This window comes from Bacillus infantis (genome assembly GCF_050107595.1).
Lineage (GTDB): Bacteria > Bacillota > Bacilli > Bacillales > Cytobacillaceae > Bacillus_AB > Bacillus_AB infantis_C.
In genome coordinates, this window is the sequence record NZ_JBNILH010000005.1 from 56,220 (window position 1) to 112,587 (window position 56,368).

Below are 56,368 nucleotides of genomic sequence, written 5' to 3' on the forward strand. Positions count from 1 at the left end.
TTTACGAAATACGGTGACGGCGGAGCAGATGTTCTTCCTCTCACAGGACTCACGAAACGCCAGGGGAGGGCGCTCCTAAAGGAAATGGGTGCAGAAGAACGCCTCTACCTCAAGACCCCCACTGCCGACCTTCTTGATAATAAGCCGGGACAGGCTGACGAGACTGAGCTTGGGATCAGCTATGATGAGCTGGATGATTACCTGGAAGGAAAAGAGGTTTCACCTGAAACAGCCGAAAAGATAGAAAAAAGATACCTGATCACCGAACATAAAAGGCAGCTGCCTGCTTCCATGTTCGACAGCTGGTGGAAAAAGTAAAAAACCGACCAATGGCAAAATTGCCTCAGCCATTAAATACGAATGAAAAGCCGTCCATTCAGGTGGGCGGCTTCTTTTTACTCTGGCAGCCTGGATTTAAGTTCTTCGGCAAATGCCTGCGGATCATCAGCATCCAGAACAATGCGGTCAGCCTGCTGGACAATGCCAAAGGGCTTCAGTACTTTCCCCGGCTCTTTAAGTCTGATTTCAATGTGAGGCTTTTCCTGCATAAAATCGATGGCCCGTGCATCATAGAGAGTTTGCTGTTCTATTTTTGTAAACTTTTCGGGACCTTCGTAGAAAGAAATGCTTTCAATATTGCAGAGCTCCACTTCCATGCTTTTGGAAAGCCCTGTTTGCAGCAAGAGGACTTCTTGTGTCAGGAGATAAGGAGTCAGCCGCATCGCATGCAGCTCTGCAATGAAATATAAAACCGCATACACATTCAGAAGAAGAAGAATATAAGAAATTGCCGCATTCCATTGATGAAGAAAGAAGTGCAGTCCAACCGATTCAAGTACTGTTGCATGAATCAGCATAATGTAAACGGCCGATGAGCTTTTCTTCCTATGATAGGTAAATATAGCGCCAGTGTCTGTCACGGGCTTACTTTTCCAGGAGAATAAGGAATACTGGAAAAGGGCAATTTCAGAAGCTAAAAGCCTGAGAGCAGCTGAATCAGAAAAGTACCTAGCTGCAGTTTTGTCCAGATTGTATTTCAAATAAGAATTATGGCGGTTGCGATTTTTAAGCTCTTTATAAAATGGCAATATTTTATCTTTATTTCCCAGAATTGCTGCAGAGAAGATAAAGATTTCTCCCAGTACAAGCATCAACCGCAGCATATTGGCTGACTGGAGGTGTCCTTCCGGGATGATCACATGTGAAAGCCCATAAGCACTTAGAAGGACGGGGCTTAAGTATAGAATAGAACGTTTTTTCCTTAAAAGGAAAAAATAAACCAAAGCTGGCAGGACAATAAACAAATCCACCACAGTGCCCCAATAAACACCTTTTGGGACTGGAGCCAAAAAAGATGTCCGATAAAGCAGGCAGTTTGCTGCGATAACCATGCCTGCAAGTACTGCAAAAATACTTTTATCATACCGTTTAAGAGCCATTAGCATAGACATCACCTCATTTCCATTATATAGAAAATCACTGTGGGTAAAAAGGTCCTAAAGAGTGCTTCTGTGAAATTTCTATGACTAATTAACTTTCTTTCCATGATTCTTCTGGCGATGCAAATCTAGCATAAATGGGCAAGAATTACCGCTGGCTCTGAGGCTATCTATCTGGTTAAATAGCATTATGAAAACATTACTGAAATATTCTATCATTTTATTGCTTTCTGTCACCTTTGTCTTTGGAACACGCTTAACTGCGGACGCTTCAACCGTACATACTGTACAAAGAGGGGATACGATGTGGAAAATAGCCCAGCAGTACCAGGCGGGCATCACAGAAATCATCAATCTGAATTCCCATATCACAAACCCTAATTTCATTTATCCGGGCCAGAGGCTCACCATTCCTGCAGCAGCTGCCGAACAATCTGCCGAAGAACAGGTAGTCCAGCTGGTAAACAAAGAAAGGGCGAAATACGGCCTTAAGCCTCTAAAATCCAACTGGGAGCTCTCTAGGACTGCAAGGTACAAATCTCAGGATATGATCAACAGAAACTACTTTGATCACAACTCTCCAACCTATGGTACGCCATTTGATATGATGAAGAGCTTTGGAATTTCCTACAGGACAGCAGGAGAAAATATCGCTGCCGGCCAAACCACACCACAGGCAGTAGTGACCGCATGGATGAACAGTGAAGGACACCGCAAAAACATCCTCAGCAGCAGCTTCACCGAAATCGGCGTTGGATACGCCAAAGGAGGCAGCTACGGGCATTACTGGACACAGATGTTTATTGGGAGATAGGAAGGCATAGGCGGCTGTTATAGGCGAACGAATGTATGGCCAAACCTCTCATTCCGGGACCATACGGGCAATATCCATTCTAGCGGAAATCAGTTAGGCTAATGGATATACTGAACAGCAAATCGTATCTCATTTAAATAGAAAAAAGGGTTCCAGCCCGATGCGCTGGAACCCTTTTTTATTCAAATGAGCGGGAAACATGACAGAGGTTTAATCATTGAGTTGAAAATTTCTTTTTAAAAACTTATTGGCTATGGAGAGGGGCTCAGCCGGCTGTTTTTAGAGCCCTCTGAATAGTGGAATGCATACCAGAGGGTCTTACTCAGCTGTACTAGAACCCTCTGATCTGAGAAACTCTAGCCAGAGGGTCTTAGTCGGCTGAACTAGTGCCCTCTGATCTGAGATATGCACGCCAGAGGGTCTTAGTCAACTGAACTAGTGCCCTCTGATTTGAGAAACTCTAGCCAGAGTCTTTTAGTAACCTCATCATTCAATCCACAACGATATACCCGATCATCGGCCCGTTGCTGTCTCTATCAGGATGGGTGAGGCAGACCAGGCGGTAAATGCCTTCTTTGTCGATTTTGACCGGCACTGATGTTTCCCCGCCTTTTTTGACAATTCCTTTTATATCAGTCCCCTCGATGATGAATGGATGCTCCATTCCGTTGATGCCAGAGATTTTTAAAACAACTTCCTCACCTTCCTTGACGAAAATTGTACCAGGATCCCAGCGATATGCTTCAATTTCCTTGCCATCTGGCAGTGTCGCCTTGAATTCGCCTGTAACCATGTGTATTTCTCTTGGTGCCTTCGCTGCCTTATCCTGGCTGAATACACTTAAGCTGTCTTTGCCGAGCAGAAACCAGCCTGTTGCCGACACGACAGCGGCCAGCAGAACGAGTGCAAATATAACGGTACTTCTCTTTAAAACTAAAAATGGCATATACAGATCCTCCTTTGAATCGATCTATTTTAAAGATATGCCAGGGGTAAGGGAGAACTTGTCTTATTCCAATAAAAATTTTTAAATTTTGTTCCAGCTGGGTAAAAGGCATAAAATAGGAAAGTTTCACCACACTATTCAGGACAACAATTTTGGCGAGGTGTAGTATGTACCGTTTATTTACACATAACGATTTGGATGGGATTGGCTGCGGGATTTTAGCAAAACTTGCATATGGCGATAAGGCAGAGGTCCGCTATAATTCGGTCTCCGGATTGGATATACAGATCAGCCGTCATCTGGACCGTCTGAAAAACAAAGAAAAGAAACAGGATACATTGCTGATCACAGATTTATCTGTTAATGAAGAAAATGAACAGCGGTTAACCCAGCTGCAAAAGGAAGGCGGGACCGTACAGCTGATCGACCATCATAAGTCGGCACTGCATCTGAACAGCAGCAGCTGGGCGAGTGTTACCGTGGAGTACGATGATGGAAGGCTGGCTTCTGCCACGTCCCTATTCTTCGACTATCTGATAAAAGAAAATCATATTACCCCAACAGAAGCGCTTAAAGAATTTGTAGAGCTCGTCAGGCAATATGATACTTGGGAATGGGACCAGAACGGGAACATGAAGGCAAAACAGCTGAATGATCTTTTTTTCCTCCTTTCCATTGAAGAATTTGAAGAAAAAATGCTGGACCGGCTTAAAGACAGCACGTCATTCGAGTTTGATGAATTTGAGAAAAAACTTCTCGAAATGGAAGAAGACAAGATTGAACGTTATATGAGAAGAAAGAAACGGGAAATCGTCCAAGCTTTTATAGGGGAGCATTGTACGGGTATTGTCCATGCGGAATCATACCATTCCGAGCTTGGCAATGAGCTTGGGAAGGAATTCCCCCACCTGGACTATATCGCCCTGCTCAGCATAGGCGGAAAAAGAATAAGCTACAGGACTATCCATGATCATATCGATGTATCCGAAATAGCCGGTAGGTTCGGTGGCGGGGGACATGCCAAGGCATCAGGGAGCAGCATGACTGAAGAGGCGTTTTCACTCTTTGTGAAAGACGTCTTTTCCGATGATCCCATTAAGGGTGACGCCTTTAAAAATGAACATAATCACAAAGAATCCGAGACAGGCTCTCTTTATGAGAACAGAAAGGGAGATCATTTTCTCGTCTTTAAGGACAATCATGCATGGAGGATTGATGTGAATGGCCGCACGGCAGGGGAAAAATATGATAGCTTTACTGATGCAGAACATGAGCTGAAAAGGAGTCATTCTGCCTGGCTGGCCAGAGACGAAATTTACATCGAATATTTAAAATATTTCTTCCTTAAAGCAAAACTGAATTCCAGCAAGGGAAACCGCCATAGATAATTTGGCGGTTTTTTCCTGTAAAAAACTTGCATGACAGAATATAATGGTAGTATCAGTCATGAGGAGGGGAAGAATGGCAGGTTTCATTGTATTTGTCATCGTTTTTATATTCATTATAGGAATGGCGGTTTCTATCATCAGCGGCAATAAAGGAAAGAGGCGTCCGAGACTGTATGCGGATGAATTGCCTGAAGGGCTTGGCATCGAAAATGATGCAGCCAAACCGCTTGCACAGCATTTAGATAAAGCCCTGTCTGAAGGATATCAGTCCAATATAAAAAACAGAATGCTGAAGGAGCATCCTTCCTGGTCGGAAAAGCATTTCGACTGGGTATTCTTTGAGCTTAAAAGGTTCTTTGTACTAAGCAGCATTTTAAAATCGGTGCCCATGTTCAGCGGGAAAGTGGATGCAGTCTGGCATGAGATGCTTATGTTCACAAGAGATTATGAAGATTTCTCAAAAAAGTTCTACAACAGCTTTTTGCACCACACACCTAATATGGAGATTGTTCCAATCCCAGGGGAAAGAGCCTTTTTCGACTGGGTCTACCTACAGGTCTTTTCCCCGGCAAGAAACAGCCGCTTGATTTGGGGAGAATTTTTAAGAACTCCTATTGAGCAGAGCATCTTGGATGATTTCAGAACCCAATCTGAAGGGGAGCTTCTCGCAAAGTATTTCAGGGATGGAGAAGCTGCAAGAGAAGTTCAGCTTTATCTGATCCGGCAGCTCAAGACGGACATCAGGGAAGCAGAAATGACGTTCAGCAAAAATGTAAAAAAGCCGTTCACGCGGATTTCTTCTTCACATGATATGAGCCTGCTTCTTCCAGCGGCCGTCTTTTTCTCGATGTATGAGCATGATGATTACTCGTCACATATTGAAGAAGTGCTTCCTGTGGAAATGATGAAGAGCGGGTATGCAGGAGCGACATCTTGTTCCGGGTTTGCGTGCAGCACTGATCATGATTCAGATTCAGGCAGCTGTTCAGGGGGTTCGAACTGTTCAGGCGGATCCAGCTGCTCAAGCTGCGGAGGAGGAGGCGGCTGCGGGGGAAGCTAGGTCTTTGCTTCCCAGGATAAAAAAGTGTTCTGCGCCTAATTTGCAGTTTTTCCTAAAAAGAAACTGAATGAAGCCATCTTGTTAGATGGCTTTTCATTTTGACCAAATGCATACCCAAATTGCGGATTAACTAAACGTGTTATTTTTCATTTTTGTAACAATTCATAAACAAGCCCATTTGCTGCAAAATATTTTGGTACAATCAAAATTAGGAAATTTAGCACTATCAAAATCAGCAAATGGAGATTGACAGATGAAAAAATTTATTTCCGCTTTAGTAATTCTCATGTTTTCTGTAAACGGCGGTCAGAGCGCTATGGCAAAAGATGAAAAGGAACCTGCCATAGTGAGTGAGGCTGCGGTTTTAATTGATTCGCAATCCAAGGCTATTTTATACAGTAAAAATGGATCTGACCGGATGTATCCAGCCAGCCTGACAAAGATCGCCACTGCAATTTATGCGATAAAAAAAGGCGGACTCGATGATATTGTGACTGTCAGCAGGAATGCTGTTGAAATAGAAGGGACTAAGGTTTATTTGGAAGAAGGCGAGAAGATAACGCTGAGGCACCTGATCGAGGGGATGCTGGTAAACTCAGGGAATGATGCTGCAGCTGCAATTGCCGAGCATCTTGACGGAAACATGGAAGAGTATGAAAAAAACGTTAACACATTCCTGGAAAAAGAAGTGCATGTCCATAACACCCATTTCACAAACCCGCACGGCTTGTTTGATGAAAGACATTATACAACAGCTGAAGACATGGCGCTTATCACCAGCTATGCCTTGAAAGATAGCACTTTCAGAGCGATTTATGGGACAAAAGAGCTTGCATGGGATGGAGAAAGCTGGGACACAACGATATTTACCCACCACCGGATGCTAAAAGGGGAAGTGCCATACACCGGGATAACCGGCGGAAAGACCGGGTTTGTAACCGAAAGCAAGCAGACGCTGGCGACATCTGCAGAAAACGGAAAAATCCAGCTGACTGCCATCGTCATGAAAGCGGATTTCAAAAGGGATATTTATAATGATACAAAGAACCTGCTTGATTACGGCTTCAGCCATTTCAAATCTTCGATGATCAGCAAAGAAACTTCCTTTCAAAAAGGGGACCAGCTCTATTTTACCGGAAAAGACCGCTTCGTCACTATTCCGCTGAATCATTTTGAAAAAATCGTCACAGAAGAAGGTCTTCTGAAAATAGTCGATGATAGCGGAAAATTGATCCAAATATTCCCCCTTGAGCCAGAGACTGTAAAAGCTGCAGGTCCAAGTGAAGCAGTCCAAGCAGCAGAAATTAAAGAAACCCCTTTAAAATCAGGGCTCTTTTATATGGTATTTGTACTGATACTCGCTTCTCTATACATTTTGTCGAGGAAAATATACTGGAGAATAAAACAAAGGCATTGAATCAGCTGATTCAATGCCTTTTTTATAAAAGAAAAGACTAAAGGTAACCTTTAGTCTTCTGCGCCATTTTACTGAAGCCTTGATTCAACCTGCTGGCAAACTTCATCTGCTGATAATCCGTTAGCCTCGATGACTGAAGATTGAGTAAAAGTATCCTGCATTCCCATTACATTGGAGTCCAGTCCCGTCACTACACAGCAGGAGCAATTTTGGGCATCCTCCTGTGTTTTCATGTCCACTACATCATAGCCTTTCGCACGAAGTGCCTCCTGGATATTGGTAAGAGATTGTTCTACCGCAATACGTTTCGCCATAACTACACCTCCTCTGAATGTTATGATGCCTGAAAAAGCGGCGTCTTATTCCCATGAATGAGATGGGGCTTGGGAGCTAAAAGTAATAATCGGAGGTGTTTAAATGGCCAAGCATAAAAAGGATCCTTCCAAAACCGGCTTAAGCTCGCCTGATGTAGAGGGACAGGGCACGACCAATAGTGAAACAGGGAGGTTCAAAGCTGATTCATCAAGAAAAAAGACAAAAAAACAAGATGTCTGACACCTGAAGAACAAGAGCGCTAACAGCCTGATCCTAAAGGAACGCAGCTGGATGGACGTGAACCGGGGGATAAGAAAAACCAGGAAAGCCGGGCTTTCCTGGTTCATTTTTATTTATACATTTCTGCAACCTGTTTTTGCAGGTCAGCGTTTTCAAGGTATTCATCATAAGTCATTTGTTTATCTACGACGCCATTCGGAGTGATTTCAATTATCCGGTTTGCAATTGTCTGAATGAACTGATGGTCATGAGAAGAGAAGATCATGGACCCTTTATAGCTTGTCAATCCATTATTCAAAGCAGTGATGGACTCAAGATCCAAGTGGTTTGTAGGCTCATCAAGAAGGAGCACGTTCGCACCGCTGAGCATCATTTTGGAAAGCATGCAGCGGACTTTTTCTCCACCGGAAAGCACGCTGGCTTTTTTCAGCACTTCTTCGCCTGAGAAAAGCATTCTGCCAAGGAATCCGCGCAGGAAACTTTCACTCTCATCTTGAGGAGAGAATTGGCGCAGCCAGTCAACAAGGTTTAGCTCGCTGTTTTCAAAATACTGCGAGTTGTCTTTCGGGAAATAAGCTTGGGAAGTTGTGATGCCCCATTTGAACGAACCGCTGTCAGGTTCCATTTCCCCGGTAAGGATTTTGAACAATGCCGTTTTTGCAATTTCATCTGTACCGACAAGGGCAATCTTATCGTCTTTATTCATGATGAAGCTGACATTGTCGAGAACCTTGACACCGTCGATTGTCTTACTGATAGCATCTACCCTAAGAAGATCATTGCCGATTTCACGTTCTGGTGTGAATCCAACATATGGGTAGCGGCGTGAAGATGGTTTGATATCATCGAGTGTTATTTTGTCAAGAAGCTTCTTACGTGAAGTTGCCTGTTTGGATTTTGATGCGTTAGCGCTGAAACGGGCAATAAAGCTTTGCAGCTCTTTAATTTTTTCTTCTTTTTTCTTATTTGCATCAGAAGCCATCCTGGAAGCCAGCTGGCTTGATTCATACCAGAAATCATAGTTCCCGACATATACCTGAATTTTTCCGAAGTCCAGATCGGCAATATGCGTACAAACTTTATTGAGGAAATGCCTGTCATGGGAAACAACGATGACTGTGTTTTCGAAGTTGATCAGGAACTCCTCAAGCCAGCGGATCGCCTTGATATCCAAATGGTTCGTAGGCTCATCGAGCAGCAGGACATCAGGTTTGCCGAATAGAGCCTGTGCAAGCAGGACTTTTACCTTATCCGATCCTGTAAGATCTTCCATCTTCTTATTATGAAGCTCCTCGCCAATGCCAAGGCCTTTAAGCAGGATGGCTGCTTCAGACTCAGCTTCCCAGCCGTTCAGTTCAGCAAATTCACCTTCAAGCTCAGCTGCCTTCATTCCATCTTCATCAGTGAAATCAGCTTTCATATAGATAGCGTCTTTCTCCTGCATAACCTGGTATAAACGGGCATGGCCCATGATGACCGTAGTCAGGACTTCATGCTCCTCATACTCATAATGGTTTTGCTTTAATACCGCGAGGCGTTCGCCTGGGCCGAGCGATACATTACCTGTCTGTGACTCAATTTCACCAGAAAGGATTTTCAGGAATGTCGACTTACCGGCACCATTGGCGCCGATAAGGCCATAGCAGTTCCCGGGATTGAATTTAATATTAACATCTTCGAACAGCTTCCTATCGCCATAACGAAGACCTACGTTGCTGACAGTTATCATATAGGTTTGATTCCTCCAAAAAAACAATATCGTAAGAATTATAACACTTTCAGCGTCCAAGAGCGAATCTTTCCGACAGATGCCAATGGAATGACAAAGGTAAAAAAAATGAAAGGCAAGAGGAAAAAGTTTCAGCTGAGAAGAAATGGGAAATAGATAGAGTAAATCAGCTGACTCAGAATGCTTGACATTTTTATAAATAAAATTATCAAAAATTATTCACATTTAATTTGCCGATTGTCATAGTTTTTTCATATTTTTCATGTAAAATAAAATCATACAGGCAAAACAAAGGAGTTTTTTGACATGGCTAAAAAGCAGCTCGTCGATTTAGTTAACCGCTTGAAAAAATCCGGCATAAAGATAAGCTTCACTAAGCCAAAATCTGACTACCTGCTGCACATTAACCAGGCCGGAAAGATATCTTCCTCCACGAACTGAGACTAAAGTGGTACAGGAGACAGGCACATATACAGCTGTCTCCTGCTGTGCAGCCTGAAGACCTTGAAAAACATACGAACGAATATACATACAAAAGGCTGATCTGCCTCCCCGGCAGTCAGCCTTTTTCATGCTAGAATAATATCCCGGCCGGCAGTTAGATTCACAGCTCCTTCAAGATCTTCTCATATACTTCTTTTCTATCAAAACTTTCACCCATCGGGAACTTTTTAATATATTTATTGTCTTTATCCAGGAGATAAACGTAGGTGCTGTGCACATAAAAGCCGTCCCCCGGATCACGGTACTGAAACTGGAAGGCATTGGCCAGCTTCTGTATTTCCTTCTGGTCTTCTTTCATGCTGTCTTTATCTCCAGTCAGGAACACCCAGTTTCCGTCTTTTTTAATATCAAAAGTGTCCATATACTTACTCAGTACTTCAGGTGTGTCGCGATAAGGGTCGATGGTTACTGTCATGAATTTCACTTTATTTCCAAAAACATGATCTTTCTCCAGATCGCTTCTGAGCATATTCATTTTTTGTGTTGTTGTGGGACAGATATCAGGACAATGGGTATAGATAAATTCAACTAATGTTAAGGTCTGTCCACGCTCGCTGAAATCAAAGGTTTCACCATTTTCATTAATTAATGATAGATCTTCCGGAATTTCTGCTGAATGATCCCTGATGACAAAAAAAGCAATCCCTGCAGCAATCCCTCCAATAATAAGGATAGAGCCGATCCAATAAAGTCTCTTCATTTCGTTCCCTCCCACTTAAGAATACGGAATGGAAGGGGAAAATGACATGGATATTATGTGAAATTTTAGAAGCAAGTGCAGAAAAATCTTCTTCCGGCTCCGTTTCTTAAGGAACGCGCTATCTGGATGATTTAAAAATTTTGGCAGCGGGTCTCTAAAAGAAAAAAGGAGCCCGCAGGCCCCTCTTATGAGGATTGAATCAGTTCATTCCAATCCAGACGCTCTTCACTTCTGTGTAATTATTCAAAGCGTAGGATCCCATTTCACGGCCCATGCCAGACTGCTTATAGCCGCCGAATGGGGAGGCTGCGTCAAAGGCATTATAGCAGTTGACCCATACGGTTCCTGCCCTGAGCTGGCTGGCGATATAATGGGCTTTGGAGACGTCCTTCGTCCAGACGCCCGCCGCCAGGCCGTATTCGCTGTTATTTGCCCTGGCAATCAGTTCATCAAGATCTTCATACGGCATAGCCGAGATGACAGGACCAAAGATCTCTTCTTTGGCAATCGTCATCTCATCACGGACATCGGCAAAGATAGTAGGGGAAACGAAGTAGCCTTCTTCATATGGCTTATTTCCGCCCACTAGCAGTTCTGCTCCTTCGCTGATGCCTTTTTCAATATATCCCAGGACCCTGTTCTGCTGTTCTGTTGAAACGAGGGGGCCGATCTGCGTATCAGCATGAAGGCCTGCACCCTGCTTAATCTTCTTGGCATGATCGACCATATCGGACACTACATTATCAAACTGCTTTTTCTGGATGAATACACGCGATCCTGCACAGCATACCTGGCCCTGGTTGAACATGACTCCGTTTAATGCGCCGGGAATGGCCTTTGTCATATCGGCATCAGGAAGGATGATATTCGGGGACTTCCCGCCAAGTTCCAGCGTGACACGCTTCAGCGTCTTGGAAGCCCTTTGCATGATCATTTTTCCGACCTCTGTAGAACCGGTGAAAGCAATCTTATCGACCTGAGGATGATCTACCAGCGGCTGGCCTGCTGTCTCACCAAATCCAGGAACAATATTCACGACTCCTTCAGGGAAGCCCGCTTCCTGGATTAATTCCGCCAGATACAGGGCGGAGAGAGGAGTCTGCTCTGCCGGCTTGAGGACAACCGTACATCCTGTAGCGAGTGCAGCCCCAAGCTTCCACATTGCCATGAGGAGAGGGAAGTTCCAAGGAATGATCTGGCCGACCACTCCTACAGCCTCATGGCGTGTATAGTTAAAGAAAGGCCCGTTTACCGGGATCGTCTGTCCGACGATTTTTGTCGTCCAGCCTGCATAATAGCGCATATGCTCAACAGCAAGCGGGATATCAGCTGCAGAGGTTTCCCTGATAGGCTTTCCATTGTCAAGGGTTTCAAGCTGGGCCAGCTCTTCCTTGTTTTCTTCCATCAAATCTGCGAGTTTATACATAAGCCTGCTTCTCTTGGCGCTGCCCATCTTGGACCATTTTCCTTCATCAAATGCCTTCCTTGCAGCGAGCACGGCTTTATCAATATCTTCAGGACCTGCTTCATACAAGGTCGCCAGCACTTCACCGGTGGCAGGGTTATAGCTTTCAAATGTTTTCTGAGAGGCGCTTTCCACGAATTCTCCATTAATGAAAAGCTTTTTCTTTCCGGCCAGGAACTTTTCTACTTTTTCCTTCAAATTAATTGTTAATTGGGTCATTGCGATTCCTCCCTGAAATTAATTTATGTAGCCAAAAGCCTATTTTGATAGCGCTTCCATAAACTATGTTAGCATTTACGGAATCTATTATTCAAATAAAAAGAGAACAAATTTTCAGATAATTTTCGACAATATTCTATATAAACAGCTTTTCTCAGGGAATTTCTTCCTTTCATAACCTTGTAAAGAGAACGAAGGGAGATCTTCCTATAATTCAACGGATCAGCAAAAATAAGATAGGGCAGTCAAACAGTCGGCCTTAAGGTTTGCCGTGGTTAGATATACGGTTTTCTGCGCCAGACAGCCGGTTTTAATATATTGTCCAGATTGAAGGGGAGAAAAGGGAATTCAGCTCGTAGAGACTTAAGCTATATATTTTAGATGAGGAGCTTTGTGCTGGGACTGTTCATGATATCCGATTCAAATGAGGACCGAGATGGGGAAGAAGCATGCAGAAGGATTAAGTGTAATTAGAGATGAATCGTTTACGTAAAAAGGAAAGAAGCGGGGTGCTTCTTTCCCTTTTAACATACTTATCCAGGTTTCTTACAATAGCATCCCTGCGATTGCTGCGCTCAGCAATGAAGCCAGCGCACCTGCGACGACTGCTTTGAATCCAAGTTTAGCGATATCGCTTCTCCGGTCAGGAGCCAGGTTTCCAAGACCGCCAAGAAGGATGGCCATCGATGAAATATTTGCAAATCCGCATAAAGCGAAGCTGATGATGGCTGAAGTTTTTTCAGACAGATTCCCGATTTCAGGAGCAAAGGAAGAATAGGCCACAAATTCATTCAGAACAAGCTTTTGGCCAATGTATCCGCCAGCCTGGACTGCTTCTGACCAAGGCACACCGACTGCAAATGCTATTGGTGAGAATAGATATCCGAGAATCATTTCAAGAGACAAATTATCAACGCCAAACCTTCCGCCGACAAAGCCGATCAATCCGTTGATCATAGCAACAAGCGCTATGAAAGCCAATAGCATGGCCCCGATATTCAATGCAAGCTGAAGGCCGACACTGGCGCCTTTTGCGGCTGCATCAACTACATTGACAGACTCTGTATCTTTCTCAATAGTAATCTCTTTATCTGTCTGTGATTGTTCTGTTTCCGGAATCATAATCTTTGCCAATACCAAGCCAGCAGGAGCAGCCATAAAGCTCGCAGCCAGGAGATATTCCAGCGGCACGCCCAGCAGGGAATAGCCGATCAGTACTGAACCTGCAACTGAGGCAAGTCCGCCCGTCATGACGGCAAATAATTCTGACCGGGTCATCTTGCTGATAAATGGACGGACAATGAGAGGAGCTTCTGTCTGTCCTACAAAAATATTGGCTGCTGCAGAAATGGACTCTGCCTTGCTTGTCCCAAGCAGCTTTGAAAGGCCGCCGCCGATAATCTTGATAACCCACTGCATGATGCCAACATAATAAAGTACAGAAATTAAAGAAGAGAAGAATATGACAGTCGGCAGAACCTGGAAAGCAAACACCATCCCGATATTCGTTCCATCGGCAAACAGTCCGCCAAACAGGAAGTTGATTCCTTCGTTCGCATAGCCTACGATATTGTTCACCTTTTCAGTGAGCATCTCGAGCGCTTTTTTCCCCGCATTCCATTTTAGGACCGCGAAAGCAAAGATAAGCTGTATGGCAAGTCCTCCAGCAATCGTCCTAAGATTGATCGCTTTTCTGTTTGAAGAGAAGAGAAGAGCGATTCCAAGAACGACTGCAATCCCAAATAGTCCCCAAAGTAAATTCATCAGTTCCACCCCTTAAAAACTAATAGTAATCTTTAGCTTAGAAAAACTTCATAAACGTCTTCCAAATGTTGTATGAGAACAGACGTCAGACATCCAACTAATTAACCTGTTTCATTTTAACATGAATCCGTTTACAGTCCAGTATTTTGTTTTATAAAATTGTTTAGAAAATTAATACATGGATATCATCTTCCATATCTTCATTGAAGAAGATTAGATATGGTTAGTCTACCCAGGTTCAGGGAAACAGAAGAAAAAACAAAGGGTGGGGTTGAATGGATCCTTATTTTTTCGCTATTTATGCTTTCATTTACACCATGCTGCTGGTTTGGGGAATGTCTCTATTGATTAAAAAGGGAAGAGCCTCATATGGAGATGTACTGCTAGTGATTATAGCTGGCCTGATTTATGATAATAGCACTCTCGCGGCAGGACAGATGGCCGGGAAATCAGAAATGCTTTTGTCTCTCAATAGAATGAGATTTATCTTCCATGCTGCCGCAACACCTCTGCTAGTTCTCTTTGCCTGGTATGCTGCAAAAGAATCAGGTGCAAGAGTCCTTGATAAAAAGAAAAGCCTGGCGATTGCCTGGCTATTAACCATTCTTTTAATGTTCATCGAATTCTATGCCGTCAGTAATCTTCAGCTTGAGGCAGTAACTGAATATGGGGTACTGAAGTATGCACCCTTGCATTCTGACGGTCCGCCAATTATGGTGATTGGCGTATCGGTCTTTCTCTTAATTTCCGCGTGTATTGTCTGGAAAAAAACAGGCTGGTTCTGGATGTTTGCCGGAATTGCTATTATGACTGCAGGAAGCGCCATACCCTTTGACCCAGGCAGTGCAGCTGTTACAAATCTTTTTGAGCTCACCTTGATTGCCAGCCTGCTTTTGACCAAAAGACATTTGGATAGGGATCGTGAATGAAAAATGCGCAGCCGAAATTGCTCCGCGCTTTTTTGCCGTCGGGAATATCCTCTCCAGCTTTTGGTTAATATCCGCATTTGCCCCCTGACGTTTGTCCATTATCTGACAGGCCCACCTGCATATGATGTTAGCGGACAACATATCGGAGGTGATTGAAATGTCAAGAAGCTATTATAACCAGTGCAGAGGCGGTGTGGGCCGAATGGTGCGGATCCGGACTGTGCATGGAAGAGAGCATGTGGGAGTTATTGAACGTGTTACACCTTCAAAAGTTTTTATCAGACCTGCAGGCGGAGGCAGGAATTATGGCGGCTACGGATATGGAGAGTTTGATGGATTTGCGTATCCTTACGGCTGGGGCTGGGGCGGCTTTGGCATCGGCATTGCGTTCGGTGCAATTGCCGCTTTAGCTTTTGTCCCATTTCTATGGTAAAAGCTCAATTAAGCACAAAGATACTATTAGCCCATTCAAAACAGCCATCCCTCTCATACAATACCCTAGGTCGCGGATAAAGGGGGTGCAATAAATGAGCGGTGGAGCTGGATACGGATACGGCGGAGGGTTTGCCCTTATCGTCGTGCTTTTCATCCTTTTGATTATCGTTGGCGCTGCATATGTAGGAGGGGGCTACTGATCCTTTCTGCATCAAGCGAAAAAAGGAATTTGTCTCTGGACAGATTCCTTTTTTCATTTTCCCCTGGAACAAGTCTTGCTGCCAGGGAAGATCTTTGAATGAAAATCCTGAAAAGGATAACAATATAATGACAGAAACAAGGAGGGATTTCTCATGCCAAAAGAAGCACAAGATGATATGTCACAATACAAAATGCCAAATGCATTAAAGAAACAGCGCGATTCATCCTACCAGGTCGGCTATACCGCTACAACAGGCAATCAGACTGGCGGAGAAGCTGAAGTGGGCAAGAGGGCAGACTATAAGAATTAACTGGAACCAAGCTGCGCTATGCAGCTTGATTCCATCTCTTTATCTAACCCTTGCTACAATGCCATTGTGCACTTTAATATAGCCGTGCTGAAGGATTTCCAGTCCGTTTTCATACATATAAAGTCCCATCTGCTCGACTGTCATGAGCTCCCTGTACGTATGGTTCATGACATCGGCCATTATTTCATAATAAAGCTTTGACCTGAGCTGCGCTCTTGGGGTTGTCATGACAATATAACCTGAAGGCTTCAAAAATCTTCTGTGCCAATCAACCACCTCGGGCTTTAATTTATCAGGAAAATGCTCCAGCAGGCCGACACTCAAAACAATATCAAATTCTTTTCCATAAGGAAGATTTCTGATATCGTCCACGACATAGTCAATTTGGAAATCATTTTTGTAAAAAGCTTTTCTGCCGCCTGTTTGGTTATTCTGCCCAAGGAAGGGATATGAATCGGGAAATTCCTCAAAACGTGCATCCCTGCAAAACGGATCATAATCGACCAGAACTGCTTCTCCCCCTGGGTACATGGCAGACAGCTGCATTGCTTCATAACCTTCTGCGGCACCCAAGAAAAGAATACGTGGCTTATCAAGATCCAGGTTGGCAAATAGGCCTCTTTTCCCGCGCGGATCCCATATTCCATCCTGAATCCTGTGAACATAATTCCATAGTGAAAGCCTTACCAGCTCGCCCAAAGCTGTTTTCGCTGCACGGGGCTTTATCATAGCTGCATTTTTGAAGAAATCCCTCTTAGTCCTGTCCATTTCGGCTGGGACATCCTTAACAAACCACTGATGAAAGGAACGGTTGAACATTTCCCAGGATGTATGGACGGGAAGGTCCTTTTCATGTTCCCTTTCCCAGTCATGCTTTTCTTTAGCAAATGATGTCACTTCGTACGGCTTGCCGATATCTTTCCATGAGAGCACGGACCAATCCCTTACTGTGTTCATCTTAATGAATCTGCCGGCCTGCTTTTCCGTATACTCGCGCATATCTCTCCTGTATGAGGGAAGGAGAGAGGTTTCCTCCTGAATTTCATCTGCTGTTATTTCAGTTTCAAGCAACAATACCACCCCGTTTGTAAGCGTTACCAATACTTATTCAACACAGGAAATGTCAAACCCTTTACAGGCAGAAATAAAACAACTTTCCTAAGGCTCTACTGCTGCAAATTGTTATGGGACCATTTAGCAAGAAAATCTTCGTGACTAATAGTGTGAAAAGGGTTGTTAAACTTTGATTCTCAAAAATGATCTATTCATAGCAGCAATGACAAACCCGGCTAAATATAAAAAGAGCAGGATATCCTGCTCTTAAAGTGCCACCGCCATCTTTTTTCTTTCTAATGTTATAGCCGCAAACAGGAAGGAAAGCGCAGCTGCAAAACGGACAGCTGAAGTTATGCTCATAGCAGATAACATACCGAAATGGTCAAGCAGGAACACTCCGAATTGCGGGGCGATAAAACCAACTAGAGATAACAAGAAGTTATAGTTGGCTATATAGCTGGTCCGGTTTTTTTCCGGTGAAGCATTAAGAAGCTGATTGAACAATAGCAGATTGGTTCCCGAGACAAAAAGGCCGATCCAGAGATTGATTAGCGTCAAGTAAACAAGATTAGATGAAGCGACTGTAAGGAGAGGGGCCGTTGACATGCCAGCTGCGGCGATGAACAGAATAAAGCTGTTGCCTTTCCTGTCTGCCGCTTTTGCCCACCATTTAATGCTGGCAATCTGGGCCAGCTGGTTGGTAACAGAAAACAGGGAAAGCCAAAGGGCAGTAGCTCCCGCTTCCTTTATTTGATATATGCTGAAAATGGACCATGCCATTTGTGCACCAAAATTAAATAAAAGTCCGCAGACAACAAATGTTAGGAATGGCTTGTGCCTGAAAACCGCTAACGATAGTTTCTTTGTCTTGATACCCTCTTCCTGCTTTTCATTTATCACAGGACTTTCTTTATGCTTAAAAAGGTAATAAACTTCAAGCAGCGCAAAGAGGAAGCCAATCACAAAGAGCAATTGATACGGAAAAGGGGAACTTTGATCATACTGCTGCAGAAAAAATCCGGTCCCGAAAGTTATAAACATTGCAGCAATTGTATTAAGGCGGTTGCGTGTGCTAAAGAATTCACCGCGTCTTTTTTCAGGGACCAGATCTCCGATCATTGACTGCCAGGACAGTCCGGAAACAGCTCCCGGGAAATTGAGGAGACCAATGAGCCCAACAAGGAACCAGGGCGCATATTCCTTTGGCAGAAACGGTACAAATAAAATCAGCATAAAAAGGAATCTTGTTGCAAAAGTTGAGGCAACGGCAACCCTTTTTTTGCTCGGAGAACGATTGATCCATATTGCTCCGGGAATGATGGCCAGAAGCCCGATGATAGATGGAAGGGAACTTATCAGTCCCATTTGCTGATTTGTTGCCCCAAGCACACTGATTGCCAGGAGAGGGATATAGCCGTTTACCGCATTGGTAGATATAGTAGAAGCCAGGCCATTATAGATGCTAAGCTTTTCATTTTGCGTATGTTTCAATTCTTAATCTCCCTTTTACTTTTTCTTTGCCGAAATGGATTGTATGCTTTCGTTTCTAAAAAAACAATACATTTGGCATAAAAAGGGTAGAAGGAGGGACCTTCTCGATTGAGAACATAGACCCAAGGGAGGACTTTTGCAGCATATTCATCCACAATAATAACAGGTATATATTAACTGCATAAGTAAGCTTTTTCTCGAATTCCTCTATAGTTTACCTTTCTTGAACAGGGGTAGTTATTCTAGGAAGGCTTATCCAGCCGAACTAAATTACACCTGTTGAGGAGGAGTTTTATGTTTTATCATGTGAAAGAACTGCAATTTGAAGCAAGGCCGGAACGGCCAGATCCGTTGTTTGCCAAGAAGCTGCAAGAGCTGATCGGCGGGCAGTATGGAGAAATGACCGTGGCCATGCAATATATGTTCCAGGGATGGGCTACCCGCGGAAATGAAAAGTACAGGGACCTGCTTTTGGATATAGGGACAGAAGAAATCGGGCATGTTGAAATGCTAGCGACCATGGTTGCACGCCTGCTCGATAACGCACCTGTCAAGGATCAGGAAGATGCAGCAAAAGATCCTGTCATTGGTGCGGTCCTCGGAGGAATGAATCCACAGCACGCGATTGTAAGCGGACTTGGTGCCCGCCCGAGCGACAGTGTCGGTAATCCGTGGATGGGCAGCTATACCATTGCGAGCGGCAACCTGCTGGCTGACTTCAGGGCCAACCTGAATGCTGAATCCCAGGGGCGCCTGCAGGCAGTACGTCTATACGAAATGTCCGATGACGCAGGAGTTAAAGATTTGCTTTCTACCCTCATTGCCAGGGATTCTTACCACCAGAATCAATGGATGGCAGCGATTGCTGAACTGGAGGAAAAAGAAGGCATCATTGCACCAAGCACATTCCCTCGCGAGCTCGAGAAAAAGGATATTGCTTATAAGCTATATAATCTTTCTGAAGGCCAGGAAAGCGGGGCAGGACGCTGGGCAAGCGGACCTGCACTTGATGGCCAGGGAGAATATGAATATGTTGCAGATCCAAAACCGAATGCAGAGAAGCCATTCCTGAACCCGGCTCCTAAAAGTCTCCACAATACGCTGCCGGAAGACCTGAAAAATCAATAAAGAAGGATCATGGCCCGGAGCACACTGCTCCGGGCTTTTCTGCATGCGAAAGGAAGGGGAGCAGTGACTCACTTTTTCCGCCTGAGCTGAGAAGGCTCAGCCGGAGAAACACCTATTATTCCGAGCCATACCGCCTGCATCTGGCTGTGGATGCTGGATTGAAAAATAACAGCACCCAGTTAAGGCTGTTATCTATCCCTGCTCTGGTGCTTTTCTGCCAGCTGCCTTTTGACTTCGTTGTATGACAGTCCTGAGGCTGCATTTTTCTTCTTTACTTCTTCAATATCAGTTCCTGCAGCGGTATATCTTTTATTTGACTCCAAGCTTATTCCTCCAGTTCTTTTTATTTTACAGGTTAAAAAGGCAGAACCTGCACATACTAGAAAAAAAGGAGGCGGTTCCTATTTTTTTCAACAAGAGAGCACAAGAAGAAAAGCCAGAAGACATCTTGATGGATACTGAAGTATACTCCTGCGCCGGCGAATCCTGCAATGGGTGGATGAGGAAGGATTTCGCATCCGATGACCTATTATGCCCCCTTTGCGGAACAGGCATGACTGCTGAAATAAGAGAGCTCCCTAAGATTTGATGCTGCACGCTTAATAGGAAGAAGCCTGAACCTTATCAGGCTTCTTTTTGTTAGCATCGCGCAGAGTTCTAAGCTTGTGTTCCTTCTTGAGCGAGCGCACTCCGCTTTTCTATCTGTCCAACTACGGCGGCTAGAACCTCGAGTCATAAGCCACTTTGGAACCGAAGGCAAAGAACGCCTTCTATTCCAAAGCGTCTTATGCTGGGCCCGCAGGACGCGGGTCATGCAGGCGTTGCCACAGGACGTGGCGTCTTTAGCCTGCGTTCCTTAATTCTGAACAGTGCCTGCGCTTTTCTTTCTGTCTAGCTCCAAAGCCTAGACCCTCGAGTCATAAGCCACTTTGGAACCGAAGGCAAAGAACGCCTTCAATTCCAAAGCGTCTTATGCTTGTCGCACCTGAACAGTCGCCTCCGCTTTTCTATTCATAATGTTCTTCAAATGCTTTTTCTGCGGCGGCTTGTGAGGTGAATAGGGCGTCGTCGTCTTCGATTACGTGAAAGGTTTCGTTTAGGAATAGGGCATACGCGTTAGGATCTTTGGGATGCTGGACGATTTCCGCTGCCCGGATATTTGAGACGGTAGGGGTATGGGGGTTGTTATATATGACAAATACCTCGTCCCCGGCTTTTACTTCTTTAGGATTGATCATATCCATATTGGCATTCTCCTTTATAAGTTCTCGTTTTGCTGTCCGATTTCGCCTGCTGCTATGATGCCATTGGCCGTTTCCAGTGATTCATGCTCATTGACAGAGTCTCCAGGTGTATTTCTTTCGTTTATCCCGCGAGCATCAGTGTCTATTGTCATTTCAGGCTCGTAGGGTGCAAAATTCTTAGGGTCTTCTGTTTTTTTCTCCTGCAAGTATATCCCCTCCTTTTTTTCGAACCTTCTATTTAAAAGTTTTTCCTGATGTATCTCCACTATGCATTACGACCAAATTAAAGCAGAGGCTTTTGGATGGGTACAGCCGGGAATACGAATACCAGATAGGAAAAGAGGAGGCAGGGAATGTTTAAAAATGATCCAGAAAGAATAATTTCAGATATCCAGGCGCACAGCATAAGGATTAATGATTTCAATGATCTAGATGCAGCAGCAGAGGCTGCCGGCAGCGCCCAATTCGTCCTTCTCGGGGAAGCTTCCCATGGAACTTCTGAATTTTATACCTGGAGGGCAGAGCTGACGAAGAAGCTTATCGGACAATACGGCTTCAAGGCTGTCTGTGTAGAGGGGGACTGGCCCTCATGTTTTGAGGTTAACAGCTATATTAAGTCGTATAATCAGCGCCTGCCTCAGGATGTCTTGAAAGCAGCATTTAACAGATGGCCGGAATGGATGTGGGCCAATCAGGAGATCCAGGATTTTATCGAATGGCTCAGGGATTATAATGAGCAGGCAAAAGAATATATGATTGGCTTTTACGGTTTGGATGTCTACAGTTTATGGGAGTCAATGGAGGAAATCATCCAGCATCTTGAAAAAGACAGCTCCATTGACGCAGAAGCTGCCAAAAAAGCCTTTTCATGTTTTGAGCCTTATTACAGGAATCCTGAGGACTATGCGGTGTCATCAGGCTTTTATGGAGAATCGTGCGAGGAAGAAGTAATGGCGCTGCTGCTTAATATACGAAGAGACTTGGCAAAATACCCTCCCCAAAATGAAACGGCGCTTAACCTTTCAGTCAACAGCCTTGTTGCCCTTCATGCAGAAAGTTATTACCGGTCAATGGTAAAAGGCGGCGCTGAGGACTGGAACATCAGGGACAGGCATATGGTCAGTGCAGTTGAGGAAATCATTAAATATTATGGTGAAGATACAAAGATCGTCATCTGGGAGCATAATACGCATATCGGTGATGCCAGAGCGACTGATATGAAAATGCATGGGATGACAAATGTCGGCCAGATTCTCAGGGAGAGGTATGCCGGTAAAGTATTTGCGCTCGGTCTGGGAACATACGATGGGACCGTGATTGCCGGACGCAGCTGGGGGAAGAGAAGGGAAGTGATGCTTCTGCCTCCTGCAGCAGAAGGGAGCTGGGAGGATTTGCTTCACCAGGCAGGTGCACATAATAAACTAATTCTCTTTAACAGCGAAAATCGCAGCCTATTTCAAGAAACGATTGGACACAGAGCGGTGGGAGTTGTATATAATCCGGAATTTGAACTAAATGGAAATTACGTACCTTCACAGATTTCTGACCGGTATGATGGGTTTCTTTTCATTGACCGCACTTCTGCTTTAAGACCGCTTGACTAAAGAGGGTGAGCCTGAAACAGGCTCACCCTTTGTTACATTATTGATAGCTGTCAGCCAGTTCATCAACAAGAGAACCGACAAAAGAAACGGCTTTCCGGATTGAATCGGGCTTGCTCATATCAACGCCCGCATCCTTGATAAGCTCAAGCGGCTTTTTCGTTCCTCCGGCCTTCAATACATTGATCCACTGATCAACGGCAGGCTGCCCTTCTTCCTTGATCCTTTGTGCAACAGCAGTTGATACAGTCAATCCCGCAGAGTAAGTATAAGGATATAGACCCATGTAGTAATGAGGCTGCCTCATCCATGTCAGGCTTGCACCTTCATCGATTTCAACTGAACTGCCCCAGAAGTCTTCAAGCACCTGTTTCTTCTCTCTGCATAATAAAGCAGCCGTCAAGGGCACCCCTTGCTCAGCCAAAGCATAGACCCTTCTCTGATACCTTCCTTCCAGCAGGTGCGTAACAAAGTTATGATAATAGGTTCCAAGGAGCTGAAGGATGACCCAGCGCTTCATCCGCGGATCTTCTGTACCTTCCAGAAGATGCTGGCCCAGCAGAAGCTCATTGATCGTCGATGGCGCTTCAACAAAGTAAGTAGAGGGACGGGTATTCATGATCCGCTGATTTTTATTTGCCAGGTAGAAATGGCCTGCATGGCCTAATTCATGGGCCAGTACGAATGCTCCGCGCATTGTATCTGTCCATGTGATCAGGATATAAGGGTGAGAACCGTATGGGCTTGAGCAGAACGCACCTGTCGACTTGCCGATATTGTCAGCAAGGTCGACCCATCTGTCCTCAAGGCCTTTTTTCATTATTTCTGTATACTCAGGCCCCATCACCTGAAGAGCTTCCAGGATGACTTCACTTGCAGACTCATAGGTGGTGGCCGGGTTGAATTCAGGGTCAAGCGGAGCTTTTAGGTCAGCAAATGTCATCTTATCAAGGCGAAGTACCGTCTTTTTCAGTTCAGCATATTTGCGCATGATAGGGGCCAATTCTTCCCCGATGATATCAAGCTGATTATGGTACATTTCCTCTGTAACCTGCTGAGGCTCCAGCAGCATTTCTGTTGCAGATTCATACTTTCTAGCCCGGGAAAGAACCACCTGTCTTTTCACTTCCGCCGAATAGGCGGCAGCAAACGTGTTCTTATACTGCTTCAGCGTATCAGTGAAAGATTCATAAGCTGCTCTTCTTGTATGTGTATCAGGCGAAAATTCATACCGGTCTTCAAACAGGGCAAAAGAATTTGGCAGTACATTGCCCTCCTTGTCCTCAAATGAAGCGAACTGCATATCTGCCAGCTTGCTGTTCTGATAAACCTGATATGGAGATGCATGGACCTCGCCAAGTGAGGCAAGGACTTCCTCAGTCTCTGGGCTGAGCTTATGTTTTTTGGTTTCAAGAAGCTCTTCAAGATTCTTTCTGAATGCTTCCAGCTCCGGCTGTTCTTTTATGTACTTCTCAAGCATCCCGTCTTCAAAAGCCAGGATTTCCGATTCAATGAAGGAAAGGGCGGAATTTACTTTTGCACGGAGCGAAGCTGCCAGGGAAGCGTTGGACTGATTGTCAGGATCAGATCCATCTTCAGATTGGCGGAGGGAAGCATAGGTTCCGGCCTGGACCATCCGGATTGAATAAGCTTCCTGTGCCAGGAGGCATTCTTTCAGGACAGCAGAGTCGCCGGCAAGCCTGCCTTTATATAAATCAAACTGGGCCAGGTCGGCTTCAAGGCTTTTAAGCTCACTCTTCCAGCTTTCTTCAGTTGAAAACAAATCATTCAAATCCCATGTAATAGCCTCAGGGACCTCTGAGCGTGCGAGTCTTTTAACAAGTGTTTTTTCAGTCATTTATAAAGACCTCCTTTATATAAATCGGGAAAATGTTTCGGTACCCTAAGTAAATTATACTTCATCGGAAGGCTTTTTCATATCATTTATCTAAATATTTTTAATTTTTGCCGCAAAAAAAAACGGGCTCAGCCCGTTTCCGAATGCTATTCATGTTTTTTAGCCAGGCATCTGTCGCATTCCTGCAAGTAGAATTCTGCCTGCTCTTCCATATGCTCGCCGCATTCCGGACATTCCTTCTTCGGAAGCGTCCTGAAAAATTCAACCGGGTTCTTAATCAATGATAATTCCTCCTTTTATAGTACAATTAAATTTATTTATTTCTGTTATAATACAGTATACATTCAGTTACGTTATTTGTGAAGGGAATTATCAAATAATTTTAGAATTTTCCACCTCCGACAAAAATTAGGAGAAAATTCGAGAAGCGAAATATTGCTGTTAACTGCTTGTCATGAACGTAAAGGATTTATTATCTGCCTGTTCTTTTTCTCAGATTTTTTCATGCTATGATAGATTCCGTTAGCGAGAAATAGCTATCAGGAGGTTATCAGAATGAAAAAACATATCTTATCTTTAGTAGCGGCAGCAGCCATGGCCGGATCTGCCGGAGCCAATGCACAAGCAGATGAAATTTCCGTGAAAAAGGGAGATACCCTTTGGGGGCTTTCCCAAAAATATGAAGTAACAATAAATGATATCAAGCAGTGGAATGATTTATCTTCAGACATGATCAGAGCAGAAACCACTCTTTCTATTTTTCCAGAAAAAAAATACATAATTAAATCCGGGGATACGCTTTGGAATATCAGCAGGAACTACAGTGTTTCCGTTAGCGATTTAATGCACTGGAACAATCTTTCTTCAGAGCTGGTCTATCCTGATCAGGTTCTGGTCATCCATCCAAAAGGAAGCACAGAGGTAAAACAGGCATCACCAGCGCGTAAAGAACAGGCACAGACTGAAAAACAGCAGGCCGTGCAAGCTGCAGAAAAGTCTTCTGCTCCTGAGAAAACAGCTCCAGCTGAGTCTAAGCCAGCTGAAAGTAAAGCATCTGTAAATGCCCAGCCAGCTCCCGAAGCCAGTGCACCTGTCAAGCAGGAAGAGGATGGCAAGGAAATCACCGTTACAGCAACCGCCTATACTGCCAGCTGTGAGGGCTGTTCAGGCGTCACATCTACGGGAATTGATTTAAATGCTAATCCAGATCAGAAAGTCATATCGGTAGATCCCAATGTCATTCCTCTAGGCTCAAAGGTATATGTTGAAGGTTATGGCAATGCAATTGCTGGAGATACAGGCGGCAGCATTAAAGGTAATAAAATTGATGTCTTTATCTCGACCAAAGAAGAAGCAATCAAGTTTGGCAGACAGACTTTGACTGTCAGGATACTTGATTAATATAGTGACTAAAAAAGAGGCCGATACACCATTCGGCCTCTTTCCTTTTATCCAATTGTTTTTTCACCTTCCTCTTTTTCCATCTGTTTATCTTTAATCACGAAACGCTGTACAGGCTGTGTCAGCTTATAAAAACGGTCTTCAAGAAAACTGCTGACAGCTGCAAATCGATCCTGCATGACTGAACGCAGTTCTTCGTAATGCCTGCCCAGTTTCTGAAGCAGATCTTCCTGCTTATCAAGACGTTCCATAATGGTCAAATGGGTCATTTCATGCAAATTTGCGAGAGAATCCACTTTATTCTTCAAATCTTCCTGCTCTTCTAAAAGTACATGAGGCTGAAGCAGATTATCTATCTTTCGGGATAGTTCCAGCATCATTGCTTCCTGTATGATTTGCTGATCATTCCATTTTTCCTGGGCAGCCGCTTTTTGCTCCACTGTTTCTGCCAGCTGCAGGTGATGATTTTCCATCAGATCCAGACGCTGCGGAATCCTCGAGCCAGCTTCCTCCTGCTGCATCATACTTTCTTTCAGCTTTTTTACATAAGCTGCCTCAAACTCAGCAAGATGCTTCGAATGCCGTTCTGCTGCAGCGAGCATATCTTTTTTAACAGATTCTATTGATCGTGTGACAGCCTTTCTGAATAAACTGTCTTTGTAAATTTCCTGATTCCCGAGGGCCGAATTCTTCAGGTTATCAGTGAATAAGATGGGGGGCTTTCCTGAATTATGATGGGTGCTGATAGGGCACAGCTCCTTTCTGGTTTTGCGTTATCCTATGTAATGATTGCAGAAAAGCTGCAAATAATAGGCAGGTGACACAGAAGGGGTAGAACAGACCGGGAGGCAGATATGGACATATTTTCGTTTGATGAAGGCAGTAAGGCAGACATTGCAGGAACCATCATGATTTCACCGAAAGAAAGATCTTTCTGGCTGGCATTTTGCACCTTCAATATCCACTGGAGAGGGGAAGTGATCCAAACCAGAGATGATATTCTTATAGGCGAGAGGGAACAGCTGAAAAGGGAGTACAGCATCTTCCATGATCTTTATCAGCAGCTTTTGATGCAGCTGCCCTGGAATGATGCACCAGGTCTGAAAATGAATCTGAAGCTTGACGAAGGGCTGCTTCATTTAGTCTTTACGGAAATGGACACATTCAGGGAGTATTGCGGGGAAGCTGGAGACACGGAAGGGGAAGAGCTCTGCAGCTCTTACCGAATACTTTTGGAGTCACTGATCGAAGAGGGCTTAAACAGCAAAAGGTAAGCCCAGCCTGTACAGGCTGGGCTTTTAAATTTTATTGAAATAACTTTTCGTCGATGACCTCATGATTATCGTCCATAACGGTCACCTTGCTCGGCTTATTATCTTTAGCCATCTTTTCAGCTTCTTCCACTGCTGCAGAACGGCTGCCGAACTGGGCTGCAGGTGCTGCATCTTCAAGCTTTACCAGCCAGAGGTTTTCATCCTTATTAGGTACAACTGAGTATTCTTTAATCATATAAAAAACTCCTTTCATCTTATTAATAGTTTTTTTCCCTTTCCGAACTGTGCTAAACCGGAATATGATCTCTTTAAACGGAGATAGTAACATTAAAAGGGAGTGATCAAATTGTCTGAGGATAGGAAAGAACCGACAATGGCACCGGGTATTGATGACAATGAGGAACTGAACCAGGATGCCTCAGCACAGGAAAGGCAGAAAGGCGAATATACGAATGTAACAACATTAATTCTGGATGAAGCTGATCCCAGCTGATATATCGTGTGTTTATGCTAAAGCATCAAAGGGTACTTAGATGGTACCATGATTTGAAAGGAAGATAACCATGCTGAAATTTATCATAGGGGCACTTCTAGTGCTCTGGCTGCTTGGCTTCATTTTTAAAATCGCAGGGGGGATCATTCACATTCTCCTCGTGATTGCTGCTGTTCTGCTCATTATCAATCTTGTTAAAGGAAGAAGAACCAGCTAGCTTAGACCTCCAGGGGGAGGTCTTTTTTTTATAAATAAAAAAGCAAATATTTCGCCTATTCATAATATTTAAAAATTATTTAAAAATATCTTTTTGTTTCGACTTTCGAACGAAAAGGGGTTGAAAAAAGTATGAAAACTAGGTAAATTATAAATTGTCAGTAAATAATCTAATTTTTAAAAAAGGGTCAACAGAAAAAGGAGAGAGAGAAATGAAAAAATTTATGGCATTATTAATGGCTTCACTTATGACTGCGGGCCTGGCAGCGTGTTCAGAAGACACGTCTAAAGAGGCTGATACCGAAAAGGATACCTCAGCAGCCGAGACTGAAACAGCTGATCAGGCTGACGCCAGCAAAGAACAAAAATCTGCGCTTCTAAGCTATCAATCAGAAGTCACAAAGCTGATCCGCAGTACTGAGGCATCTTTAGCAGAAGAGGGCAAAGATCCGGCAGAAGCAGCTTCTGCTTTCGAACCTGGCCTGGACGGAATCGAAATTCCGGAAGAATTGAGCGACTATTCCGCGGATATCGAAGGAGCATCTGAAAACCTCGTTCAATATTTCACAAAAAAAGGCGAGCTTCTTAAGGCCGGTTCAGAGGACATGGCTGAAGCAGAGACATTTAAAGAAGATTATATCACTGGCATGACAAAGGTTTTTGAGGGTGTTGATATTTCCACTCCAGCTTTCAAAGGTATGTTCCAATAAACATATTGATATTTTTGCAGCATCAGAAAGGCCGGTCCACTTTTGTGGCCGGTCTTTCTGTCTGTCAGTTATGGTACATCATGACCCATGGAGCTTTGAAGAATTTCAAACCATTGATGGTTGTCCAGCTTCAGTTTCAGGCTGTTAATTGCTTTTTCTATTCTGTGCTTTTTGCCGGATCCAATGATCGGCATAATCCGCGCCGGATGGTTCAGAAGCCAAGCATAGAGGACTTCATCAATATCACTGGCTCCTGTTTCCACTGCTATATTTTTCAAGGTATCCTGAAGCCTTTGTGCCCTTTCATCCTGAACCGAGAAAATCTTTCCTCCTGCGAGGGGTGACCAGGCCATAGGTGCAATCCTTTTTTCCTGGCAATGATTGAGTGTACCGTCTTCAAAATTTTCAAGTTGGTAAGCTGAAAGCTCAATCTGGTTTGTGACCAGCTGAAATGGCAGGTAAGATTGAAGCATATCGAATTGGTGATTTTTGAAGTTGGAAACGCCAAAATTCCTGACTTTTCCAGCATTCTTCAGTTCAATAAACGCCTGTGCGGTCTGTTCAGGATCCATGAAAGGATCAGGACGATGGATAAGCAATGCATCCAGGTAGTCTGTCCCTAAATTCTTTAAGGAATGATTGACTGACTCTATTATATGCTCACGGCTGGTATTATAGTGGTGGGACTTATGATGCAGCCTATTGGGTGATTGGAGGACAATCCCGCATTTAGTAACAAGCTCCATCTTTTCTCTCAATTCAGGCTTTAGAGCCAGTGCTCTCCCAAACAGATTCTCGCATGTGTAGCCTCCATAAATATCGGCATGGTCAAAGGTAGTGATGCCCATCTCCAGGCAGTATTCAATTAATGATAACGTTTCTTCGTCTGTCTGATCCCAGTCAGCAAGCCTCCATAACCCATGGATAATCCTGGAAAATGATAGATCCGCGTTAAGTTTTATTCTTTCCATTCTATACAGCTCCTCATCATGAAGTAAAGTTAATCAATATGTATCGGAAAGCCTTAAACGGCTTGCCGGTCTTGCCCATCAACGGAGGCCCTCGCCAAGAGAATCTTCCTGTAGGAAAAATTCTCTTCATCCAGAATCAGAATTCTGGACGAATAGGTGATATGCTCCAGGTAATTTTTCTTTAGACCTTCGTAAAAAAGGATAAAATCTTTAGCATCTTTCCGAAGTTCTTCATTAAAGATGCCGGAAGTGCTGCCAGCGACATTTTTATATCTCTTGCATATTCTTTTCGCTTTTTTGACAAGCTGCTGTGCTTCCTTCATTTTGTAGATCCATTGCAGACTGGAAAAAAACTCTTCCATATCCTTGGCAAACTGGCTTTTCACCTCATCATTGATCTGATCCAAGCTGAGTGTTTTCCCCGGCAGAATGAATCTTTCAGCCATAATTTTTTCAGTGAGCTGGGGATTCCGCTCAAAAGCAAAAAATATGCGCAATGTATTGTAGGAGTCGAACATCGGATTATGCGTTTCACCAACAAAATCCAGTCCATATAGTCCCAGGGCATTTTCAACAGAGGGTGTATTATTAGCCGCACGGTTTGAGAACACTTCCTGGAAGTCGACATATCTGGAATTAATTTTTTCAATCGTGGCAGCCGGGATCCCATGTCTGGCTGCATCAGCATTCAGACGGGACAGATCACTTTTTGACCAAGAATAGAATCTGGTTTTCTTTACTCCATTCACCCAGTAAAGAAAGGTGGTAAATACATCAGCAAATCCGTCTGCATCCCGAAGATCCTTATCTTCAATGCCAGTCAGCTTTTTGCAGAACATACTGAGCGGCTTATGATTTTCCGGCTTTATATATTCATCGAAAAATGAAAGCTCCTCTGTAACCAGATCATATTTCACTGCACCGAGCCTGATTGCCTCCATATCTTCAAACAGCATCCCTTTGTTCGAACAGAGCATCTCAAAGTCAAAAAAAACATATTGCGTCAGTTCAGCCATTTTACACCCTCCTTTCCTAACAGTTCATTATAGTTGAATTCACGGCTTTAGGAAAGGAAATATTTTTCCATATGCACCCGAATTCTAATTTTTGGGGCTGTATGCTATACTCCGCAGTTGATATCGGGCACTTTCAGCCAGACTTCAGCACAGTTGAACGAATGTGTAACATTAGTTTACAGTAGTTCAAGCAATTCAGAATCAGCACTTTGCACAAACAGAGTTTAATGAACGTTCTGCTGTGAAGAACCGCATTTAAGATGAATGTTCTTTGGATAAACGGGTATTAACATTGTAACAAAACCAATTGCAGAGGAGTGGATCCGGTGAAAAAGATATACACCCTGGCAGCCGCTGCAGCCATAGTGCTTTCAGGCTGCGGTGCCGAGGATGACAAAGAAACCGTATCAGATGAGGAGAATACGACAGAAGGGTATAACGAACAGACTAATACGGAAGGAGAAGAAAAAAAGCTCAGTGCTGGTGAGCTTGATGACAGAATTACTGAAGGAATGGATTATGAGACCTATTCAGCCGAGGTTCAGTCCTGGGCTGAAAAAGGGCAGCTGGACTTTAAAGAATCAGTCAAGCTGGATGGCGGCGAGGAAGGGACCCTGGCAGATATCCTTCAGCTTGCAGACGGCTTCCTTGCAGTATCACATGACGGGCAAGAGGTAACAGACGTATTGGTATTTACAACGATTGAAGAAGCAAAAGAAACACTAAAGGGCGAAGCAACCCCTGGTACATCTTCGTGACCGTACAAGCATAGAAGGACCTTAATAAAAAGTGAAAGGACGGATTGTTTATGATAACTCTCAATTTACAGCTGCGTTATGAAGGAAAGATAGATAATAATGATATGAGGACAAAGCTCGAGGGGTATTTGCAGGGAACTGAGTTTGAGATTCTTTCCATAGATAAGAAAGATCACAGCCAGACACCCTTGGCGGATGAAAACAACAAAGAATATAAACACCATAAGCTTCCTTCCCAGCCTGAAGGCGCTGCACCGGATGTTAATACTTCCGGAGCGGGAGGAATGGTTTCACCGGAAACAGATGACTACAGCAAAAATTAATGTAATATTGAAACAGGGCGATGAATGCCCTGTTTTTCCCTTTTATAAGGAGATCTTGACCTTTTAAGTTTCTTACATTCTATTATATAAGGAAGCTCCATATGATGGTATTAAAAACCTATCTGAGGTGCTGCAATGGGAATCCATGTTGTATCATACGGTGACACCTTATGGCAGATTGCCAATGCATATTCTGTTTCCCCAGCCGACATATTACTTCTTAATGGATTGAATGATGCCAATGAAATAGTGCCCGGGCTGGCACTGTATATCCCTCTGGACAATCTGCCTGTCCGCTCACATATAATAAGGGAGGGAGACACTGTTTACAAGCTCACCCTTTTCTATCAGACACGAATTGATTCCATCCTCAAAACTAATCCCGGCTTGAATCCATATAATCTTCAGCCAGGACAGAGCATTTTCATTCCTTCACCACTTAAATACGGCATTCAGACGCTTGGTTTTATTTTGCCTTATAATGCTGAGGCTCTTTTCCCTATACTTGAAGGAATTTCGCCCCTGCTTACCTACCTTGCCATTACCGCCTATTCATTCCAGGCAGACGGGACAGCCTACATGCTCCTTGATGACACCGCTATAATCAATAAAAGTAAAGAGCTGGGCATCCTCCCGCTGCTCATGATCCGCAATTATCAGAATGGCGACTTTGATCCCGAACTGGCCGGAAGAGTGCTGGGAGACAGACGGTATACAGCCAATCTGATCAGCAGTATTGCCAGCCTGGCTAAAGAGAAGGGGTACAGCGGTATCAGCATCGATTTTGAATTCATTCCCCCTACACAAAGAACCAGCTTTTCAAGATTTCTTGCTGAGCTGAAGGACGCCCTGGGAAATATGATTCTGCATGTCAATGTTCATGCAAAAACAGAGGATATTCCAACAAACAGGATCATAGGCGCCTATGATTATGAGGCAATCAGTGCTGCCGCAGATATTGTCGCCGTAATGACAATCGATTACGGTTATCCAGGCGGCCCGCCTGAACCCGTTTCACCGCTGCCTTGGATGGAAGAGGTCGTCAAGTACGCCATTTCCAAGATCCCTTCTAGAAAACTGCAGATTGCCCTGCCCCTATATGGATATGATAAATCCGGACCGGACAACAGGACTGTTTCTCTGGCAGTTCTCCAGGCACAGAACCGCGCGATAGAAAAAGGGGCAAATATCCAGTATGACAGCAATAAGGCAGCACCATCCTTCAATTATTATGATGATGGACAGCTTCATATAGTCTGGTTCGATGATATCCGCAGCTATATGCAGAAATACCTGCTTATGGACCGGTATCAGCTCCTTGGCTCCACTTTCTGGCAAATCAGCCTCCGTGCCCCTCAAAGCTGGCTCGCCCTATATGAAAACTATCATGTCGTGCGGCAGGAATAGGCGGCTTCTTCTTAATTACTCTGCTGAAAATAATACCATTCATAATTAATCGGTCCTGCAGTGCAAAATAAGACCGTTAAATTATTATGAAAAGGGGTTAACAGAGTGAGCAAAGTGAAATTCAGCTTTTTGCCAGCGGTTATTGCAGTAATCATGGTGTCTGGCTGTGCCTCTAATAATGCGGCGGATGACAGGCAAGGCGGCCTCAACACACTTAATGCCGGGAATGGCAGACAGGGACAGACAAACTTTTTTAGTGACCGCAGCAGCCAGCAGGCAAAAGGAATGATGGAAAGCCTTCAGGAAGTCAACAATGGCTATATTACGATTGATCCCAATAGTTATAGCACAGGCATGCCAAGCAAAGACTTCCCGCATGGAGAACAGCAGGGAAATGGCATGTTCCGTTTTTATACAGGTGAAGAAAGAGGGCAGGAAGGACAGCCGGCGGCTCCAGGCCAGAACGAAGCAGGTCAGGGTGCGGGCATCGATCCCGGCGCACAGTATGGAGCAGGCCAGGGAACAGGCATGGACCCTGGCACACAGTATGGAGCAGGCCAGGGAACAGCTCCTGGCGGCCAGGGTGGCGCCGGGCAGCCTGAACAAGGACAGAATGCTGCTGGGAAACAGGGACAGGAAAAGGCTCGTAACACTGACCAAAGCATCAGCGATATGGAATCAAAGGTTATTGAGCTGACTAACGCAGAAAGGACGAAGAATGGACTTTCTGCACTGAAGGCAGACAATTCACTGAGCGGGGTCGCCCAGGAAAAATCGGATGATATGCAGGCGAAGAATTATTTTTCCCATACCAGTCCGACTTATGGTTCCCCCTTTGATATGATGAGGGACTTTGGAGTGGAGTACTCAACAGCAGGCGAAAACATTGCCATGGGCCAAAGATCTGCAGAAGAAGTCGTCGATGCCTGGATGAAGAGTGAAGGGCACCGTAAAAATATTCTCAGCAGCAATTTTACCCACATAGGGGTAGGTCATACAGGCGAAGGAAATTACTGGACACAAATGTTCATTGGGAAATAGAAGGAGAAAAGAAGTGCTTCTCAAGAGCACTTCTTTTTTATTTGCCTGAAAATTTCGCATTGCGAAATTTTCAGATACCGGATAAAATAGACAAAAACTGCACTGGAGCAAAGCAATGAACAGAAAAATATTGTTGTATGTAAAAGCATTTTCAGATTTTGGCACATTCATGGATACAATTGTTCTGAATGTCATCATATATGCCGCAACAGGAAGCACCGGGTGGATGGCTGCCGCAATGGCATTCAGGACAGCAGGCGGCGTGTTTTCGAGTATTTTTTCAGGCATACTGGCAGACCGGTTCGACAGAAGGAAGATCATGATTATCAGCGACCTGGCCAGGGGCATTTTAATTTTGTCGCTGATTCCTTTTCCAACACCCTATATGATTATACTCATATCCTTTGCTATCGGTTTTTCCAACAGCAGTTTTATGGTCAGCTTCAATGCGGAAATCCCCCAGATCTTTGGAGAGAACAAGGTGCTTGAGACCAATGCTCTCATTTCCAGGCTCACATCCGCCAGTCTGGTCGCCGGATTTCTGGCGGCTGGCATCTTAACAGATATTTTAGGCTACCACATTACACTGATTATTGATTCAGCTACCTATTTCCTGTCTGCCGCTGTATTACTGCTGCTTAAATGGGAAACGGCACCTGGCAGGAAAGCTGGCGTTCAATCAACCCTTCAAGGGAAGCTTGCTTCCATCTCATCTGATATCAAAGAGGTTTATGCTTATTTAAAGCTCGCACCGATGCTCATGCTCGTCAACATTGTCTTCCTTGCAGGCTCTTTTGCCGGAAGCTCCCATAATCTAGGGATCCCGATTTTAGCCGAAGCGCTTAATCCTGACAGACAAAGCTTTTATTATGGACTGATTTGGAGTACATGGGGAATTGGATCCATCCTGTCTGCATTCCTGCTGCCTAGGCTTAAATGGGCAAGTGGAAGCAGGGTCTATCTTGCATGCTTCATTTCTGCGATTCTGATGTCATCAGGATTTATCATCTTTTTATCAAGCAGCTATATCCCTGTAATATTACTGATTGCATTTCTTACCGGTATTTTTGACGCAGCTTTTACCACCCTGCATGCAACCATTCTCCAAAAATCGGACAATCATATAAGGGGCAGGATATTTGGGGTAGGCATGCTTCTGAAATCGCTCGGTTTCGCTTGCGGATTTATTCTGGCTCCGGCTGTCCTTGACAAGACCAGCCTGCCTGTGCTTGCTGCATTCTTTCATGGAAGTCTGATCCTGATCACGCTGTTGATTATGGCGCGTACATTCATTACCGCCAGGACTAAAAATCAGCAGGAAGCGGGGAGTGCTTAATGAAGGGCAGATTGGATTTTTGGCTACGGCCATGTTATATTATCTTTCATTAAAATGGCCTCGCTCCCTCTAAATGAGAAGCAATGGTGATTGTTGAGTAAAGGAAGAAATAGGATGAGCAGCACAAAAAGATATATAGCAGAATGGCAAAAGGCCCTTCAATCAGAAATACAGCATATGAAAAATTACGGAAGCAGTAAATATTCCCTTCACAATGGCATTCTGATATCAAGCCATGAAGGGTTTGTATATTTTTTCGAAACAGAATCTGCACTGCTTGTGCCTATCGGTTCACAGGTGAAAATCAGCTGGGGGCATAGAAAAGCGGAAGGAAGGATTCTGTCTTCAGAAGGCAGGAACATCATTGTCACATCCGAACAGTATTTGGGTGATGAGCTGCGATTTGCTTCCCTTCATCATGATCCGTGGGAGCTGATCGACCAGCTCATCCAGCGGCTGGATGAGATAAAAAAAAGCAAAACCAAGAGGATCCGGATCAAAAAACTGATGGACCCCTCCATGCCGGCAGCCCATCCGGCGGGTAAAGCCAAATCTCCTGTCCATGAACTCATTTTAAGATCCAAGTATAACCCTGTTACATTTGTCTGGGGGCCTCCGGGGACAGGTAAAACATATACGCTTGCCAGGACAGCAGCTAATAAGTATTTCAAAAAGCAGAAGGTTCTTGTTCTCTCACACAGCAACCAGGCCGTAGATGTACTGATGGCCGAAATCTCCTCCTTCTCGTCCCGCAAATCGAAACCTAAGGACGGAGATATCCTCAGATATGGAACAAGAAGCAGCAGCGAAGCAAATGCAGGGGGACTTTTTCACGCAGACAGGCTCATTGAAAAACACCACCCAGACCTGGCGGATAAGAAATCTCAGCTGATGGAAGAAAAAAGGCTGTTAAAATCTGATTTGGGGCGTTCTTTCAGCAAAAGAGATTCTGAAAAACTAGTCGAAATCGAAACAAAGCTTGCAGCTGTATTGGAGAAGATCAGGAAAAAGGAAATTGAATATGTGAAGGATGCCGGGATTATCGGGACCACACTTGCCAGGGCAGCAGGAGATCCTGCGATTTATGAGAGCTTCTATGATCTTGTCATTGTGGATGAAGCCAGCATGGCATATGTTCCGCAGGCAGCACTTGCAGCCTCCCTTGGGAAAAGGATCATTATTTGCGGGGACTTCAAGCAGCTCCCGCCAATCGCCGCTTCCAGAAGCGAACTGGCTGGCAAATGGCTGAAAGAGGACATATTCCACCACTCGGGTGTAGCCTCAGCAGTAGGGAATGGACAGCTGCATCCCCATTTGTTTCTGCTGAAAGAACAAAGAAGGATGCATCCGGATATTTCTGCTTTTACCAATAAACATATCTACCATTCTCTTGTCACAGACTTTGAAGGTACTGAAGAACTGAGGGAGGGGATATCCGGACTCAAGCCTTTCAAGGATATGGCATCGGTAATGATTGACAGCTCTGAAATGGGAATGTATGGCCTGAAGGACAATAACAGCGGCTCAAGGAGCAATCTTCTTCATCTTGCCCTATCTTTCCAGCTGATCCACGAGTCATATCTGGATGGGGCAAGATCAATCGGATATGCTGCTCCGTACAGAATCCAGGCTTCATTGATGGAACAGTTCATAGAAGAGGTATACAGCTCTGAAACTGCAGCTGCAGGCATTGTTGCAGCGACTGTACACCGGTTTCAGGGAAGCGAGAGGGATGTTATGGTCTTTGACACTGTTGACAGCTTTCCTTTTGAAAAAGCAGGTATGCTTATGACAGGAAAAGACAGTGAAAGACTGATAAATGTAGCTGTCACCAGGACTAGGGGAAAGTTCATCCAGGTAGGGGATACCCAGTTTATCAAAGAAAAAGTCTATGCAGGAAAAACATGGAGAAAGCTGGCAGAGCACCAGCTGAAAAGGGGGCAGGCTGTATCGCCTTCAAGCATCGGCAAATGGATCAGGAATCAGCATCCTGCGCTTCAATGGATGCATAGCAGAAAAACCGGCAAAGTTGAGAATGATATATACCAGGCAGCATCATCGATTGTCATTGCCCTGCCAGCTACCCATGCAATGGACGAGGAATGGACCAGAATAGTGAACGGACTTCCTGAAAGAGCGAGTGTCACGCTGATTTCAGACAAAAGGCATGAGGCGCTGAAGCACGCTGCTTTCATTCAGAAAGATGTACCGTTTCCTTTTATCAGCATTGACAGCCGCACTTTATGGCTGGGAATGCCTTTTTACAGCCATAAAGGCATCAGACCTCCTTATATTGCTGTCAGATTCCAATCAGAAAGCATTGCCGGGTATATTGAATCGCAATTCCTGTGAGTGAGCCTTGATCTAATGAAAAGCCATTTTGCACATACAGGAAAATTAAGAAAGATTAACTTTTGATAGGAAAACATAAAAAGACCCCCTGAAACAGGGGGTCTTGCGTATTGAGGCGGCAGGCTGCACGCCACATCGTGCATTTCCATTAAAGGAGCGCCCGCCGGCTTATTCAATTAGCTCATCGCTCAATAAATATATCACCAAAAAACCATGGATGCAAGATTAAATTTTTCCAGACGGTCTATTATACAAACATATGGGTTCCCTAAAAACTGAAAAAGAAGTAAAATTATCTCGAAGTAAGGATATTTTCTTGAAAAGGAAGTGCTTATTATGAACAGGCTGCCATTGAAAGGCATCCATCATGTTTCTGCCCTCACAGCAAACGCAAAAAAGAACTATGATTTCTACACTGACACCTTGGGCATGAGGCTCGTAAAGAAGACGGTAAACCAGGACGACACTTCTGTTTACCATTTGTTTTATGCAGATGAGAGGGGAAACCCGGGAACTGACTTAACCTTTTTTGAAATACCGAATGCAGGGCACACCTACCCCGGCACCAACAGCATCAGCCTCACTTCCTTAAGAGTTCCGAGTGACCGGTCCCTTGAATATTGGCAGGACCGGTTTGAGGAACACGGCGTCGAATATACGGCCATTACGTCTGACAGCGGAAGAAACATGCTTTTTTTTACTGACTTTGAAGATCAAAGACTTGCACTTGTTTCTGATGAAGCCAACACTGGGGAAGAAGGAGGGCGCCCTTGGGAGCAAAGCCCTGTTCCCTCAGAGCATGGAATCATAGGTCTTGGACCCGTATTCCTGACTGTAGCCGAGCTGAGCCGGACAGAAGATACCCTTGTCAGTCTTTTGGGATTCCGAAAGAAGGATTCCTATTCCGCATCTGCTCTTGGCGGCTATATGGCACATGTGTACGAAACAGGAAAAGGAGGGGCAGGGACCGAGGTACACATTCTGGTACGGAATGACCTGCCAAAGGAAAGGCCCGGGCGCGGAAGCGTTCATCATGTAGCGTTCCGTGTCGAAAATCAGGAAGAACTGCATAAATGGGTTGCCCTTCTGAAAGAAAAAAGAATCCCCAGCTCCGGGTTTGTAGAGCGCTATTATTTTAAATCACTATACTTCAGGGAGCCGAATGGCATTCTCTTCGAACTGGCCACCGACGGACCCGGCTTCGAGAGTGACGAGACATTTGAGGAGCTTGGTCAGAATCTTGCTCTGCCTCCCTATTTTGAGGACAGGAGAGATGAGATAGAAGCTAAATTGAAGCCTCTCGATACAGGCCGATAGGCGGCATAAACCAGCTTTGTGATTTAATTAAGATTCAAGCAGAGGTCAACCAGCTTTGCGGCATCCAGAAGCTGTCTCAATTTCTTTACTGAAATTAGTTTCTCCTTTTCTTTTCTGCTATGTTAAGATGAAGTTAACAAGCATAGGGAGATAACTAATGGATTCTATTGTATTGGACCATTTGTCGGTTGCTGTCATGGCGATTGACGAACATTTTACCATTAAAGTAGCGAATAAAAGGTGCAAGGAAATTCTGGGGATAGATCCTGAGGAAGCGATCGGGCAGAATATCGACGAATTTTTTGGCCATCCGCCTGAATTTACCAGGACCGTTCAGCACACACTTGAACAGGGAAAGAATTTCCGATACGATGTGTTCCCATATACATGGGGCAAGTATGAATTGACACTGAGCCAGCGTTCCACCCTGCTCAAGGACGATAACAATAAGATAAAAGGTGCTATGGTTGAATTCGAAGACATCACAGAGCGGCACAAGATGGAGGAGCAGTATAAAAACTTCATCGAGGAAAGCACAGTAAACATCATTCTTGTAGATGACAAGATTGGCATGCTTTCCCTCCATGCGCTGCCATATGATGTGTCACCGGCCAAAATGGCAGACCTTGCTGCAAAAGCAATGCAATCTGCCAGCCAAAAAAGGATCAGGGCTCTGATTTTGGATATGTCAAAACTGTTCACCATTAAATTGCTTGCAAATGCAGTGGGGTTTGTGGAGCTTATGCATGGATTCAGGATGATAGGCATTGAAGTTGTTTTTGCAGGCATACGGCCGGATATTGCCGTCCAGTCAGTACAGGCCGGAATCCGGCTGGAGGGAGTCGAAACTTTTCCTCAGCTTAATACAGCTATCAGGCATTTAAAAGAAAAGTATTAGCAAAAGGAAGGAAAATTTCATTTTCCTTCCTTTTTTCTGTATAAGTTGGTTAAAATAGAGTATTGAATATGTTTATTTAAGGAGAAAGCACAAATGGAAAGACTCAAACAGGTCTGGGAATATATCAAACGCTTTTGGAAGAGAAAGCATATCACACAGATCCTGCTGCTTGCCGCCCTGACGGCCCTGCTGCTCGCCATATTGTTTTTTGCCTACCTGGCAGCAACGGCCAATGTCCAGTCTTTGAAAGATGGCCTGAAGCAGTCGACCGTCCTCTATGATAAAGACGGAGATGAGGCCGGAAAGCTTGCCGCGAACAGGACCGGCGGAGCAGAAATAGAAGATTTACCCGACCATATGAAGGAAGCTGTCGTCAGTATTGAAGACGAGCGTTTTTACAAGCATAATGGCTTTGATATAAAAGGGATTGCAAGGGCCTTTTTCAGTAATTTGTTTGCAGGAAGGATCACTGGCGGCGGCAGCACTATCACTCAGCAGCTCGCCAAGAATGCCCTGCTGTCGCCGGAACAAACATACAGAAGAAAAGCCGAGGAGATTTTCCTGGCGGTCGAAATAGAAAAGAATTACAAAAAAGAGGAAATTCTTTTGATGTACCTGAACCAGGTTTATTTTGGAAGCGGGGCATGGGGCATTGATCAGGCCGCAAGAACCTATTTTAATAAACCGATAAGCAGAGTTACTATCAGCGAAGCAGCACTGCTGGCTGGGCTGCTTCAGTCTCCATCAGCATTGGATCCTTATCAGCATTATGACAGGAGCATCAGCAGGCGCGACACGGTGCTTGGAAAAATGCTTGAACTTGGCTACATCTCAAAAGATGAGTATGAAAAGGCAATCGCGGAGAAAATTGTACTGGAAGATGGAAGTACAGAATCTGAAGCCAGAAAGTACCCCTATTATGTAGATGCTGTCCTGGATGAGGCAACAAGCAAGTACGGCCTTACACAGGAGGAGATTTTCACAAGAGGCTACACCATTTATACAGAACTGGATCAAAATGTACAAGCCGGCCTTGAACAGGTATATGAAAGAGATTCCCTTTTTCCGGCAGGAAGAGGAGGACAGCTGGTGCAGAGCGGCTCGGTCCTTTTAGATCCGTCGACCGGCGGGGTCCGTGCCATTGTCGGAGGCCGGGGTGAGCATGTGTTCAGGGGCTTTAACAGAGGGACACATATAAAAGCCCAGCCAGGTTCCACCTTAAAGCCGCTCTCAGTATATACACCTGCTATAGAAGAAGGCTATGATGCTTCTTCTATCCTGAAGGATGAGCCGATGACATTCGGGAATTATAAGCCGGAAAATTTCTCACGGACATATGCCGGCGAAGTGCCGATGTATAAAGCAGTTGAAGAATCGCTGAACATTCCTGCGGTCTGGCTGCTCAACGAAATCGGGATTGAAAAAGGCATGGATTCTTTAAAGCGCTTTGGAATCCCAACCGAGAAGGAAGACAGAGCTCTCGGCATTGCCCTTGGCGGAATGAGAAAAGGAATCTCGCCGCTTCAGCTAGCAGAAGCATACGCAGCCTTTCCTAATGAAGGAAAAAGGCATGATGCCCACTTTATCACCAAGATAGTCGGACCGACAGGAAATGTTATTGCAGAAAGAAAGAAAAAAACTGTCAAAGTTACTTCCAAGGCGACTGCAAGGGAGATGACATCCATGCTTCTTAACGTTGTCGAAAGCGGTACCGGTCAAAGGACAAAGATCCCGGATGTCCAGATAGCAGGCAAAACCGGCTCTACACAGCTGCCTTACAATGATATCGACGGCACGAAGGATCAATGGTTTGTAGGATATACACCTTCATTGGTAGGTGCTGTATGGCTTGGATATGATAAAACAGACCGGGACCATTATCTGTCTACCAGCAGCTCCGAAACAGTCGTTCCAATATTCAAGAGCATCATGGAGCAGGTTCTTCCTTACACAGACCAAAAGGAATTCGGGACAGAGTCGGTTAATGATCAGCTGGCAGAAGAGACTAAACCGGATATCGATCTTCAGGAGCAGGCTGAGGAATTCAGCGAGCGATTGAAGGAAGAATTGCCGAAATGGAAAGAGAAATGGCAGGATGCCCGGGAGCTGCTCGACAAAACAGAAGAAAAACTGAATGAGATTTGGGACAAAATGGGGAGTTAGCCGGTTTCTTTTTACTAACTTAGCCAATATATTGATCCAAAAGGAAAACATCAAGGCATGTTTTCCTTTTTTTGTGCGATAAATTATTATGTAACAGGATTTTATCCGACAATCTTCGAAACCCTTTCCCACCAATGGTTATAGCAATCTGCTAGCAAATTACTAGCTATTTGATATCTGTGTGTTATCCTATAAATAGGAGGTGCCATCATTGCCAAATGAACAAAGAACACAATTAAATGTCCGGCTGCAGAAAGAAACGCTGCAGATGCTGGATGAAATTGTAGAGTATTATCAGGAAAACACTAAGATAGGCCGAATATATAAAGCAGATGTGCTTGCTGATATCATTGAAAAATCATATGAAGTAATGAAGAAGCAAAAATCCATGAATGCCCGTAAATTCTAAAAGGCAACTAAATGTTTTGAACTGCTTTTATCTGGAAAAAATAATTACAACTTCTCCATGCAGTCCGTTTGCTGCTCACAGGCAAATAACTCAAAGAATTTATTAAAGGAATGGTTTTATTGAGAGATGTCACTTTAGAACAAATTTTCAAACACAGAATCGCTCAAAAGTATCTGACACGATCTGGGGTAGCCCATGCAGTTGCTGTATCCAATCACAGCTTTAAGCTTGCGGCAGAAAGAGGCGTTGACCCTGACACGGCTGCAAAAGCTGGGCTCCTGCATGATATGGGGCATTACACTTGGTACAAAAATGGTAAGTGGGATTACGACCTCTACAGAAAGAATGATATACATGCAATAAAAGGAGCCGAGAGGGCCCATAAACTTTTGATCAGGCTGGGTGAAAACCCTGTTAAAGCAAAGGAAATTGCTCTTGCCATTCTATTTCATACAGATTCCTTTCTTCCTGGAGGGGAAGTCATCCGTACGCCGCTTCAAACAATTGTAAAATTGGCCGATGAATTTGATGAAGAACCTGGCGGAGCCCACCATTACAGAAAAGTAGATGAAGAAAGGGCGCTTGAAAGCCTTCGAAGGCTTGATGAGAAAATAGACAGTCTTCTTGAGACTGAATAAAGGAATCCGCTAATGAAGCGGTTTCCTTTTTTGTATTATTGAAGCCTTCGAATCTTATGTTTTGTCTAATTATCCCATTTATAGTTCTTTATACCCACTACTTTCTGCTTGAATAGATTGTGAGCCTGCTTAGAATGATTTAAACTAAAATACAAAGCTATGTAAAAATATTCCGACAGGAGAATCGGCATGGAAATCACTTTATTTAAAAAGGGCAGGAACAAGCAAGAGCATTCTTTCAAACTTAATAGTCACGGGAATATTGGAATCGACAAGTCTCTTAGCGGTGATGTATTAAGGCAAATCGATATGATAGGACTTCAGGACAGTGACCTGAACTATATACACTCCCTGCAGCCGTTTGTGAAAGAAAACCTCCCTGCCATCATAGACCAATTTTATAAAAATTTAGAAAACGAAAAAACACTTACGAAGATAATCAGTGATAATAGTTCCATTGAGAGACTGAAAAATACATTGAGCGCCCACATCTATGAGATGTTCAGCGGAATAATAGATAAGGGCTTTATTCAGCAGCGTTTTGTTATTGCTCATGTCCATGTAAAAATCGGACTGCAGCCTAAATGGTATATGTGTGCTTTTCAGGATCTTTATTTGTCCTTAAGCAGCATGATCATAGATACTATCTCTGAGAAGGGGCCATGTACTGAGGCGATGCTGGCTGTTTCAAAGATCATCAGTCTTGAGCAGCAGATAGTACTTGAAGCTTATGAACAGGAAATGAGCCGCATCAGGAAAGAGTCTGAAAGCTATAAAGAGCAGCTGAAGCATCAGGTTACAGAAGCAGCTGGAGAGCTGGCAGCCATTAGCGAACAGACCAGCGCCGCAATCCAGCAGGCAGCCGGAAAAACAGAGGACATTAGGGCTGATACAAAGTCTGGCTCTGATATAGCTGTTGTTGCCGAGGAGAAATCAGAAGAAGGAATGAAAAAGCTCATCGGGCTTGGCAGTACTTTAGGACAGGCCGAGGACAAAATAAGCAGCATCAGCCAGAACATGGAGCAGCTGATTGACAGCTCTAAACAAATCGAGCAGATTGCTGCGATTGTTACTTCTATTGCCGATCAGACGAACCTTCTGGCTCTCAATGCAGCAATAGAAGCTGCCAGGGCAGGCGAACATGGAAAAGGCTTTGCGGTAGTGGCTGATGAGGTGAGAAAGCTGGCGGAGAATACGAAAAATGCTGTCTCGGAAGTTTCAGGATTGATAGGTGAAATGGAAACCCGTTCAAGCATCATGGCCCAATCCATCGAAGAGGCCAGCGTAAATATTAATGCAAGCTCGGTTCAGTCTAAGGCTGTTAATGAGTACTTCTCTCTCATCCTTGAATCAATGCGGCAGGTAAAAGAAAAGAACCTGTCCATCGTGAAGGAAATGGAGGATCTGAATAAAGTGTTTGAAGATATCGGGGAGGCCTCAGGCCAGGTAGCAGCATCATCTGATATGCTTTCCGGATTGACTCTGACTTTATAAGGAGAGTCTCTGTCAGTGTTTGCATGCTGATCTTTACACTCACTCTGTTTAACTGAAAGCTGAAATGGAGAAAGAGAAAACCGGAAATGAAAATAAAATGGCGGCTGCAAAAGCAGCCGCCAGCCCTTTCCGTCCGTACAGTGGTTAAGTGTCCCGCAACAAGCGAATGTCCAGAAAGGGCTTTTTAAGCTTAACATATCCAATGGAGAAAATCAAAAGATGGGAAAAAAGTAAAGTTATTTTATTTCCTCTGAAAAAAATGATATGATAATCAATGATTTTCAAATATTGGCGCTGCTGAGAATCAAAGCTGGTTCCACGGCACATCAGCCGGTACAGAACTCAGTTAAGATAAGGCTGGCCATTAATCCAAGGAGATGATTTCAATGGCAAAAAAAGGATACATACAAATGAAAGACGGCGAGAAAATCGAGTTTGAATTATACCCTAACGAAGCACCCGGCACAGTAGCAAACTTTGAAAAGCTTGCAAACGAAGGCTTTTATAACGGTTTAAACTTCCACCGGGTGATTCCTGGATTCGTGAGCCAAGGCGGCTGCCCGAATGGAACTGGAACTGGCGGACCTGGCTACACAATCAATTGTGAAACAGAAGGAAACCCGCATAAGCATGAAGCAGGATCTCTTTCAATGGCACATGCAGGAAGAAACACAGGCGGAAGCCAGTTCTTCATCGTACACGACCCTCAGCCTCACTTGAACGGAGTCCATACTGTCTTCGGTAAAGTAACATCAGGGCTTGAAGCGGCAAAAGCGATGAAAAACGGCGATGTAATGGAAAAAGTAGAAGTTTACGACGCCTAATCATAAAAAAGAGCCTCTGGCTCTTTTTTATTTTCAATAAGCTGCTCTGCAGGCTGGGACTATAAGAAAAGCAGGTCATTTTTGATCAAAGAAAGGAGCAGATATGCTAAAACCAATAAAAGACCATCTCAAGCCTGGCTTGGATATCATTTTTGTCGGCTTTAACCCCAGCATCCGGTCGGCAGAGACCGGACACCATTTTGCCAATCCGAATAACCGTTTTTGGAAAATCCTTTATGAAGTGGGTTTTACCCCTAAAAAATTTCTCCCTCAAGAAGACAGCCTGCTCCTGGATCTGAATATGGGCCTGACTAACATTGTCCCGAGGCCCACCAAAGCAGCAGACGAAATAACCAAGGAAGAATATAAAGAGGGCAGAGAAAGACTTATCCGAATCATAACCGAGCTGAAGCCTAAGGCAATCTGTTTCGTAGGCAAAGGAGTTTACCTGGAATACAGCGGCCGCAAAAAAGCACCCTGGGGCCGCCAGGAAACTCCTGTCGTTCCCGGGGGCATTGAATTTGCGGCCCCTTCTTCAAGCGGGTTAGTGCGGATGAAACTGGAGGAAGTGATCGGCATTTATAAAGAACTGCCTGCCATTCTATATGGACAGGCATCCTCCCAGGGTGAGGAAAGCTAAACGAAGAACACGGGGGAATCCAGAATGAAATTAGTATCTTGGAATGTAAACGGAATCCGGGCCTGCGTCAAAAAAGGGTTTATGGATTTTTTCAGAGAAGAAGATGCAGATATATTCTGCATCCAGGAATCAAAGCTTCAGGAGGGACAGATTGAACTGGAACTGGATGGCTATCACCAGTACTGGAATTATGCAGAGAAAAAAGGCTATTCTGGTACCGCAATTTTTACAAAAGAAAAGCCTCTCCATGTATCCTATGGGATAGCTGGAAGGGAATCAGAGCCAGAAGGGCGGAGCCTGACCCTTGAGTTTGAAAATTTCTACCTTCTGAATGTATATACACCAAATTCTAAGAGAGACCTGGCAAGGCTTCCATACCGGCTTGAATGGGAGGATGAGATTCGGGAATATATCCTTGAGCTTGAACAAAGGAAGCCTGTCATTCTCTGCGGTGATCTGAATGTGGCCCATCAGGACATAGACCTGAAAAATGCCAGGTCCAACAGAGGCAACTCTGGATTCACGGATGAAGAGCGGGAAAAAATGTCATCTCTTCTGTCAGAAGGATTCGTAGACTCTTTCAGATTCCTTTATCCAGACCAGGAAGGCGCCTATACATGGTGGTCCTATATGGCAAAGGTGAGGGAGCGGAATATCGGATGGCGCATTGACTATTTTATAGTTTCTGACACACTGAAAGAACAAATACTAGATTCAAAGATATATTGTGATGTCATGGGCAGCGACCACTGCCCGATTATGCTCGAAATGGCCCTTTAGATGATAAAGGGTCTTTTTTCTGTATATAATGGAATCAGCAAATAAAAATATAGGCGCCAGTGAAGGAGGCACATGTGCCTGCCTGAACAGGCGTGACAGGAAGGTTTTATGAAAAAGACACTTGTTTTGACGGGCGGGGGCTCAGCCGGCCATGTCACCCCAAATATGGCTTTGATTAAAGAGCTGGAGGGGGAAGATGTAGACATCCATTATATTGGCAGCAGAGAAGGCATTGAAAAAGAGCTGATCAGCGGACTTTCCATTCCCTATCATTCTATTTCAAGCGGCAAACTAAGGAGGTACGCTGACTTTGAAAATGTGAAAGATATGTTCAGAGTGGCAAAAGGATGCAGCGAGGCACTTCTGATTCTAAAAAAGCTCAAGCCTGCCCTCGTTTTTTCTAAAGGGGGGTTTGTATCGGTACCGGTCATAACGGCAGCAAAGCTGCTCAGGATTCCAATTTTCATCCATGAAAGCGATCTTACACCGGGACTGGCTAACCGGATTTCAAAAAACTTTGCTTCAAAGATCTATACTTCATTTGAAGAAACTCTGCAGTACCTCCCAACTGGAAAAGCACAGGCAATCGGCTCCCCGATCAGAAGGGAAATCCTCTCTGGCATCAAGGAGAAGGGGCTGAAATTCCTCGGTTTTAACAAGTCCAGGCCGGTTCTGGCCATCATGGGAGGCAGCCTTGGGGCAAAGAAGATCAACGAAGCAGTGCGGCAGGAGCTTGATCAAATTGGCGGCCAGTTTCAAATTGTGCATCTTTGCGGAAAAGGAAATCTTGATCCTGCATTGGAAGGCAGGCCAGGATACAGGCAGTTTGAATTCCTGAACAGTGAACTTTCAGATGTGCTTGCCTGTTCAGATATGATGATTACCAGAGGCGGTTCTAATGCTATTTTTGAATTTCTCGCCCTCCGCATCCCAATGCTTATCATTCCTTTGAGCAAGAAACAAAGCAGGGGCGATCAGATTCTGAATGCTGAAAGCTTTGAGGATAAAGGCTATTCACTGACCCTGCAGGAAGAAGAACTGACAGCTGTATCACTGGCCGAGCATATCGGCCTCCTGAATAGTCAGAGGGAAAGCATAGTAAAAAAAATGATGGAGTCCGGACTAAAGGATGCTTTATCCGTCATGGCTGGTGACATTAGGGACCAATTGCAGCAGAATTAGTCTTCTGGGCCTTTGTTCGCTTATTTGTTCGGTTCTAAAAAGGAAAATCAAGCCTATCTTCATATCTGAATATTCCTTCTATTTTGTTATAATGGTGATACATCTTGTTTCTGCATCCTGAATTACTCTGAAGGAGGGAATAGTATGAAAGAATGTGTCCGAGTGATCCCGTATCAGGTAATTGAACAATCAGAGGCGGTGTCAGGCATTCCGGAAGGCATCGGATTGATCCAGGCGCCAAAAATCTGGGAAGAAACAAGGGGAGAAGGCATAACAATCGCTGTACTGGATACCGGCTGTGACATCAGCCACCCTGATTTAAAGAATCAAATCATCGGAGGCAGGAATTTTACTGGTGATGATTCCGGAAATCCGGATATTTATAAAGATTATAACGGCCATGGTACCCATGTCGCGGGAACCATTGCAGCTGAAGGCAAAGAGCCAGGCATATCGGGCGTTGCGCCAGCTGCAAAGCTGCTCATTGTGAAAGTGCTGGATAGAAACGGCTCAGGCCAATATGACTGGATCATTGAAGGAATCCGCTACGCTATTGACCAAAAAGCCGATATCATTTCCATGTCGCTCGGCGGTCCGAATGACTTGCCTGAGCTCCATGAAGTTATAAAGGAAGCTGTCCGGAACAACATCTCTGTTGTATGTGCAGCTGGCAATGAAGGAGACGGGAAAGATTCGACGGATGAGTTCGCATACCCTGGCTGCTATAATGAAGTCATCAGTGTAGGCGCGATTGATCTGGAAAGAAATTCTTCACAATTTACCAATTCACATAATGAAATTGACCTGGTAGCACCAGGTGAAGAAATACAGTCAACCTTTCTGAATGGGAAGTATGCCACATTAAGCGGCACCTCCATGGCTGCCCCGCATGTATCGGGAGCGATGGCGCTTATTAAGAATGTGGCCAACAAAAGCTTTGACAGGAAGCTGTCTGAGGCAGAGCTGTTCGCCCAGCTTATCAGGCGCACGGTTCCGCTCGGCAATTCAGCTAAGCTGGAAGGCAATGGTCTGGTTTATTTAACTTTGCTTCAGCATCTGTCAGATATTTTCACACCTAAAGTTCTGCCGATGGTTGTTAAACCATGAACAGCCTGTCAGAACAGCTCGCTGCTGAACGGGAGGCTGCACTAGCGAACCTGCAGGTCCAAAGCTCGGAGCGTGTCTATTATGATGAAGCTGCAGACCGTGAGAAATGCCAAGCTTATTATGCTTCCCTCGATTTTGAGGCAGCGGAGGCCAAAGAAGACCTTCGGAAGCTTGTGGAGGAAACCCATAAGACCGTCCTGAAATATTCCCCTCATCTCTATTTATATCCCTGGGTAGATCTGCAGGAGAACTTTGCTCTTAAAAGCCTCTACTCAGGCGGCAGGATGGATCCGGCTGAGAGCATTAAGCACGATGCGGAAATATGGATGAAGCGAAAACGGACTGGAGACACGCAAGCAAAGCTGAATTGCGAGCATGTGATTCCGCAGTCCTGGTTCAGTGAACAGCAGCCGATGAAGGGGGATCTCCATCATCTGTTCGCCTGTGAGCCTGCATGCAACAGCATGAGGAGCAATTTTCCTTATGAAGACTTTCCTTCCTATAAGCCGGAAGCTTCTGTTTTCGGAATAAGAGGCGGCTGCGGTATGGCTGAAGAAGGAAAGTTTGAACCGGAGTACGGCAAAGGAATCGCAGCCCGGGCATGCTTTTACTTTTTCCTGAGGTATCAGCATTTCAAGCCTGAAGATCACGGAATCAACTGCGGGCTCCTTCATAAATGGCATCTTGAATTTCCTGTATCCCTTTATGAAAAGCACAGGAATACGGCAATTGAGGAGCTGCAGGGCAATCGCAATCCATTCATTGATTTTCCGGAAATTGCAGGGAAAATGACTGATTCAAATTAATAAAACTCTGGAGGTACTGTTTTTAGCTTAATGCAGCCTTTTACTCAAAGAACGATAAAAATCATTAAAGAAATACCTGCGGGAAAGGTGATGACTTACGGCCAGATCGCCGAACTTGCCGGCAGCCCCCGCGCAGCCAGGCAGGTCGTCCGGATTCTTCATTCGCTGAGCAGGCAGGAGAATCTTCCCTGGCACAGGGTCGTCAACAAAATGGGTGAAATCAGCATGAAGGATCCTTTGGCTCAGGAGGAACAGAGATTTCTCCTTGAAGCGGAAGGCATCACTGTAGACAGCAAAGGAACGATCCTACTGGAAAATTTTCTGCACAAGCCAAAAAAAGGGCTGGATAATAATACCTGATTTTGATATGATAATAAAAATCTTAAATTCTATGACGAGAACAAGTAGGAAAGGGAATGTTCCTTCAGCGAGCTGGGTATGGTGAGAGCCAGCGGAAACGATCTTTCTGAAACATCATCTCTGAGATGCAGGTCTGAAATCCAGTAAGTCCTGACGGGTGTCCGCCGTTAAAAGGAACGCGTATGATGGTACGTTGATGAGCGCTATTGCGTCTGCAATAGAATTTGGGTGGTAACGCGGGTATAACACTCGTCCCTTTACAGGGGCGGGTGTTTTTTATTTCCCTAAAAAATTCAAAAAGGAAGGCAGGTACTGAAATGGAAAGCACTCAGGCAAGAGAACACAGGATCAGGGGGTATTGGAGGGCAGAGAATATTTTTGCCAGATCCGTTTCCAATCGTGCAGGCAAAACTCCTTTCGTTTTTTATGAAGGGCCTCCGACCGCCAACGGCCTGCCGCATGCCGGCCATGCCCTCGGCAGGACATACAAGGATTTGACAGCCCGCTACTGGACGATGAAAGGGAGGCAGGTAATCAGGAAAGCCGGCTGGGATACACATGGACTTCCGGTTGAGCTGGGAGTGGAGAAAGCACTCGGCATATCAGGAAAGAAGGAAATCGAGGAGTATGGTGTAGGAGCGTTTATTGAAAAGTGCCGTGAAAGTGTCTTCCAATATGAAAAGCAGTGGAGGAAATTCACAGAGCAGCTTGGATACTGGACAGACATGGATGAGCCTTATATGACTTTAAGCAATGAATATATCGAGTCGGTATGGCATATCCTTGGGACAATTCACGAAAAGGGGCTGCTTTACAAAGGGCATCGAGTATCCCCCTACTGTCCTAGCTGCCAGACTTCCTTGAGTTCCCATGAAACTGCGCAGGGCTACAAGGATGTAAAAGATTTAAGCGCAACCGTCACTTTCAGGCTGAAAGGAAGGGAGAATGAATATCTCCTCGGCTGGACGACGACGCCCTGGACACTTCCGGCCAATGTGGCGCTGGCTGTCCACCCCCAGGTACGTTATGCAAGAGTAAAGAACGGAGACAAAATTTATATCGCTGCTGAAAACAGAGTGGCAGATCTTTTCCAAAGCTATGACGAAATCATTGAAACACTTGAAGGAAAAGAGATCGCGGGATGGGAATATGAGCCCCCCTTTCAGGCTGATGGGCTTGAAGGTGCGCACAGAGTCGTTGGCGCTGATTTTGTCACTGAAAAAAGCGGCACAGGAATCGTTCATCTTGCTCCCGCTTATGGTGAAGACGATTACCGGGCGATAAAGGAAAATGGGCTCCCTTTCATCCATATCGTTGATTCTAAAGGGTGTTATACCGATGAATTTCCGCCGCTCGCAGGGAGGTTTGTCAAAGACTGTGATGTGGACATCTTAAAAATGCTGGGAAGCAAGGACTTGTTATTCCATAAAGAGAAGTATGAACACAGCTATCCATTTTGCTGGCGGTGCGACTCTCCGCTGCTTTATTACGCATCTGACAGCTGGTTCATCAAAACATCTTCGCTGAAGGAGAAATTCCTTGAGCTCAACAGCCAGGCTGAATGGCATCCAAGCCACATGAAGAACGGCCGCTTCGGCAATTTTCTTGAGGGGCTGGTGGATTGGAATATCAGCCGGAGCCGCTATTGGGGTACTCCGCTCAATATCTGGGTCTGCGAAGCTTGCGGTTCGGAGAAAGCACCAAAAAGCTTTCAGGAGCTGCAGGAGCTGTCAAAAGCCAATGGAAAGCTTGCTGATTATCATAAGCCTTATGTCGATGAAGTGAATATCCCTTGCCCGCACTGCGATGGTAAAATGACCCGGACCCCGGAGGTCATCGATGTCTGGTTTGACTCCGGAAGTATGCCGTATGCCCAGCATCATTACCCTTTTGAACATACAGAGACATTTTCAAGGCAATTTCCGGCCGATGCAGTCATAGAGGGTGTGGATCAGACCAGAGGATGGTTTTACTCATTGCTCGCCGTTTCAGTCTTGTACAAGGGCGGATTGCCTTATAAAAATGTCCTCGCACTTGAGCATGTCCTTGATGAAAATGGACAGAAAATGTCTAAAAGCAAAGGAAATGCCCTTGATCCGGGAGAGCTGATCACGGAATATGGAGCCGATGCTTTAAGGTGGGCACTGGTGGAGGACAGCAGTCCATGGAAGCCCAAGAAGTTTTCGGAGAGGAATGCGGCAGAGGCAAAATCAAAGCTGGTCGACTCGCTTGCAAGCATTCATCATTTTTACAGCCTCTACAGCAGGATTGATCATTTTGTACCAGGCAGCCGTCAATCTTCCGGCAGCCCAATGGACCGGTGGATCCTTTCACGTCTGCATAGTGTCATTGAAACGGTAAACAGGGAGATGGGCAGCTACCAGGCAACCAATGCCAGCAGGGCAGCAGGCACACTGATTGAAGAGGTCAGCAACTGGTATATCAGAAGGAACAGGGAAAGATTCTGGGCGAAGGGCATGGAAGAGGATAAAATGTCTGCATTCCAGACACTGTATACTTTATTGGACAATATCTCCCGCATGCTGGCCCCATTCGTGCCTTTCATAGCTGAAAGCGTCTACTTGGATCTGACAGGCAGAAGCGTTCACCTTGAAGACTACCCAGAGGCCGATACCGCCTTGATTAACAGGGAACTGGAAGAAAGCATGGCTGAAGTTATGGAACTGGTGGAGCTGGGCAGAAGCATCCGCCATTCACAGCAGATGAAGACGAAGCAGCCGCTGGCCGAAATGCTTGTGCAATGCAGCAAGGAAAAGGAAAAACAATTAAAAGCTTTCAGCAGGATCATTAAGGAAGAGCTGAATGTAAAAGAGATTTCCTGGGGTGATAGCTGGACAGACAAATACAACTGCAGACTGAAGCTGAATTTTAAAGCAGCAGGGAGGAAGTATGGAAAGAAAGCCAATCTGGTTCATCAGTCGCTGCAGCAGCTCCCTGAATCAGATATCCGCCAGCTGCTGGAGACAGGGAGCCTTGTTTTGCAGGCAGGCGATGAAAAGCTGCAGGTCGAAGCCAGAGACATAACTGTGGAAAGACTCCCAAAGAAAGGCTACGCGGAAAGCAGCGGCCGAAATATGACAGTTCTTTTGAAAACAGAATTGACTGAGGAATTGAAAAGGGAAGGCTCTGTGAGGGATTTTATCAGAGGAATACAGGATTTAAGGAAAAAGCTTGAGCTTCCTATCGATAAAAGAGTTATGCTGCATATCGATACAACTTCTGAAGCAGAAGGAATACTGCGTGAATTTGAGGATCTTTTATACGCCAATATCGTTCTTGAAGGGATTGCTTTCACGCCTCTGAAAGCACCAATGCTGAATGGAAGGCTTGGCGGGGAATTCATAGCTGTCTCACTGACATAACCACTGGCTGTCCGGCACCTTTTAAAAACACTACTTCTTCCTCACAATGAAAATAAAGGAAATGCAGCATTCAAAGCGAAGTAACTGTTAATACTTATAAATCTGGCAAAACTTAACTTCTAATTTTGGATCTGAATTTAAGCTTTGCCCTGGGAAGGTGCTGCTGCTTGTTGAGAAAGTGGAAGATTGTCATCCTTATAACAGCTATATTATTCATTTCAGCCTCGCCATATGCTTATGAACTATCCCGCCAGGCTGCGGCGGTTGAAGAGGGTGGACTGACGGCAGACCTGAATCAGCTTCTGAATAATGATCCCATCCTCTCTGGAGCGCTGGCGGGGGTAAGCATCAGGAATGCAGATACAGGCGAACTGCTGTATGACCATATCGGCGGGATCCGCCTCAGGCCGGCATCCAATATGAAGCTGCTTACATCCGCCGCTTCCCTTCAGGTTCTTGGCGAAGAATACCGGTTTACCACTGAAGTTCTGACAGACGGACTCCATAAAAATGGCAATCTGCATGGAAATCTATATTTGAAAGGCAAAGGCGATCCGACCCTGTTAAAAAGCGACTTTGACAAGATGGCAGCCGAGTTAAAGCAAAAAGGCATTAAAACGATTCATGGCAGCCTCATTGCAGATGACAGCTGGTATGATGACATAAGGCTTTCAAAAGATCTGCCCTGGAGCGACGAATCCTATTATTACGGCGGCCAGGTTTCAGCACTGACTGCATCACCAAATGAAGATTATGATGCAGGCACGGTCATTGTAGAGGTAAATCCTGGACTTTCTGCAGGGAAAAAGCCGGCTGTCTCCCTGACTCCTGAAACAGGCTATGTAAAAATCGTTAACGAGGCAGCGACCGTCCAGGCCGATGGCAAAAAGGACATTACTATTGAGCGGGACCATGGTACAAACACCATCCGCATTACCGGGACCATACCCGAAAAGGCAAGCAGGTCAAGAGAATGGATAGCAGTGTGGGAGCCGGCCGGCTATGCGCTTGATCTGTTCAGTCAGTCATTGAAGGAATACGGGATAGGCGTAACCGGAAAAATGGTACAGGGGAAAGCCCCTGAAAAGACCTCTCTGCTGCTGGCACATCAATCCATCGCATTGAAGGACTTATTAATTCCTTTTATGAAACTCAGCAATAACAGCCATGCTGAAGTATTGGTCAAAGAAATGGGCAAAAAGGTGAAGAATGAAGGAAGCTGGGAAAAAGGCCTTGAAGTTGTCTCAGACCAGCTTGCACACTGGGGAGTCAATAAAGACACCCTGATCCTTCGTGATGGGTCGGGCATATCCCATGTCAGCCTTATTCCGCCTAATGAGCTGTCACAGCTGTTATACAGCGTCCAGTCTGAGAAGTGGTACCCCTCATTTGAGAGATCACTCCCATTGGCAGGAGCCCAGGACAGATTAATTGGCGGAACACTCCGCAACAGAATGAAAAACTCTGCAGCAGAAGGAAAGATCAAAGCCAAGACAGGTTCCATATCCACTGTAAGCTCCCTTTCCGGATATGCAGAAACCCAAAGCGGTGAAAAGCTCGTTTTCAGCATTGTCCTCAATAATCTGAAGGATGACAGCAAAGCAAAAATTATAGAAGATAAGATTGCAATCCTGCTGGCAGAACAGCCATGAAGCCAAGAAGCAGGCAGATTCCTTTCACTATGGAGTCTGCCTGCTTCTTTTAGTTAAAAATCGTTTAATTCATACGTCCTGCATACTCCTCAACCATTTCAGCTGTCACAAGCTTCCTGGAAGGAACAATACCCTGTCTGGCAAGCTGGTTGATTTCCTCTGTCACTTCATTGATTTTCACAGTAGAAAATGCTTTTCCTTCTTTACACAGAGATAAGGCTTCTTCAATAAACGCTTCTCTTTTTGCGTCAAGCTCAAGAAAGCGGGTGATTCTTGTGTTTAATTTCCTCGCATGTTCGGTTAAATCATGATGTACACTCATCGTTTCACTCCTATATCAAAAGGCTAATATCATATTATCAACTAACCTCCAATTCGTTAAGAAAAACTTTTGCTCTGTCAGCGGTCTCAGCGAACTTTAAAGGATAGGCGGCCGGCCAATACATGATAATATAATATACAGGCTCTTTTAAAGGCGCCGATTAATATTTAAAGGGGGGAATTTCCATGGAAGCATTGGAAACTCTCTATCCTCTTGCAGTAGAACAAGCTAAAGCAAAGATATTAGAGGATATTCACTATTATTTATCAACGAAAGAATCCCTTCCCGATTTTGAAGAGTATCTTCATGACAGGAAGCAGTATTATGAACAAATCTGGATAAATGTCTGGCTTAATATGACCAACAATAAAGTGGCTCGCAAATTAAAAAAGGAATATCTTCAGGAAAAGGGATTTTCAACAGAGGGAATCGACAAGAAGGTCATCAACAGCCTTTTCCGATCCGAAGTAAGGAACTATTCACCATGGAATGCAGAAAAATGGCTGCTTTCCCTTTACACCAATGATGCCGGTAAATGGGACCAGAAATATCGGGATGCAAGGGAAAGCTATCTGATCCAGCAGCAGCATGAGGAGAATGCCGATCGTATTGCCAAGGCTTACACAGCGCTCGATAAGTCAGCCGGAAAAATTATGAGGAAACATACCCAGCTGTTTTATTTAAGAGCAAGATATGAGGCTGCCCGGCAGTTGAAGAAGGACTTTAGCAGCGGCACCAAATACGGGCAGGCTGATACATTTGCCCTCGAGGAAAAGCTCAGGCCGGAGGGACATTTCAACCCTGAGCATTATACACTGGCTGCTGATTTCTTTGAAGAGCT

Annotated in this window: 59 protein-coding genes, 2 pseudogenes and 1 other annotated feature (2 of these 62 only partly in view); of the genes and pseudogenes, 42 read left to right on the forward strand and 19 right to left on the reverse strand. The window is 44.8% G+C overall.

The window, feature by feature from the left end; genetic code table 11:
* Positions 1-318: the 3' end of an ammonia-dependent NAD(+) synthetase gene (gene nadE, locus ACQCVH_RS11910; RefSeq protein WP_426835896.1), read on the forward strand. Its footprint begins 507 nt before the window's first position; 318 of the gene's 825 nt are visible here — the last part of the coding sequence; its start codon lies beyond the left edge, outside the window; the stop codon is at positions 316-318.
* Positions 319-395: 77 nt separating this feature from the next.
* On the opposite strand, the gene ACQCVH_RS11915 is transcribed toward nadE, so the two are convergent.
* Positions 396-1,451, reverse strand: coding sequence for a hypothetical protein (locus ACQCVH_RS11915; protein WP_426835897.1), 1,056 nt, complete (start codon positions 1,449-1,451; stop codon positions 396-398).
* Positions 1,452-1,743: 292 nt separating this feature from the next.
* On the opposite strand from ACQCVH_RS11915, the gene ACQCVH_RS11920 reads away from it, so the two are divergent.
* Positions 1,744-2,253: a CAP domain-containing protein gene (locus ACQCVH_RS11920; protein ID WP_426835898.1), complete on the forward strand. Its 510-nt coding sequence runs from the start codon at positions 1,744-1,746 to the stop codon at positions 2,251-2,253.
* Between the two features lie 490 nt (positions 2,254-2,743).
* Here ACQCVH_RS11920 and ACQCVH_RS11925 read toward each other — a convergent pair whose 3' ends face one another.
* A complete protein-coding gene (locus tag ACQCVH_RS11925) occupies positions 2,744-3,199 on the reverse strand; it encodes a cupredoxin domain-containing protein (RefSeq protein ID WP_257990987.1) in 456 nt (151 codons plus the stop codon).
* A gap of 167 nt (positions 3,200-3,366) precedes the next feature.
* Here ACQCVH_RS11925 and ACQCVH_RS11930 point away from each other — a divergent pair, with 167 nt between their 5' ends.
* The 3 genes from ACQCVH_RS11930 (at position 3,367) to ACQCVH_RS11940 (ending at position 7,064) form a co-directional block, all read left to right on the forward strand.
* Entirely contained in the window at positions 3,367-4,587 is a 1,221-nt protein-coding gene (locus ACQCVH_RS11930) for a DHH family phosphoesterase (RefSeq protein WP_426835899.1), read from the forward strand.
* Positions 4,588-4,660: 73 nt separating this feature from the next.
* A complete protein-coding gene (locus ACQCVH_RS11935) occupies positions 4,661-5,647 on the forward strand; it encodes a glycine-rich domain-containing protein (RefSeq protein ID WP_426835900.1) in 987 nt (328 codons plus the stop codon).
* A gap of 253 nt (positions 5,648-5,900) precedes the next feature.
* Positions 5,901-7,064 (forward strand): D-alanyl-D-alanine carboxypeptidase family protein, encoded by a 1,164-nt coding sequence (locus ACQCVH_RS11940; protein ID WP_426835901.1) that lies wholly within the window; start codon positions 5,901-5,903, stop codon positions 7,062-7,064.
* A gap of 68 nt (positions 7,065-7,132) precedes the next feature.
* Here the strand turns inward: ACQCVH_RS11940 and ACQCVH_RS11945 are convergent, their stop codons facing one another.
* Positions 7,133-7,378: a YkuS family protein gene (locus ACQCVH_RS11945; protein WP_148975185.1), complete on the reverse strand. Its 246-nt coding sequence runs from the start codon at positions 7,376-7,378 to the stop codon at positions 7,133-7,135.
* A 103-nt stretch (positions 7,379-7,481) separates the two neighbouring features.
* Between ACQCVH_RS11945 and ACQCVH_RS11950 the strand changes: the two genes are divergently transcribed.
* Positions 7,482-7,619: a YuzL family protein gene (locus tag ACQCVH_RS11950; RefSeq protein ID WP_426835902.1), complete on the forward strand. Its 138-nt coding sequence runs from the start codon at positions 7,482-7,484 to the stop codon at positions 7,617-7,619.
* Between the two features lie 109 nt (positions 7,620-7,728).
* Here the strand turns inward: ACQCVH_RS11950 and ACQCVH_RS11955 are convergent, their stop codons facing one another.
* Positions 7,729-9,348, reverse strand: a complete 1,620-nt coding sequence (locus ACQCVH_RS11955) for an ABC-F family ATP-binding cassette domain-containing protein (RefSeq protein ID WP_426835903.1) — start codon at positions 9,346-9,348, stop codon at positions 7,729-7,731.
* Positions 9,349-9,654: 306 nt separating this feature from the next.
* Here ACQCVH_RS11955 and ACQCVH_RS11960 point away from each other — a divergent pair, with 306 nt between their 5' ends.
* Complete coding sequence (locus ACQCVH_RS11960; RefSeq protein ID WP_009793811.1) at positions 9,655-9,789, forward strand: hypothetical protein; 135 nt, start codon at positions 9,655-9,657, stop codon at positions 9,787-9,789.
* Positions 9,790-9,952: 163 nt separating this feature from the next.
* On the opposite strand, the gene ACQCVH_RS11965 is transcribed toward ACQCVH_RS11960, so the two are convergent.
* From ACQCVH_RS11965 to ACQCVH_RS11975, 3 genes are all read right to left on the reverse strand, one after another.
* Entirely contained in the window at positions 9,953-10,552 is a 600-nt protein-coding gene (locus tag ACQCVH_RS11965; protein ID WP_426835904.1) for an SCO family protein, read from the reverse strand.
* A gap of 199 nt (positions 10,553-10,751) precedes the next feature.
* Positions 10,752-12,236 carry an aldehyde dehydrogenase family protein gene (locus ACQCVH_RS11970; protein ID WP_426835905.1) on the reverse strand — a complete coding sequence of 495 codons (1,485 nt, stop codon included), beginning with the start codon at positions 12,234-12,236 and terminating at the stop codon, positions 10,752-10,754.
* A gap of 546 nt (positions 12,237-12,782) precedes the next feature.
* The gene (locus ACQCVH_RS11975; RefSeq protein WP_426835906.1) at positions 12,783-14,000 is read right to left on the reverse strand and encodes a NupC/NupG family nucleoside CNT transporter; all 1,218 of its coding nucleotides are present in this window, start codon (positions 13,998-14,000) and stop codon (positions 12,783-12,785) included.
* A 275-nt stretch (positions 14,001-14,275) separates the two neighbouring features.
* Here ACQCVH_RS11975 and ACQCVH_RS11980 point away from each other — a divergent pair, with 275 nt between their 5' ends.
* From ACQCVH_RS11980 to ACQCVH_RS11995, 4 genes are all read left to right on the forward strand, one after another.
* Complete coding sequence (locus ACQCVH_RS11980) at positions 14,276-14,929, forward strand: phospholipid phosphatase (RefSeq protein ID WP_426835907.1); 654 nt, start codon at positions 14,276-14,278, stop codon at positions 14,927-14,929.
* Positions 14,930-15,086: 157 nt separating this feature from the next.
* Positions 15,087-15,362, forward strand: coding sequence for a hypothetical protein (locus ACQCVH_RS11985; RefSeq protein WP_426835908.1), 276 nt, complete (start codon positions 15,087-15,089; stop codon positions 15,360-15,362).
* Positions 15,363-15,456: 94 nt separating this feature from the next.
* On the forward strand, positions 15,457-15,564 hold the full coding sequence (locus tag ACQCVH_RS11990; protein ID WP_224897087.1) for a YjcZ family sporulation protein: 108 nt from the start codon (positions 15,457-15,459) through the stop codon (positions 15,562-15,564).
* A gap of 153 nt (positions 15,565-15,717) precedes the next feature.
* Positions 15,718-15,876, forward strand: a complete 159-nt coding sequence (locus ACQCVH_RS11995; protein WP_426835909.1) for a hypothetical protein — start codon at positions 15,718-15,720, stop codon at positions 15,874-15,876.
* A gap of 39 nt (positions 15,877-15,915) precedes the next feature.
* Here ACQCVH_RS11995 and ACQCVH_RS12000 read toward each other — a convergent pair whose 3' ends face one another.
* A complete protein-coding gene (locus tag ACQCVH_RS12000; RefSeq protein ID WP_426835910.1) occupies positions 15,916-16,947 on the reverse strand; it encodes a class I SAM-dependent methyltransferase in 1,032 nt (343 codons plus the stop codon).
* Between the two features lie 249 nt (positions 16,948-17,196).
* Positions 17,197-18,423: an MFS transporter gene (locus ACQCVH_RS12005; RefSeq protein WP_426835911.1), complete on the reverse strand. Its 1,227-nt coding sequence runs from the start codon at positions 18,421-18,423 to the stop codon at positions 17,197-17,199.
* Positions 18,424-18,717: 294 nt separating this feature from the next.
* On the opposite strand from ACQCVH_RS12005, the gene ACQCVH_RS12010 reads away from it, so the two are divergent.
* Positions 18,718-19,551: a manganese catalase gene (locus ACQCVH_RS12010; protein ID WP_426835912.1), complete on the forward strand. Its 834-nt coding sequence runs from the start codon at positions 18,718-18,720 to the stop codon at positions 19,549-19,551.
* A 188-nt stretch (positions 19,552-19,739) separates the two neighbouring features.
* On the opposite strand, the gene ACQCVH_RS12015 is transcribed toward ACQCVH_RS12010, so the two are convergent.
* Positions 19,740-19,874: a hypothetical protein gene (locus ACQCVH_RS12015; protein WP_426835913.1), complete on the reverse strand. Its 135-nt coding sequence runs from the start codon at positions 19,872-19,874 to the stop codon at positions 19,740-19,742.
* On the opposite strand from ACQCVH_RS12015, the gene ACQCVH_RS12020 reads away from it, so the two are divergent.
* Positions 19,865-20,140, forward strand: coding sequence for a cold-inducible protein YdjO-related protein (locus tag ACQCVH_RS12020; RefSeq protein ID WP_426835914.1), 276 nt, complete (start codon positions 19,865-19,867; stop codon positions 20,138-20,140). The genes ACQCVH_RS12015 and ACQCVH_RS12020 overlap by 10 nt on opposite strands.
* A gap of 418 nt (positions 20,141-20,558) precedes the next feature.
* Here the strand turns inward: ACQCVH_RS12020 and ACQCVH_RS12025 are convergent, their stop codons facing one another.
* Both ACQCVH_RS12025 and ACQCVH_RS12030 read right to left on the reverse strand, forming a co-directional pair.
* Positions 20,559-20,795: a transcriptional regulator SplA domain-containing protein gene (locus tag ACQCVH_RS12025; protein WP_009793826.1), complete on the reverse strand. Its 237-nt coding sequence runs from the start codon at positions 20,793-20,795 to the stop codon at positions 20,559-20,561.
* A gap of 14 nt (positions 20,796-20,809) precedes the next feature.
* Entirely contained in the window at positions 20,810-21,001 is a 192-nt protein-coding gene (locus ACQCVH_RS12030; RefSeq protein ID WP_426836165.1) for a hypothetical protein, read from the reverse strand.
* 147 nt (positions 21,002-21,148) lie between these two features.
* On the opposite strand from ACQCVH_RS12030, the gene ACQCVH_RS12035 reads away from it, so the two are divergent.
* Entirely contained in the window at positions 21,149-22,399 is a 1,251-nt protein-coding gene (locus tag ACQCVH_RS12035; RefSeq protein WP_426835915.1) for an erythromycin esterase family protein, read from the forward strand.
* A gap of 37 nt (positions 22,400-22,436) precedes the next feature.
* Here ACQCVH_RS12035 and pepF read toward each other — a convergent pair whose 3' ends face one another.
* Complete coding sequence (pepF, locus tag ACQCVH_RS12040) at positions 22,437-24,254, reverse strand: oligoendopeptidase F (RefSeq protein WP_426835916.1); 1,818 nt, start codon at positions 24,252-24,254, stop codon at positions 22,437-22,439.
* A 146-nt stretch (positions 24,255-24,400) separates the two neighbouring features.
* Positions 24,401-24,535 (reverse strand): protein YhfH, encoded by a 135-nt coding sequence (yhfH, locus tag ACQCVH_RS12045; RefSeq protein ID WP_426835917.1) that lies wholly within the window; start codon positions 24,533-24,535, stop codon positions 24,401-24,403.
* Between the two features lie 274 nt (positions 24,536-24,809).
* On the opposite strand from yhfH, the gene ACQCVH_RS12050 reads away from it, so the two are divergent.
* Entirely contained in the window at positions 24,810-25,655 is an 846-nt protein-coding gene (locus ACQCVH_RS12050) for a 3D domain-containing protein (RefSeq protein WP_426835918.1), read from the forward strand.
* A 47-nt stretch (positions 25,656-25,702) separates the two neighbouring features.
* On the opposite strand, the gene ACQCVH_RS12055 is transcribed toward ACQCVH_RS12050, so the two are convergent.
* Positions 25,703-26,257 carry a hypothetical protein gene (locus ACQCVH_RS12055; protein WP_426835919.1) on the reverse strand — a complete coding sequence of 185 codons (555 nt, stop codon included), beginning with the start codon at positions 26,255-26,257 and terminating at the stop codon, positions 25,703-25,705.
* 252 nt (positions 26,258-26,509) lie between these two features.
* Here ACQCVH_RS12055 and ACQCVH_RS12060 point away from each other — a divergent pair, with 252 nt between their 5' ends.
* A complete protein-coding gene (locus tag ACQCVH_RS12060) occupies positions 26,510-26,929 on the forward strand; it encodes a hypothetical protein (RefSeq protein WP_426835920.1) in 420 nt (139 codons plus the stop codon).
* 31 nt (positions 26,930-26,960) lie between these two features.
* On the opposite strand, the gene ACQCVH_RS12065 is transcribed toward ACQCVH_RS12060, so the two are convergent.
* Positions 26,961-27,164 carry a DUF2188 domain-containing protein gene (locus ACQCVH_RS12065; protein ID WP_165352535.1) on the reverse strand — a complete coding sequence of 68 codons (204 nt, stop codon included), beginning with the start codon at positions 27,162-27,164 and terminating at the stop codon, positions 26,961-26,963.
* Between the two features lie 111 nt (positions 27,165-27,275).
* Here ACQCVH_RS12065 and ACQCVH_RS12070 point away from each other — a divergent pair, with 111 nt between their 5' ends.
* From ACQCVH_RS12070 to ACQCVH_RS12080, 3 genes are all read left to right on the forward strand, one after another.
* A complete protein-coding gene (locus ACQCVH_RS12070; protein WP_426836166.1) occupies positions 27,276-27,422 on the forward strand; it encodes a hypothetical protein in 147 nt (48 codons plus the stop codon).
* Between the two features lie 70 nt (positions 27,423-27,492).
* Complete coding sequence (locus tag ACQCVH_RS12075; RefSeq protein ID WP_426835921.1) at positions 27,493-27,639, forward strand: lmo0937 family membrane protein; 147 nt, start codon at positions 27,493-27,495, stop codon at positions 27,637-27,639.
* A gap of 211 nt (positions 27,640-27,850) precedes the next feature.
* Entirely contained in the window at positions 27,851-28,348 is a 498-nt protein-coding gene (locus tag ACQCVH_RS12080) for a hypothetical protein (protein ID WP_426835922.1), read from the forward strand.
* A gap of 68 nt (positions 28,349-28,416) precedes the next feature.
* Here ACQCVH_RS12080 and ACQCVH_RS12085 read toward each other — a convergent pair whose 3' ends face one another.
* Entirely contained in the window at positions 28,417-29,319 is a 903-nt protein-coding gene (locus ACQCVH_RS12085; protein WP_426835923.1) for an aldo/keto reductase, read from the reverse strand.
* Between the two features lie 53 nt (positions 29,320-29,372).
* Positions 29,373-30,335: a 3'-5' exonuclease gene (locus tag ACQCVH_RS12090; protein ID WP_426835924.1), complete on the reverse strand. Its 963-nt coding sequence runs from the start codon at positions 30,333-30,335 to the stop codon at positions 29,373-29,375.
* Positions 30,336-30,661: 326 nt separating this feature from the next.
* Between ACQCVH_RS12090 and ACQCVH_RS12095 the strand changes: the two genes are divergently transcribed.
* The 22 genes and pseudogenes from ACQCVH_RS12095 to dacB all read left to right on the forward strand — a co-directional run bounded on the left by ACQCVH_RS12095 (position 30,662) and on the right by dacB (position 55,205).
* On the forward strand, positions 30,662-31,093 hold the full coding sequence (locus ACQCVH_RS12095; protein ID WP_426835925.1) for a hypothetical protein: 432 nt from the start codon (positions 30,662-30,664) through the stop codon (positions 31,091-31,093).
* A gap of 50 nt (positions 31,094-31,143) precedes the next feature.
* Positions 31,144-31,416 carry a hypothetical protein gene (locus ACQCVH_RS12100; RefSeq protein WP_426835926.1) on the forward strand — a complete coding sequence of 91 codons (273 nt, stop codon included), beginning with the start codon at positions 31,144-31,146 and terminating at the stop codon, positions 31,414-31,416.
* A gap of 135 nt (positions 31,417-31,551) precedes the next feature.
* Positions 31,552-32,823, forward strand: coding sequence for a glycosyl hydrolase family 18 protein (locus ACQCVH_RS12105; protein ID WP_426835927.1), 1,272 nt, complete (start codon positions 31,552-31,554; stop codon positions 32,821-32,823).
* A gap of 105 nt (positions 32,824-32,928) precedes the next feature.
* Positions 32,929-33,864, forward strand: coding sequence for a CAP domain-containing protein (locus ACQCVH_RS12110; protein ID WP_426835928.1), 936 nt, complete (start codon positions 32,929-32,931; stop codon positions 33,862-33,864).
* A gap of 115 nt (positions 33,865-33,979) precedes the next feature.
* Positions 33,980-35,200, forward strand: coding sequence for an MFS transporter (locus ACQCVH_RS12115; RefSeq protein WP_426835929.1), 1,221 nt, complete (start codon positions 33,980-33,982; stop codon positions 35,198-35,200).
* Between the two features lie 114 nt (positions 35,201-35,314).
* The gene (locus ACQCVH_RS12120) at positions 35,315-37,552 is read left to right on the forward strand and encodes an AAA domain-containing protein (RefSeq protein ID WP_426835930.1); all 2,238 of its coding nucleotides are present in this window, start codon (positions 35,315-35,317) and stop codon (positions 37,550-37,552) included.
* Positions 37,553-37,888: 336 nt separating this feature from the next.
* The gene (locus tag ACQCVH_RS12125; protein ID WP_426835931.1) at positions 37,889-38,869 is read left to right on the forward strand and encodes a ring-cleaving dioxygenase; all 981 of its coding nucleotides are present in this window, start codon (positions 37,889-37,891) and stop codon (positions 38,867-38,869) included.
* Positions 38,870-39,026: 157 nt separating this feature from the next.
* Complete coding sequence (locus ACQCVH_RS12130) at positions 39,027-39,767, forward strand: PAS domain S-box protein (RefSeq protein ID WP_426835932.1); 741 nt, start codon at positions 39,027-39,029, stop codon at positions 39,765-39,767.
* A 93-nt stretch (positions 39,768-39,860) separates the two neighbouring features.
* On the forward strand, positions 39,861-41,930 hold the full coding sequence (locus tag ACQCVH_RS12135; protein ID WP_426835933.1) for a transglycosylase domain-containing protein: 2,070 nt from the start codon (positions 39,861-39,863) through the stop codon (positions 41,928-41,930).
* Positions 41,931-42,141: 211 nt separating this feature from the next.
* On the forward strand, positions 42,142-42,339 hold the full coding sequence (locus tag ACQCVH_RS12140; protein WP_426835934.1) for a hypothetical protein: 198 nt from the start codon (positions 42,142-42,144) through the stop codon (positions 42,337-42,339).
* 119 nt (positions 42,340-42,458) lie between these two features.
* Positions 42,459-42,977 (forward strand): HD domain-containing protein, encoded by a 519-nt coding sequence (locus tag ACQCVH_RS12145; RefSeq protein WP_426835935.1) that lies wholly within the window; start codon positions 42,459-42,461, stop codon positions 42,975-42,977.
* 189 nt (positions 42,978-43,166) lie between these two features.
* Positions 43,167-43,712 (forward strand): annotated as a pseudogene (locus ACQCVH_RS12150) (protoglobin domain-containing protein); the annotation flags it as partial.
* A 288-nt stretch (positions 43,713-44,000) separates the two neighbouring features.
* Positions 44,001-44,471, forward strand: a pseudogene (locus ACQCVH_RS12155) (methyl-accepting chemotaxis protein); the annotation flags it as partial.
* Positions 44,472-44,857: 386 nt separating this feature from the next.
* Complete coding sequence (locus ACQCVH_RS12160) at positions 44,858-45,295, forward strand: peptidylprolyl isomerase (protein WP_224897030.1); 438 nt, start codon at positions 44,858-44,860, stop codon at positions 45,293-45,295.
* A gap of 103 nt (positions 45,296-45,398) precedes the next feature.
* Positions 45,399-45,935: a G/U mismatch-specific DNA glycosylase gene (gene mug, locus ACQCVH_RS12165; protein ID WP_426835936.1), complete on the forward strand. Its 537-nt coding sequence runs from the start codon at positions 45,399-45,401 to the stop codon at positions 45,933-45,935.
* Between the two features lie 24 nt (positions 45,936-45,959).
* Complete coding sequence (locus tag ACQCVH_RS12170; protein WP_426835937.1) at positions 45,960-46,715, forward strand: exodeoxyribonuclease III; 756 nt, start codon at positions 45,960-45,962, stop codon at positions 46,713-46,715.
* Positions 46,716-46,823: 108 nt separating this feature from the next.
* Complete coding sequence (locus tag ACQCVH_RS12175) at positions 46,824-47,897, forward strand: undecaprenyldiphospho-muramoylpentapeptide beta-N-acetylglucosaminyltransferase (RefSeq protein ID WP_426835938.1); 1,074 nt, start codon at positions 46,824-46,826, stop codon at positions 47,895-47,897.
* A gap of 144 nt (positions 47,898-48,041) precedes the next feature.
* Positions 48,042-49,004 (forward strand): S8 family peptidase, encoded by a 963-nt coding sequence (locus ACQCVH_RS12180; RefSeq protein ID WP_426835939.1) that lies wholly within the window; start codon positions 48,042-48,044, stop codon positions 49,002-49,004.
* Entirely contained in the window at positions 49,001-49,810 is an 810-nt protein-coding gene (locus ACQCVH_RS12185; protein WP_426835940.1) for an endonuclease I family protein, read from the forward strand. The genes ACQCVH_RS12180 and ACQCVH_RS12185 overlap by 4 nt, the downstream gene beginning before the upstream one ends.
* Before the next feature lie 30 nt (positions 49,811-49,840).
* Positions 49,841-50,170: an MGMT family protein gene (locus ACQCVH_RS12190; RefSeq protein WP_426835941.1), complete on the forward strand. Its 330-nt coding sequence runs from the start codon at positions 49,841-49,843 to the stop codon at positions 50,168-50,170.
* A gap of 22 nt (positions 50,171-50,192) precedes the next feature.
* Positions 50,193-50,430, forward strand: a binding site (T-box leader).
* 57 nt (positions 50,431-50,487) lie between these two features.
* The gene (gene ileS, locus ACQCVH_RS12195; protein WP_426835942.1) at positions 50,488-53,553 is read left to right on the forward strand and encodes an isoleucine--tRNA ligase; all 3,066 of its coding nucleotides are present in this window, start codon (positions 50,488-50,490) and stop codon (positions 53,551-53,553) included.
* Positions 53,554-53,720: 167 nt separating this feature from the next.
* On the forward strand, positions 53,721-55,205 hold the full coding sequence (gene dacB / locus ACQCVH_RS12200; protein ID WP_426835943.1) for a D-alanyl-D-alanine carboxypeptidase/D-alanyl-D-alanine endopeptidase: 1,485 nt from the start codon (positions 53,721-53,723) through the stop codon (positions 55,203-55,205).
* Positions 55,206-55,269: 64 nt separating this feature from the next.
* Here the strand turns inward: dacB and ACQCVH_RS12205 are convergent, their stop codons facing one another.
* The gene (locus ACQCVH_RS12205; RefSeq protein WP_426835944.1) at positions 55,270-55,527 is read right to left on the reverse strand and encodes a YpbS family protein; all 258 of its coding nucleotides are present in this window, start codon (positions 55,525-55,527) and stop codon (positions 55,270-55,272) included.
* Positions 55,528-55,712: 185 nt separating this feature from the next.
* On the opposite strand from ACQCVH_RS12205, the gene ACQCVH_RS12210 reads away from it, so the two are divergent.
* Positions 55,713-56,368, forward strand: the start of a protein-coding gene (locus ACQCVH_RS12210; RefSeq protein WP_426835945.1) for a helicase-related protein. The gene runs 1,927 nt beyond the window's last position; 656 of the gene's 2,583 nt are visible here — the first part of the coding sequence; it begins with the start codon at positions 55,713-55,715; the stop codon falls past the right edge of the window.

What these genes read in the sequence shown, in the direction of transcription:
- ACQCVH_RS11915 (WP_426835897.1), bottom strand. Translation starts at nt 1,451, where the DNA reads ATGTCTATGCTAATGGCTCTTAAACGGTATGATAAAAGTATTTTTGCA.
- ACQCVH_RS11920 (WP_426835898.1), top strand. Translation starts at nt 1,744, where the DNA reads ATGTGGAAAATAGCCCAGCAGTACCAGGCGGGCATCACAGAAATCATC.
- ACQCVH_RS11925 (WP_257990987.1), bottom strand. Translation starts at nt 3,199, where the DNA reads ATGCCATTTTTAGTTTTAAAGAGAAGTACCGTTATATTTGCACTCGTT.
- ACQCVH_RS11930 (WP_426835899.1), top strand. Translation starts at nt 3,367, where the DNA reads ATGTACCGTTTATTTACACATAACGATTTGGATGGGATTGGCTGCGGG.
- ACQCVH_RS11935 (WP_426835900.1), top strand. Translation starts at nt 4,661, where the DNA reads ATGGCAGGTTTCATTGTATTTGTCATCGTTTTTATATTCATTATAGGA.
- ACQCVH_RS11940 (WP_426835901.1), top strand. Translation starts at nt 5,901, where the DNA reads ATGAAAAAATTTATTTCCGCTTTAGTAATTCTCATGTTTTCTGTAAAC.
- ACQCVH_RS11945 (WP_148975185.1), bottom strand. Translation starts at nt 7,378, where the DNA reads ATGGCGAAACGTATTGCGGTAGAACAATCTCTTACCAATATCCAGGAG.
- ACQCVH_RS11950 (WP_426835902.1), top strand. Translation starts at nt 7,482, where the DNA reads ATGGCCAAGCATAAAAAGGATCCTTCCAAAACCGGCTTAAGCTCGCCT.
- ACQCVH_RS11955 (WP_426835903.1), bottom strand. Translation starts at nt 9,348, where the DNA reads ATGATAACTGTCAGCAACGTAGGTCTTCGTTATGGCGATAGGAAGCTG.
- ACQCVH_RS11960 (WP_009793811.1), top strand. Translation starts at nt 9,655, where the DNA reads ATGGCTAAAAAGCAGCTCGTCGATTTAGTTAACCGCTTGAAAAAATCC.
- ACQCVH_RS11965 (WP_426835904.1), bottom strand. Translation starts at nt 10,552, where the DNA reads ATGAAGAGACTTTATTGGATCGGCTCTATCCTTATTATTGGAGGGATT.
- ACQCVH_RS11970 (WP_426835905.1), bottom strand. Translation starts at nt 12,236, where the DNA reads ATGACCCAATTAACAATTAATTTGAAGGAAAAAGTAGAAAAGTTCCTG.
- ACQCVH_RS11975 (WP_426835906.1), bottom strand. Translation starts at nt 14,000, where the DNA reads ATGAATTTACTTTGGGGACTATTTGGGATTGCAGTCGTTCTTGGAATC.
- ACQCVH_RS11980 (WP_426835907.1), top strand. Translation starts at nt 14,276, where the DNA reads ATGGATCCTTATTTTTTCGCTATTTATGCTTTCATTTACACCATGCTG.
- ACQCVH_RS11985 (WP_426835908.1), top strand. Translation starts at nt 15,087, where the DNA reads ATGTCAAGAAGCTATTATAACCAGTGCAGAGGCGGTGTGGGCCGAATG.
- ACQCVH_RS11990 (WP_224897087.1), top strand. Translation starts at nt 15,457, where the DNA reads ATGAGCGGTGGAGCTGGATACGGATACGGCGGAGGGTTTGCCCTTATC.
- ACQCVH_RS11995 (WP_426835909.1), top strand. Translation starts at nt 15,718, where the DNA reads ATGCCAAAAGAAGCACAAGATGATATGTCACAATACAAAATGCCAAAT.
- ACQCVH_RS12010 (WP_426835912.1), top strand. Translation starts at nt 18,718, where the DNA reads ATGTTTTATCATGTGAAAGAACTGCAATTTGAAGCAAGGCCGGAACGG.
- ACQCVH_RS12025 (WP_009793826.1), bottom strand. Translation starts at nt 20,795, where the DNA reads ATGGATATGATCAATCCTAAAGAAGTAAAAGCCGGGGACGAGGTATTT.
- ACQCVH_RS12035 (WP_426835915.1), top strand. Translation starts at nt 21,149, where the DNA reads ATGTTTAAAAATGATCCAGAAAGAATAATTTCAGATATCCAGGCGCAC.
- pepF (WP_426835916.1), bottom strand. Translation starts at nt 24,254, where the DNA reads ATGACTGAAAAAACACTTGTTAAAAGACTCGCACGCTCAGAGGTCCCT.
- ACQCVH_RS12050 (WP_426835918.1), top strand. Translation starts at nt 24,810, where the DNA reads ATGAAAAAACATATCTTATCTTTAGTAGCGGCAGCAGCCATGGCCGGA.
- ACQCVH_RS12055 (WP_426835919.1), bottom strand. Translation starts at nt 26,257, where the DNA reads ATGCTCGCTGCAGCAGAACGGCATTCGAAGCATCTTGCTGAGTTTGAG.
- ACQCVH_RS12060 (WP_426835920.1), top strand. Translation starts at nt 26,510, where the DNA reads ATGGACATATTTTCGTTTGATGAAGGCAGTAAGGCAGACATTGCAGGA.
- ACQCVH_RS12065 (WP_165352535.1), bottom strand. Translation starts at nt 27,164, where the DNA reads ATGATTAAAGAATACTCAGTTGTACCTAATAAGGATGAAAACCTCTGG.
- ACQCVH_RS12075 (WP_426835921.1), top strand. Translation starts at nt 27,493, where the DNA reads ATGCTGAAATTTATCATAGGGGCACTTCTAGTGCTCTGGCTGCTTGGC.
- ACQCVH_RS12080 (WP_426835922.1), top strand. Translation starts at nt 27,851, where the DNA reads ATGAAAAAATTTATGGCATTATTAATGGCTTCACTTATGACTGCGGGC.
- ACQCVH_RS12085 (WP_426835923.1), bottom strand. Translation starts at nt 29,319, where the DNA reads ATGGAAAGAATAAAACTTAACGCGGATCTATCATTTTCCAGGATTATC.
- ACQCVH_RS12090 (WP_426835924.1), bottom strand. Translation starts at nt 30,335, where the DNA reads ATGGCTGAACTGACGCAATATGTTTTTTTTGACTTTGAGATGCTCTGT.
- ACQCVH_RS12100 (WP_426835926.1), top strand. Translation starts at nt 31,144, where the DNA reads ATGATAACTCTCAATTTACAGCTGCGTTATGAAGGAAAGATAGATAAT.
- ACQCVH_RS12105 (WP_426835927.1), top strand. Translation starts at nt 31,552, where the DNA reads ATGGGAATCCATGTTGTATCATACGGTGACACCTTATGGCAGATTGCC.
- ACQCVH_RS12115 (WP_426835929.1), top strand. Translation starts at nt 33,980, where the DNA reads ATGAACAGAAAAATATTGTTGTATGTAAAAGCATTTTCAGATTTTGGC.
- ACQCVH_RS12120 (WP_426835930.1), top strand. Translation starts at nt 35,315, where the DNA reads ATGAGCAGCACAAAAAGATATATAGCAGAATGGCAAAAGGCCCTTCAA.
- ACQCVH_RS12125 (WP_426835931.1), top strand. Translation starts at nt 37,889, where the DNA reads ATGAACAGGCTGCCATTGAAAGGCATCCATCATGTTTCTGCCCTCACA.
- ACQCVH_RS12130 (WP_426835932.1), top strand. Translation starts at nt 39,027, where the DNA reads ATGGATTCTATTGTATTGGACCATTTGTCGGTTGCTGTCATGGCGATT.
- ACQCVH_RS12135 (WP_426835933.1), top strand. Translation starts at nt 39,861, where the DNA reads ATGGAAAGACTCAAACAGGTCTGGGAATATATCAAACGCTTTTGGAAG.
- ACQCVH_RS12160 (WP_224897030.1), top strand. Translation starts at nt 44,858, where the DNA reads ATGGCAAAAAAAGGATACATACAAATGAAAGACGGCGAGAAAATCGAG.
- mug (WP_426835936.1), top strand. Translation starts at nt 45,399, where the DNA reads ATGCTAAAACCAATAAAAGACCATCTCAAGCCTGGCTTGGATATCATT.
- ACQCVH_RS12170 (WP_426835937.1), top strand. Translation starts at nt 45,960, where the DNA reads ATGAAATTAGTATCTTGGAATGTAAACGGAATCCGGGCCTGCGTCAAA.
- ACQCVH_RS12175 (WP_426835938.1), top strand. Translation starts at nt 46,824, where the DNA reads ATGAAAAAGACACTTGTTTTGACGGGCGGGGGCTCAGCCGGCCATGTC.
- ACQCVH_RS12180 (WP_426835939.1), top strand. Translation starts at nt 48,042, where the DNA reads ATGAAAGAATGTGTCCGAGTGATCCCGTATCAGGTAATTGAACAATCA.
- ACQCVH_RS12185 (WP_426835940.1), top strand. Translation starts at nt 49,001, where the DNA reads ATGAACAGCCTGTCAGAACAGCTCGCTGCTGAACGGGAGGCTGCACTA.
- ACQCVH_RS12190 (WP_426835941.1), top strand. Translation starts at nt 49,841, where the DNA reads ATGCAGCCTTTTACTCAAAGAACGATAAAAATCATTAAAGAAATACCT.
- ileS (WP_426835942.1), top strand. Translation starts at nt 50,488, where the DNA reads ATGGAAAGCACTCAGGCAAGAGAACACAGGATCAGGGGGTATTGGAGG.
- ACQCVH_RS12205 (WP_426835944.1), bottom strand. Translation starts at nt 55,527, where the DNA reads ATGAGTGTACATCATGATTTAACCGAACATGCGAGGAAATTAAACACA.